General features: G+C 72.0%; 54 protein-coding genes and 2 pseudogenes (2 of these 56 running past the window's edge). 21 read left to right on the top strand and 35 right to left on the bottom strand.

The features are described 5' to 3' along the window. Positions 1-1,223 carry the 3' portion of an acyltransferase family protein gene (locus ACFYWM_RS30610; protein ID WP_389920553.1) on the top strand. The gene continues 208 nt to the left of window position 1, outside the view, so only the last 1,223 of its 1,431 coding nucleotides appear in the window; its start codon lies beyond the left edge, outside the window; its stop codon occupies positions 1,221-1,223. Here ACFYWM_RS30610 and ACFYWM_RS30605 read toward each other — a convergent pair. Beyond that, entirely contained in the window at positions 1,212-1,913 is a 702-nt protein-coding gene (locus ACFYWM_RS30605) for a TetR/AcrR family transcriptional regulator (RefSeq protein ID WP_389920550.1), read from the bottom strand. The genes ACFYWM_RS30610 and ACFYWM_RS30605 overlap by 12 nt on opposite strands. Positions 1,914-2,097: 184 nt before the next feature. On the opposite strand from ACFYWM_RS30605, the gene ACFYWM_RS30600 reads away from it, so the two are divergent. After that, positions 2,098-3,051, top strand: coding sequence for an NAD(P)-dependent alcohol dehydrogenase (locus ACFYWM_RS30600; protein WP_389920548.1), 954 nt, complete (start codon positions 2,098-2,100; stop codon positions 3,049-3,051). Between the two features lie 111 nt (positions 3,052-3,162). Here the strand turns inward: ACFYWM_RS30600 and ACFYWM_RS30595 are convergent, their stop codons facing one another. The 3 genes from ACFYWM_RS30595 to ACFYWM_RS30585 all read right to left on the bottom strand — a co-directional run bounded on the left by ACFYWM_RS30595 (position 3,163) and on the right by ACFYWM_RS30585 (position 5,948). Further along, positions 3,163-3,561 carry a hypothetical protein gene (locus ACFYWM_RS30595; RefSeq protein WP_389920545.1) on the bottom strand — a complete coding sequence of 133 codons (399 nt, stop codon included), beginning with the start codon at positions 3,559-3,561 and terminating at the stop codon, positions 3,163-3,165. A 140-nt stretch (positions 3,562-3,701) separates the two neighbouring features. Further along, positions 3,702-5,024, bottom strand: a complete 1,323-nt coding sequence (locus ACFYWM_RS30590; RefSeq protein WP_389920543.1) for a hypothetical protein — start codon at positions 5,022-5,024, stop codon at positions 3,702-3,704. A 105-nt stretch (positions 5,025-5,129) separates the two neighbouring features. Beyond that, positions 5,130-5,948, bottom strand: coding sequence for a TetR/AcrR family transcriptional regulator (locus ACFYWM_RS30585; RefSeq protein WP_389920540.1), 819 nt, complete (start codon positions 5,946-5,948; stop codon positions 5,130-5,132). A gap of 142 nt (positions 5,949-6,090) precedes the next feature. On the opposite strand from ACFYWM_RS30585, the gene ACFYWM_RS30580 reads away from it, so the two are divergent. Beyond that, the gene (locus tag ACFYWM_RS30580) at positions 6,091-7,737 is read left to right on the top strand and encodes an ABC-F family ATP-binding cassette domain-containing protein (protein WP_389920537.1); all 1,647 of its coding nucleotides are present in this window, start codon (positions 6,091-6,093) and stop codon (positions 7,735-7,737) included. A gap of 141 nt (positions 7,738-7,878) precedes the next feature. Next, positions 7,879-8,754, top strand: coding sequence for a hypothetical protein (locus ACFYWM_RS30575; protein WP_389920534.1), 876 nt, complete (start codon positions 7,879-7,881; stop codon positions 8,752-8,754). 308 nt (positions 8,755-9,062) lie between these two features. Here the strand turns inward: ACFYWM_RS30575 and ACFYWM_RS30570 are convergent, their stop codons facing one another. Next, a complete protein-coding gene (locus tag ACFYWM_RS30570; RefSeq protein WP_389920531.1) occupies positions 9,063-9,512 on the bottom strand; it encodes a carboxymuconolactone decarboxylase family protein in 450 nt (149 codons plus the stop codon). Between the two features lie 83 nt (positions 9,513-9,595). On the opposite strand from ACFYWM_RS30570, the gene ACFYWM_RS30565 reads away from it, so the two are divergent. Beyond that, complete coding sequence (locus ACFYWM_RS30565) at positions 9,596-10,480, top strand: sigma-70 family RNA polymerase sigma factor (RefSeq protein WP_389920528.1); 885 nt, start codon at positions 9,596-9,598, stop codon at positions 10,478-10,480. A gap of 31 nt (positions 10,481-10,511) precedes the next feature. Here ACFYWM_RS30565 and ACFYWM_RS30560 read toward each other — a convergent pair whose 3' ends face one another. Both ACFYWM_RS30560 and ACFYWM_RS30555 read right to left on the bottom strand, forming a co-directional pair. Next, entirely contained in the window at positions 10,512-11,039 is a 528-nt protein-coding gene (locus ACFYWM_RS30560; RefSeq protein ID WP_389920525.1) for a hypothetical protein, read from the bottom strand. Between the two features lie 125 nt (positions 11,040-11,164). Next, positions 11,165-11,611, bottom strand: a complete 447-nt coding sequence (locus ACFYWM_RS30555; protein ID WP_389920522.1) for a MarR family winged helix-turn-helix transcriptional regulator — start codon at positions 11,609-11,611, stop codon at positions 11,165-11,167. Positions 11,612-11,877: 266 nt separating this feature from the next. Here ACFYWM_RS30555 and ACFYWM_RS30550 point away from each other — a divergent pair, with 266 nt between their 5' ends. Continuing rightward, complete coding sequence (locus ACFYWM_RS30550) at positions 11,878-12,429, top strand: DinB family protein (RefSeq protein WP_389920519.1); 552 nt, start codon at positions 11,878-11,880, stop codon at positions 12,427-12,429. 184 nt (positions 12,430-12,613) lie between these two features. Beyond that, positions 12,614-13,327 (top strand): DUF4328 domain-containing protein, encoded by a 714-nt coding sequence (locus ACFYWM_RS30545; protein WP_389920516.1) that lies wholly within the window; start codon positions 12,614-12,616, stop codon positions 13,325-13,327. 81 nt (positions 13,328-13,408) lie between these two features. On the opposite strand, the gene ACFYWM_RS30540 is transcribed toward ACFYWM_RS30545, so the two are convergent. Further along, positions 13,409-14,650, bottom strand: a complete 1,242-nt coding sequence (locus ACFYWM_RS30540; RefSeq protein WP_389920513.1) for an ice-binding family protein — start codon at positions 14,648-14,650, stop codon at positions 13,409-13,411. A gap of 99 nt (positions 14,651-14,749) precedes the next feature. Here ACFYWM_RS30540 and ACFYWM_RS30535 point away from each other — a divergent pair, with 99 nt between their 5' ends. Continuing rightward, complete coding sequence (locus ACFYWM_RS30535) at positions 14,750-15,013, top strand: hypothetical protein (RefSeq protein ID WP_389920510.1); 264 nt, start codon at positions 14,750-14,752, stop codon at positions 15,011-15,013. A 96-nt stretch (positions 15,014-15,109) separates the two neighbouring features. Next, the gene (locus ACFYWM_RS30530; RefSeq protein ID WP_389920507.1) at positions 15,110-16,129 is read left to right on the top strand and encodes a DUF3800 domain-containing protein; all 1,020 of its coding nucleotides are present in this window, start codon (positions 15,110-15,112) and stop codon (positions 16,127-16,129) included. Positions 16,130-16,193: 64 nt separating this feature from the next. Here ACFYWM_RS30530 and ACFYWM_RS30525 read toward each other — a convergent pair whose 3' ends face one another. Continuing rightward, the gene (locus tag ACFYWM_RS30525; RefSeq protein ID WP_389920505.1) at positions 16,194-17,690 is read right to left on the bottom strand and encodes an aldehyde dehydrogenase family protein; all 1,497 of its coding nucleotides are present in this window, start codon (positions 17,688-17,690) and stop codon (positions 16,194-16,196) included. Between the two features lie 276 nt (positions 17,691-17,966). Between ACFYWM_RS30525 and ACFYWM_RS30520 the strand changes: the two are divergent. Continuing rightward, positions 17,967-18,164: pseudogene (locus tag ACFYWM_RS30520) on the top strand (pentapeptide repeat-containing protein); the annotation flags it as partial. Here the strand turns inward: ACFYWM_RS30520 and ACFYWM_RS30515 are convergent. From ACFYWM_RS30515 to ACFYWM_RS30480, 8 genes are all read right to left on the bottom strand, one after another. Beyond that, a complete protein-coding gene (locus tag ACFYWM_RS30515; RefSeq protein WP_389920502.1) occupies positions 18,097-18,534 on the bottom strand; it encodes a heme-binding protein in 438 nt (145 codons plus the stop codon). The pseudogene ACFYWM_RS30520 and the gene ACFYWM_RS30515 overlap by 68 nt on opposite strands. A gap of 85 nt (positions 18,535-18,619) precedes the next feature. Next, positions 18,620-19,063 carry an OsmC family peroxiredoxin gene (locus ACFYWM_RS30510; RefSeq protein ID WP_389920499.1) on the bottom strand — a complete coding sequence of 148 codons (444 nt, stop codon included), beginning with the start codon at positions 19,061-19,063 and terminating at the stop codon, positions 18,620-18,622. Then, complete coding sequence (locus tag ACFYWM_RS30505) at positions 19,026-19,511, bottom strand: glycerol dehydratase reactivase beta/small subunit family protein (protein ID WP_389920497.1); 486 nt, start codon at positions 19,509-19,511, stop codon at positions 19,026-19,028. Before ACFYWM_RS30505 ends, ACFYWM_RS30510 begins: the two co-directional genes overlap by 38 nt. 43 nt (positions 19,512-19,554) lie before the next feature. Then, a complete protein-coding gene (locus ACFYWM_RS30500; RefSeq protein WP_389920494.1) occupies positions 19,555-21,399 on the bottom strand; it encodes a diol dehydratase reactivase subunit alpha in 1,845 nt (614 codons plus the stop codon). A 27-nt stretch (positions 21,400-21,426) separates the two neighbouring features. Further along, positions 21,427-22,110 carry a propanediol/glycerol family dehydratase medium subunit gene (locus tag ACFYWM_RS30495; protein WP_389920492.1) on the bottom strand — a complete coding sequence of 228 codons (684 nt, stop codon included), beginning with the start codon at positions 22,108-22,110 and terminating at the stop codon, positions 21,427-21,429. Positions 22,111-22,171: 61 nt separating this feature from the next. Then, positions 22,172-23,935, bottom strand: coding sequence for a propanediol/glycerol family dehydratase large subunit (locus ACFYWM_RS30490; protein WP_389920490.1), 1,764 nt, complete (start codon positions 23,933-23,935; stop codon positions 22,172-22,174). 73 nt (positions 23,936-24,008) lie between these two features. Continuing rightward, positions 24,009-24,422: a diol dehydratase small subunit gene (locus ACFYWM_RS30485; protein WP_389920487.1), complete on the bottom strand. Its 414-nt coding sequence runs from the start codon at positions 24,420-24,422 to the stop codon at positions 24,009-24,011. A 207-nt stretch (positions 24,423-24,629) separates the two neighbouring features. After that, positions 24,630-25,946: a transcriptional regulator gene (locus tag ACFYWM_RS30480; RefSeq protein ID WP_389920485.1), complete on the bottom strand. Its 1,317-nt coding sequence runs from the start codon at positions 25,944-25,946 to the stop codon at positions 24,630-24,632. A gap of 401 nt (positions 25,947-26,347) precedes the next feature. Here ACFYWM_RS30480 and ACFYWM_RS30475 point away from each other — a divergent pair, with 401 nt between their 5' ends. Continuing rightward, complete coding sequence (locus ACFYWM_RS30475) at positions 26,348-26,956, top strand: DUF779 domain-containing protein (protein ID WP_389920483.1); 609 nt, start codon at positions 26,348-26,350, stop codon at positions 26,954-26,956. 186 nt (positions 26,957-27,142) lie between these two features. Here ACFYWM_RS30475 and ACFYWM_RS30470 read toward each other — a convergent pair whose 3' ends face one another. From ACFYWM_RS30470 to ACFYWM_RS30445, 6 genes are all read right to left on the bottom strand, one after another. Beyond that, a complete protein-coding gene (locus ACFYWM_RS30470) occupies positions 27,143-27,952 on the bottom strand; it encodes a (2Fe-2S)-binding protein (RefSeq protein ID WP_389920480.1) in 810 nt (269 codons plus the stop codon). 274 nt (positions 27,953-28,226) lie between these two features. Further along, positions 28,227-29,591 (bottom strand): FtsX-like permease family protein, encoded by a 1,365-nt coding sequence (locus tag ACFYWM_RS30465; protein ID WP_389920478.1) that lies wholly within the window; start codon positions 29,589-29,591, stop codon positions 28,227-28,229. Further along, a complete protein-coding gene (locus tag ACFYWM_RS30460; RefSeq protein WP_389920475.1) occupies positions 29,588-30,250 on the bottom strand; it encodes an ABC transporter ATP-binding protein in 663 nt (220 codons plus the stop codon). Before ACFYWM_RS30460 ends, ACFYWM_RS30465 begins: the two co-directional genes overlap by 4 nt. After that, positions 30,243-30,767: a PadR family transcriptional regulator gene (locus ACFYWM_RS30455; RefSeq protein WP_389920472.1), complete on the bottom strand. Its 525-nt coding sequence runs from the start codon at positions 30,765-30,767 to the stop codon at positions 30,243-30,245. The genes ACFYWM_RS30460 and ACFYWM_RS30455 overlap by 8 nt, the downstream gene beginning before the upstream one ends. A 195-nt stretch (positions 30,768-30,962) precedes the next feature. Then, the gene (locus ACFYWM_RS30450) at positions 30,963-31,544 is read right to left on the bottom strand and encodes a dihydrofolate reductase family protein (protein ID WP_389920469.1); all 582 of its coding nucleotides are present in this window, start codon (positions 31,542-31,544) and stop codon (positions 30,963-30,965) included. Positions 31,545-31,608: 64 nt separating this feature from the next. Beyond that, positions 31,609-32,448 (bottom strand): helix-turn-helix domain-containing protein, encoded by an 840-nt coding sequence (locus tag ACFYWM_RS30445; protein ID WP_389920467.1) that lies wholly within the window; start codon positions 32,446-32,448, stop codon positions 31,609-31,611. A gap of 575 nt (positions 32,449-33,023) precedes the next feature. Here ACFYWM_RS30445 and ACFYWM_RS30440 point away from each other — a divergent pair. The 4 genes from ACFYWM_RS30440 to ACFYWM_RS30425 all read left to right on the top strand — a co-directional run bounded on the left by ACFYWM_RS30440 (position 33,024) and on the right by ACFYWM_RS30425 (position 37,392). Further along, the gene (locus ACFYWM_RS30440; RefSeq protein ID WP_389920464.1) at positions 33,024-33,857 is read left to right on the top strand and encodes a nitroreductase/quinone reductase family protein; all 834 of its coding nucleotides are present in this window, start codon (positions 33,024-33,026) and stop codon (positions 33,855-33,857) included. A 240-nt stretch (positions 33,858-34,097) separates the two neighbouring features. Continuing rightward, complete coding sequence (locus ACFYWM_RS30435) at positions 34,098-35,777, top strand: FAD-dependent oxidoreductase (RefSeq protein WP_389920461.1); 1,680 nt, start codon at positions 34,098-34,100, stop codon at positions 35,775-35,777. A 228-nt stretch (positions 35,778-36,005) separates the two neighbouring features. Then, complete coding sequence (locus ACFYWM_RS30430) at positions 36,006-36,863, top strand: alpha/beta fold hydrolase (RefSeq protein ID WP_389920460.1); 858 nt, start codon at positions 36,006-36,008, stop codon at positions 36,861-36,863. 184 nt (positions 36,864-37,047) lie between these two features. Then, the gene (locus ACFYWM_RS30425; protein WP_389920457.1) at positions 37,048-37,392 is read left to right on the top strand and encodes a hypothetical protein; all 345 of its coding nucleotides are present in this window, start codon (positions 37,048-37,050) and stop codon (positions 37,390-37,392) included. A gap of 461 nt (positions 37,393-37,853) precedes the next feature. Here the strand turns inward: ACFYWM_RS30425 and ACFYWM_RS30420 are convergent, their stop codons facing one another. Further along, on the bottom strand, positions 37,854-39,380 hold the full coding sequence (locus tag ACFYWM_RS30420) for an MDR family MFS transporter (RefSeq protein WP_389920714.1): 1,527 nt from the start codon (positions 39,378-39,380) through the stop codon (positions 37,854-37,856). A 143-nt stretch (positions 39,381-39,523) separates the two neighbouring features. Between ACFYWM_RS30420 and ACFYWM_RS30415 the strand changes: the two genes are divergently transcribed. Beyond that, complete coding sequence (locus tag ACFYWM_RS30415) at positions 39,524-40,138, top strand: TetR/AcrR family transcriptional regulator (RefSeq protein ID WP_389920454.1); 615 nt, start codon at positions 39,524-39,526, stop codon at positions 40,136-40,138. Positions 40,139-40,323: 185 nt separating this feature from the next. Here ACFYWM_RS30415 and crcB read toward each other — a convergent pair whose 3' ends face one another. The 8 genes and pseudogenes from crcB to ACFYWM_RS30375 all read right to left on the bottom strand — a co-directional run bounded on the left by crcB (position 40,324) and on the right by ACFYWM_RS30375 (position 47,743). Beyond that, a complete protein-coding gene (crcB, locus tag ACFYWM_RS30410) occupies positions 40,324-40,710 on the bottom strand; it encodes a fluoride efflux transporter CrcB (protein WP_389920450.1) in 387 nt (128 codons plus the stop codon). After that, positions 40,707-41,048, bottom strand: a complete 342-nt coding sequence (locus ACFYWM_RS30405; protein WP_389920446.1) for a DUF190 domain-containing protein — start codon at positions 41,046-41,048, stop codon at positions 40,707-40,709. Before ACFYWM_RS30405 ends, crcB begins: the two co-directional genes overlap by 4 nt. 61 nt (positions 41,049-41,109) lie before the next feature. Next, the gene (locus ACFYWM_RS30400) at positions 41,110-41,691 is read right to left on the bottom strand and encodes a CrcB family protein (protein ID WP_389920443.1); all 582 of its coding nucleotides are present in this window, start codon (positions 41,689-41,691) and stop codon (positions 41,110-41,112) included. A 366-nt stretch (positions 41,692-42,057) separates the two neighbouring features. After that, a complete protein-coding gene (locus ACFYWM_RS30395) occupies positions 42,058-43,626 on the bottom strand; it encodes an acetyl-CoA acetyltransferase (RefSeq protein WP_389920440.1) in 1,569 nt (522 codons plus the stop codon). Positions 43,627-43,895: 269 nt separating this feature from the next. Further along, positions 43,896-45,014 (bottom strand): glutamate--cysteine ligase, encoded by a 1,119-nt coding sequence (locus tag ACFYWM_RS30390; protein WP_389920437.1) that lies wholly within the window; start codon positions 45,012-45,014, stop codon positions 43,896-43,898. Then, a pseudogene (locus ACFYWM_RS30385) lies at positions 44,899-45,446 on the bottom strand (2OG-Fe dioxygenase family protein). Before ACFYWM_RS30385 ends, ACFYWM_RS30390 begins: the two are co-directional and overlap by 116 nt. 298 nt (positions 45,447-45,744) lie before the next feature. Next, positions 45,745-46,845, bottom strand: a complete 1,101-nt coding sequence (locus ACFYWM_RS30380; protein ID WP_389920434.1) for a winged helix DNA-binding domain-containing protein — start codon at positions 46,843-46,845, stop codon at positions 45,745-45,747. 55 nt (positions 46,846-46,900) lie between these two features. Beyond that, a complete protein-coding gene (locus tag ACFYWM_RS30375) occupies positions 46,901-47,743 on the bottom strand; it encodes an NAD(P)H-binding protein (RefSeq protein WP_389920431.1) in 843 nt (280 codons plus the stop codon). 63 nt (positions 47,744-47,806) lie between these two features. Between ACFYWM_RS30375 and ACFYWM_RS30370 the strand changes: the two genes are divergently transcribed. Beyond that, entirely contained in the window at positions 47,807-48,805 is a 999-nt protein-coding gene (locus tag ACFYWM_RS30370; protein ID WP_389920428.1) for a helix-turn-helix transcriptional regulator, read from the top strand. Positions 48,806-48,949: 144 nt separating this feature from the next. Then, on the top strand, positions 48,950-51,103 hold the full coding sequence (locus tag ACFYWM_RS30365; protein ID WP_389920426.1) for an RICIN domain-containing protein: 2,154 nt from the start codon (positions 48,950-48,952) through the stop codon (positions 51,101-51,103). A gap of 198 nt (positions 51,104-51,301) precedes the next feature. On the opposite strand, the gene ACFYWM_RS30360 is transcribed toward ACFYWM_RS30365, so the two are convergent. After that, a complete protein-coding gene (locus ACFYWM_RS30360) occupies positions 51,302-52,078 on the bottom strand; it encodes a helix-turn-helix transcriptional regulator (protein ID WP_389920423.1) in 777 nt (258 codons plus the stop codon). A 274-nt stretch (positions 52,079-52,352) separates the two neighbouring features. On the opposite strand from ACFYWM_RS30360, the gene ACFYWM_RS30355 reads away from it, so the two are divergent. Next, positions 52,353-53,537 (top strand): globin domain-containing protein, encoded by a 1,185-nt coding sequence (locus ACFYWM_RS30355; protein ID WP_389920421.1) that lies wholly within the window; start codon positions 52,353-52,355, stop codon positions 53,535-53,537. 67 nt (positions 53,538-53,604) lie between these two features. On the opposite strand, the gene ACFYWM_RS30350 is transcribed toward ACFYWM_RS30355, so the two are convergent. After that, positions 53,605-53,955 (bottom strand): PRC-barrel domain-containing protein, encoded by a 351-nt coding sequence (locus ACFYWM_RS30350; RefSeq protein WP_389920419.1) that lies wholly within the window; start codon positions 53,953-53,955, stop codon positions 53,605-53,607. A gap of 146 nt (positions 53,956-54,101) precedes the next feature. Then, positions 54,102-54,590, bottom strand: coding sequence for an NUDIX domain-containing protein (locus ACFYWM_RS30345; RefSeq protein ID WP_389920417.1), 489 nt, complete (start codon positions 54,588-54,590; stop codon positions 54,102-54,104). Between the two features lie 327 nt (positions 54,591-54,917). On the opposite strand from ACFYWM_RS30345, the gene cobF reads away from it, so the two are divergent. Continuing rightward, a complete protein-coding gene (cobF, locus tag ACFYWM_RS30340; protein ID WP_389920414.1) occupies positions 54,918-55,700 on the top strand; it encodes a precorrin-6A synthase (deacetylating) in 783 nt (260 codons plus the stop codon). A 477-nt stretch (positions 55,701-56,177) separates the two neighbouring features. Then, positions 56,178-56,457, top strand: partial view of a putative protein N(5)-glutamine methyltransferase gene (locus ACFYWM_RS30335; RefSeq protein WP_389920411.1) — the 5' end (the start) only. Its footprint extends 719 nt past the window's final position; only the first 280 of its 999 coding nucleotides appear in the window; the start codon lies at positions 56,178-56,180; the stop codon falls past the right edge of the window.

Below are 56,457 nucleotides of genomic sequence, written 5' to 3'. Positions count from 1 at the left end.
GTACTGGGCGCGCGGCCTGGGCCGACGTCGCCAAGGGCGTGTGCATCCTGCTCGTGGTGCTCTGGCACGTCGTCGTGAAGCACTACCTGACGATCGACTGGGGGGTGTCGCCGCCGGTCCCCGGGGCCTGGGGCGCCCTCACCGAACAGCTGCTGCCGCTGCGCATGCCGCTCTTCTTCACCATCTCGGGCATGTTCGCCGCGGGCGCGGTGACCCGGCCCTGGCGGGTCGTCCGCCGCTCGAAGGTGGGCCGGTTCCTCTACCTCTACGCGCTGTGGCTGCTGATCCACACCGCGATCCTGGCGCTCGCGCCGTCCTTCGACACCGCCCGCGCCGACGGGATCGCCGACCTGCTCGCCCAGCTGACGATCACGCCGTCCAACCTGTGGTACCTCTACGCGCTCGCCCTGTACTTCGTCCTCGCCAAGGTCACGCGCCGCCTCCCGGTCGCCCTGGTGCTGGGAGGGGCGCTGGTGCTGTCGGCCGTGGCGTCGGCCGGGCTGCTGGAGACACCGGGCAACCGCGGCGGCCTGTACCAGAACCTCGTCTTCTTCCTCGCCGGGCTGTACTTCCGGCCGCTCGTCGAGCGGCTGGCCGCCACCGCGGGCCGGGGGCGGCTGGCCCTGACCGGCGCCTGCTACGCCGGGGCCCTGGCGGCGGTCGCGATCACCGGCTCCCAAGCTTGGCCGGGCGTCTGGCCGCTGCTCTGCGTCGTCGCGACGGTCTTCGGCGTGACGGCCGCGGCCCTGCTCGGCCGCCGCGTCACACCCGGCCGCCGTACCACCCCCGGTCACGACGCCGCGTCCGATCACCGCGCCACGCCCGGCCACGCCACCACGCTCGACCACCGCGCCACGCCTGGTCAGCACACCGCACCCGGTCAACGCGCCGCACCCGGTCAACGCGCCGCACCCGGCCGCCGTGCCACGTCCGGCCGCGGTGCCACGCTCGGGAGCGCGCTGGCGAGGCTGGGGCGCGCCACCCTGCCCGTCTACGTCATCCACATGCCCCTGCTCGCGCTGCTGCACCTGGCCTTGGTGCCGCCGCTGTCGGCCGACATGGACGGCCGGTTGCGGATCGCGCTCGCCGTCACCGAGCCGGTCCTCCTGACCGCCCTCGTGGTGTGGCTGTGCCTGGCCCTTCACCGGCTGCTGCTGAGGCTGGGCGCCACCTGGCTGTTCGATCTCCCCGGACGTCGTTCCCGGGACCGCCTACCCGGCTGAGCGCACCGGCGGGAGGTGGGGGATGTGCCGCAGGCCGAACGGGGGCGCCGGCGGCAGGGGGGCGGACCGGTCGGGATGGTCGGGGCGGTCGGCCTGGAAGGACCGGAGCAGGTAGGCGACGAGCCTGCGCGACGCCGTGAGCGCGTCCTCGGTGGTCTCGGCGACGATGCCGCCGTTGGCCATGAACAGCAGCACGAGGTCCGCCTGCTCGAAGTCGGCGCGCAGACGTCCGGCCTCCTTGGCCCGCCGGATCAGCTCGGTGAGCCCGTGCTCGGCGCGGACGCGTTCCCGCTCGTGGTCGACCGCGCCGGGGAAGGCCGTCAGGAACGCGGCGGTGAATCCCCGGTCGGCGATCTGCATCGCGCACACCTTCTCGACGACCGTACGGAACCCGCGCCACGGGTCGGGGTCCGCGAGAGCGTCGTCGACGACCGACGAGCACACCTTCAGCTGGTCGGCGAACACCTCGGTGATCAGCGACTCCCTGGTGGGAAAGCGCCGGTAGAGCGTGGCCATCCCGACACCGGCCCGCCGGGCGATCGCGGCCATCGGCACGTCGATCCCGAGCGTGGCGAACGCCTCGCCGGCGGCGGCGAGGATGCGCTCGCGGTTGTGCAGCGCGTCCGCGCGCAACCCGGCAGTCCCGGCGGGCGGCGGTGAGGGCGGTATCCGAGAGGAATGGCTGGACATGTTTCTCACATTACCGTAAACGGACAACCCTCTCCGTTTCGGCGCTTAACCTGGCCGTACGTGAAAGTCATCGCCCGTTTCAACCGGGCGTGCGGAGTTCGTTCCAGGCCGGTGACGGCCGTCGCGACCACGCGGAGGCCCGGCGGCCGGCCGGGCAGATTGGACGACCAGGACAGTGAGTGAGATGCGCGCGGCCCGGTACGACAGGTACGGGCCCCCCGAGGTGCTGTACGAGGGCACGCTGCCCAAGCCGGTCGCGGGACCGGGTGAGGTGCTGGTGCGCGTGCGCGCCGCAAGCGCGAACGGGGGTGAGTTCCTGGTCCGAGAGGGGAGGCTGCGGCTGGTGACGGGGCGGAGCTTCCCGAAGGGCATCGGGATCGACTTCGTCGGCGAGGTCGCCGCCCTGGGCTCGCCCAGGGCCGGCCTCTCGGTGGGCGACCGGGTGTGGGGGGTGCTGCCCCGGGCGTCCTTCGGAAGCGCGGCCGAGTTCGTCGCCGTCCGCCCCCGGCGGCTCGCCTTCGCCCCCGCCGGGCTCGACCCGGCCGAGGCCGTGACCCTGCTCGCCGGAGGTACGACCTCGATCACCGCCCTGCGCGACAAGGCCCGCCTCAGGGCGGGCGAGCGGCTGCTCGTGCGGGGCGCGAGCGGCGGGGTCGGCAGCGTCGCCGTCCAGCTCGGACGGGCGTACGGCGCGCACGTGACCGCGCTCGCCGGGGCCCGGAACCTCGACTTCGTACGGGACCTCGGCGCCCACGAGGTCTTCGACTACGCGACCACCGGCCCGGCCGACCTCGGCCCCTTCGACGTCGTCCTCGACACCGCGATCGGCACCGAGCTCGGCGCCTTCCGGCGGCTCCTGGCACCGGGAGGGCGCATGGTGTCGATCACCTTCGACTCCCGGCACGTCCTCTCGTCGCTGGCGTACGTCCTCGCGTCCACCGTGTTCGGCTCGCGGCGCGTACGGTTCTTCAGCGGCGACCCCGACCACCGGCTCCTCGCCGAGCTGACCCGGTTGACGGAGAGCGGCGCCCTGCGGCCGGTCGTCGACACGATCCACCCCCTCGCCGACATCGCCGAGGCCCACCGGGCGCTGGAGGCCGGCGGCGTACGCGGTAAGCACGTCATCAGAATCGGGTGAGCATCGGGTGAGCGAGGCCCCCGCGAGGGGGGAGCGCGGAGAGAGGGCGGAAGGGCCCCGCCGCCCGTGGAGGGCGCGGCGGGACCCGTGGCGGCCCGGGATCGGACGAGGTCAGGCGCGGCGCAGCCCGACGTACTGGAGTTCGGCGAAAAGGCCGACCAGGAGAGCCTGGGCGACGACGAAGGCGACGCCCAGCGGGTTGGGGTCCACCCAGCCGGTGAACAGCAGGACGACGCTCGCCACGGTCCACAGCGCGTTGCAGGCGATCAGCGTCCGGACACCTCCCCTGGACGGGACCGGGCGGGTGGCCAGGTAGGCGACGAACGCGGTGAACGGCAGCAACCCGATCCCGGCCCAGCGGACCAACGGCTCGGGGAGGGCGAACAGCCCGGCGAGCGGGGTCGCCGCGACGGCCAGGAGGAGCGCGAACCCCCCGGTGAGCAAGGCGTCCGCCCGCAGCACGCGGGTCAGCAGGGAGGTACGGCGGGCGGTGGGGGTGGTCGTGGTCATCGATGTCTCCTTCATGAGGGCGCCGGGGCCTCCGGCCTCCCCGAGGGGAGCGGCCTCCGGGTCCACCGGAGGCGCCGGGGCCTCCGGCGCACCCAGCACACCGCCTCACCCACTGCCATCTGCAGACATGGCACTGCCATTCACTGCCAGTTCTCCCGGCGGAGATCGTCGGCGACGAGTTTGGCCGCCGCGTTCTGCCAGTTGTAGAGCGTGCGTTCGGGAACCTCTCCGGCGAACCAGTCGAACGCCCGCCGCTCGGTGGCGGTGAGCCCGCCGCGCCCGGCCCCGCGCCGGTAGGGACGCAGCCCCCGGACGTAGGGGAAGTACAGGACGTTGTAGAAGCGCCACTCCTCGCTGGTGCCGAACTCGCCGTCGCGGGGCTTGAGCCGCCGGATGCTCTCCAGCAGCAGGTGCCTCAGCTCGGCCGCCCGCTCCAGCGGGATGTCACCGGTGATCCGCGCGTCGATCACCGGCAGGTTCGCGAGCGGGCTGGCGGCGAGCTTGCCCAGGTCGCCGTAACCGGCCAGGGCGCGCCGCGTCAGCCGGACGAACTCGGCCTCGTCCGGCGGCGGCGGGCCCTGCTCGCGGCGCGGCAGCGCCTCGGACGTCGCGCGCAGTTCGGCCCGCTCGCGGCGGATCCCCGGATCGCCGGGAAAGGCGATCCGGTCCAGGGCCCGGTGCACCGGACCGGCCAGCGTCTGTACGGCGACGGCCACCCCCACCACGCCGAACAGCAACACCGAGAGGGCGGGCGTGGACCCGCCGAGCACGACGGCCAGCGCGACCTGTCCACCGGACGCGACGGCCGCGACCGCCGCCCCCAGCAGGGACCGCAGCATGTCGCGCCAGAGCGCCTCACCCGCCCGGAACGCGCTGGACATCGCGATGGCCACGCCCAGCAGGACCATGTCCACGTCGACGGCGACGACGGAGAGCGGGCCGGGCGGGCCGAACAGCGGGAAGAGGAGCAGCGCGGTCCCCTGCCCGAAGAACAGCGTGGCGACCGCCGCCAGCCACCCGACCCTCGGCGGCCTGGCCCGCACGAGCAGCACCAGCACCCCGGCCAGCGGTCCCAGCAGCAGCACCCCGGTCACCACCCGCGCCGCGAGACTCGCCTCCGCGCCCGGTCCCGACACCGGCAGCCACGCGAACGCCACGAGCGTGAGCGGGACGAGCCCTCTGGACCAGGCCCGGTCCAGCCGCTCGACACCGGGAACCAGGGTCAGCACGGCCCCCGTCCAGAGCAGCGCGGGCAGGTGGACCAGCACGGTCTCGACCTCGCCCAGCGCCTGCGCCACGGGAGCCGGTACGGCGGTGCGCACCTGGGCGATCGCCAGCGCGACCCCGTAGGCCAGCAGTCCCAGCCCGGCCCGCCTCGGCCCGCGCTCCCGGGGGTCCCGCGCGATCACGTAACACCCGAGCCACCAGGTGAGCCCGCACACGGCCGCGACGGCGAAGAGCATCCCGTCTCCTTTCCCGCTCCTTCCCGGCCGCGAGCGTACCGACCGTACGTCCCGCCCCTGTCACGAGCGGGCGGGAACCCGCGAGGAGGGCCCCCTGCCCCCGCCTCACCGGATCCGCGACTCGATGCCGTCCAGCAGGTAGTCCAGCCCGGTGGCGAACACCGCGTCCCAGTCGTTGCCGATCGGGGATCCGTGCGCGGCGAGAGTCGGATACAGCTCGCGGCGGGTCAGCACGTGCAGGTCCGCGGCCCGCTTCCACTCGGTCTCACCGTACGCGGCGCCGGCGACCTGCATCGTCGCGGAACCGATGACGTAGTTGGCCAGGGCGTACGCGGCGGCGGTCAGGTGCGGGCCGGTGAGACCCGCCCCCGCCAGCACGGCGTGCAGGTGTTCGGTGCGGGCCAGGACGTTGGGGCCCAGCAGGGGCCGGTCCAGCACCGTCACCGACCACGGGTGGCGCAGCATGGTGGCGCGCCACTCGGTGATCAGAGCGATGGCGCCGTCACGCCACGCGCCGCCCGCTCCCGGCGGAACCCGCGCCTCCGCGCCCGCCCTCGCCCTCGCCGGGACGGACACCACACCGCCCGCTCCCGCTCCCGACGGGACCGGCACCTCGCCGCCCGCCCCCGTTCCCGACGGGACCGGAACCTCGCCGAACACGGCGTCGAGCGCGAGGTCCAGCACGTCGTCCTTGGTCTCGACGTGCAGGTAGAGCGTGGTGGCGGCGGTCTCCAGCCGCTCGGCGAGGCGGCGCATGGTCAGCCGGTCGGCCCCCTCCTCGTCCAGCAGCTCCACGGCCGCCGCCACGATCCGCCCGAGGGTGACGACCGGCTCGGCCCGGCCCGCGCGCGGGGGGCGCAGCCACACCCCCGGCGCCGCCTCGCCGCCCTGGCGGCGCGTTCTCCTGCCCGGCGTAGCGTTCACGACTCTCCGATCCCTGTCTCTCCCACCCCGAGGATCCTAATGGGTTGAGAAGCGCTCCGATCAATGTTCATATTGTATGACCAATGTTCTAGCTGCGGTTTCTCCGGTGCGACGAGACCGCCGTCTGCGAGGAGCCGCCATCGTGGGACACGTCGGGGCCGACGAGCTGACCTACGTGCTGCCGGACGGGCGCCTGCTGCTCAACGAGGTGTCCTTCCGCGTCGGCGACGGCGTCACCGCCGCGCTGGTCGGCCCCAACGGCGCGGGCAAGACCACCCTGATACGGCTGATCGCGGGCGACCTCTCCCCCTCCGCCGGGCGGGTCACCGCCTCCGGCGGGCTCGGCGTGATGCGCCAGTTCATCGGGGACCTTCGCGAAGGCCTGACCGTACGCGAGCTGCTGCTCGCGGTGGCCCCGGAACGCGTGCGCGCCGCGACCGCCGAGCTGGAGCGGGCCGAGCGCGCGATGGGGGAACGCGACCTGGAGGAGACCCAGCTCGCCTACGCCCGCGCCCTCGGCGACTACGCCGACGCCGGGGGCTACGACATCGAGGTCACCTGGAGCGCCTGCACCACCTCGGCCATGGGGGCCGCCTACGAGCACGTGGCGGGCCGCGACGTCGGCACACTGTCGGGCGGTGAGCAGAAAAGGCTCGCGCTGGAGGCACTCCTGCGCGGGCCCGACCAGGTCCTGCTGCTCGACGAGCCCGACAACTACCTGGACGTCTCCGGCAAGCAGTGGCTGGAGGAACAGCTGGAGGCCACCCGGAAAACGGTCCTGCTCGTCTCCCACGACCGCCGGCTGATCGCCAACACGGCCACCCGCGTCATCACCGTCGAGTCGCGCGGGGTGTGGACCCACGGCGGCGGCTTCGCCACCTACGCCCAGGCCCGCCTCGACCGCAACGCGCGCCTGCACGAGCGCCGCCGTCGCTGGGACGAGGAGCACGCCCGCTTGAGGAGGCTGGTCCACACCCTGCGCCAGAGGGCGACCCACAACGACTCCGTCGCCTCCGCCTACCGGGCCGCCCAGACCCGGCTGGGCAGGTTCGAGGAGGCGGGCCCGCCCGAGAGCGCGCCCAGGGAGCAGAACGTCCGGATGCGCCTGAGCGGCGGCCGTACCGGCAAGCGCGCGCTCACCTGCACCCGCCTGGAGCTGACCGGCCTGACGGAGCCGTTCGACGTCGAGGTCCACTACGGGGAGCGGGTGGCGATCCTCGGCCCGAACGGCTCCGGCAAGTCCCACTTCCTGCGGCTGCTGGCCGGAGCGGGGGGCGGCGCGCTCCCCGCGGCGTCCGGGTCACCCACGCCGGTACGCCACCGGGGCACCGTGGAGCTCGGGGCCAGGGTGGTGCCCGGCCACTTCGTCCAGACGCACGCCCGGCCCGACCTGGCCGGGCGGGCCCCCGCCGACATCGTCATGGCCGCCGGGTCACTGACACTCAACGACGCCATGGCCGCCCTCGCCCGCTACGAGCTCGCCCCCGCCGGGCGGCAGTCCTTCGAGACCCTCTCCGGCGGCCAGCAGGCACGCCTGCAGATCCTGCTGCTCGAACTGTCGGGGGCCACCCTGCTGCTGCTCGACGAGCCGACCGACAACCTCGACCTGGCCAGCGCGCAGGCCCTCCAGGACGGCCTCGCCTCCTTCTCCGGCACGGTCCTCGCCGTCACCCACGACCGGTGGTTCGCCGACGACTTCGACCGGTACCTGATCTTCGGCGCCGGCGGGGAGGTCCGGGAGTCCGGCGAACCCCTCTGGCGGCCGGACCGGGCCCGCCGCGCGCGGTGACGGACCCGGGGACGCGGCGGACGTGGAACCGGCGCCAGGCGAACACCCCCGGCCACACCCTTGCCCGCCCCGCAGGGGCGTGGGCGCGGCGTCCGATTTCTGCAAGACGACCGGGCCGGTCACCCGCCAGCATGGGACACCATGAGTGAGAGCATCCTTGACGCCGCCGGGGCCTTCATCCTTCGCGAGGGCCGCCTGCTTGAACGCCGCCTGTTCGCCACCCTCTTCCACGCGGCACCCGCCGCCGGGGTGGTGGACGCCCTGCGCGGCTACCGGAACGCGGACGGCGGCTTCGGCCACGGCCTCGAACCCGACAAGCGCTGTCCCGGCAGCCTGCCCGTCGACGTGGAGACCGCGTTCCAGACGCTGCTGGCGGCCGGTGTGCCCGAGACCGGCTCCCTGGTGCCGGAGGCGTGCGACTGGCTGGCGACGGTCGCCGCGCCCGACGGGGCCGTGCCGCTGTCGCTGCCGGTCATGGAGGCCTATCCCAGGGCCGCGCACTGGTCCGAGTGGACCTACACCCCGGGACTGAACCCCACCGCCGGGCTGGCCGGGCTGCTGCACCGGATGGGCGTGGAGCATCCGTGGCTCACCCTGGCCACCGACTGGTGCTGGTCGGCACTGGAGAAGGGCTTCCCCGACGACGCGCACGCCATGTCCGAGACGCTCGTGTTCCTCGAACACGTACCGGACCGGGACCGGGCCGAACACCTCGCCGAGCGGGTGGGCGAGTGGCTCCCCCGCCTGCGGTGGTACCGGAGCGATCCGGCCGACCCGGAGTACGGGGTCACCCCCCTGCACCTCGCCCCCCACCCCGGCAGCCGCTGGCGGGGGCTGTTCGGAGACGAGGTGATCGAGGGCCACCTCGACCGGCTGGCGGCCGACCAGCAGCCCGACGGGGGGTGGGCCATCACCTGGGAGCCTCCCGGCGCGGCCGCCACCCTGGAGTACCGGGGGGTCGAGACCCTGCGGGCCCTCCAGGTGCTCGGCGCCTACCGGCGGGTGCCGTCGAGCTGACGGGAGCCGTTCATGGCCACGACCATCGGCGTGGCCATCGACCACGGCCGTCGACAAGGCCACCAACAACGGCCATCGGCCACGGCGCCCCAGCCCCCTCAAAGCCCCTCAAGGCTCCCAGGGGCAGGCGGACCCCCCGATCTTCGTTCCGTACGGGGTCCGTGCCTTCGACGTCCCGCCGTCGGGGCGTCGTCGGGGCGTCGTCGGGGCGTCGTCGGGGCGTCGTCGGGGCGTCATCGGGGCGTCATCGGGGCGTCATCCCTCACCTCGGGAGGCACGCCCCCCGGACGGATGACGCCCCGCCCGGCTCACCAGGACTTGCCGGCCTGCTCCCGGATCGTACGGTTGATCCGGTTGAAGAAGTTCGTCAGCGCGATCTCCAGGTTGAGCGCGGACAGCTGCCCGTCGTCGAAGTGGGCGGCGGCGGCGTCCCAGATCTCGTCGGTCACCCCCGGCGCGCCGTCCTGGATCCGGGTGGCGGCCTCGGTCAGCGCGAGCGCAGCCCGCTCCGCCTCGGTGAAGAACGGCGTCTCGCGCCAGGCGGCCACGCTGTGCAGCCGCTCGTCGGTCTCCCCCTGCTTCCTGGCCGCCGTGACCCCGGCGAAGACGCACGGGCTGCAGCCGTTGATCTGGCTGGCGCGCAGGTGGACCAGCCCGAGCACGCGCCGGTCGACGCCACCGGCGTGAATCGCCTTGTAGAGGTGCTGGATCGCCGTCATCACGTCGGCGTTCGCCTCGCTCTTCATGCGTGCTTCCATCGGTCTTGCTCCCTAATCGGTTACCCGGGCCCCTCCGGGCCCGTCATGACCCATGACGGAGCGGATCCGAGGAAGGTAACAACATGTTCGACACCAGCCCGGCGGACCCGGTGGGCGAGGCGTTCGAGGCCCAGCGCGACCGGCTGCGCGCGGTCGCCCACCGCATGCTCGGCTCGCACGCCGACGCCGAGGACGTGGTCCAGGAGGCCTGGCTGCGGCTCTCCCGCCAGGACACGACGACCATCGACAACCTCGCCGGCTGGCTGACCACGGTGGTCGGCCGGATCAGTCTCGACGTCCTGCGGTCGCGCCGGGCCCGCCCCGAGGCGTCCTACGACGACCGGCTGCCCGAGCTCGTCGTGACGGTCGACGACGGTCTCGCGCCGGAGGACGACGTGGCGCTCGCCGACTCGGTCGGGCTCGCGCTCCTGGTCGTCCTGGAGTCGCTCGGGCCGAGCGAGCGGCTGGCGTTCGTGCTGCACGACCTGTTCGCGGTGCCGTTCGACGAGATCGGCCGGATTCTCGGCAGGTCCACCGACGCCACCAAGATGCTCGCCAGCCGCGCGCGCAGGAAGGTGCGGGCGACAGAGCGGCCGGCGGCAGCCGGGCGGGAGCAGCGCGAGGTGGTCCGGGCCTTCCTGGCGGCGGCCCGTCGCGGCGACTTCGAGGGGTTGCTGCGTGTGCTCGACCCGGAGGTGAGGCTGACCGTCGACACCCCCGGCGGCGTGGTCGTCGTCCTCGGCGCCACCAAGGTCGCCACCGGCGCGTCCGCGCGGGTCGCCGCCGGCACGGCCGCGCGGGGGCGGGCGGTGCTCGTCGACGGCCTTCCCGGGTTCCTCTCCTGGCGCGAGGACGGGACTCCGCTCTCGGTCATGGCGTTCACCGTCGTCGACGGCCGGATCGCCGCCATCGCGACCGTGATCGACCCGGCCAGGCTCGCGACGCTGGACCTGCCGGATCCGGGGTGAGCCTCCGCCGAGCGCGCACGGGCGGGGGTGCTCACGGATAGGCCCCCGGACGGGCGATCATCAGGACGACGACGACCGCCCACAGCAGGTTGTAGAACCCGGCGAGCATGGAGAGCGCGCGCAGGCGCCTGCCGTCGTCGGGGTCGGCGAGCGCGTCGCGCTGACCCGGGTAGATCCGCAGGGCCAGCAGGCCCCCCGCGGCCGCGGTGAGGATCATGGAGATGGCTATCCACACCTCGCCCATCCGGCCTTGGACGAGGGCCAGGGCGATCCCGACGACGGGCACGACGACACCGAAGATGCCGTAGACCCGGGTGATGCGGTGCAGCAGGACGGCCACGGCCCGGTTCCGCTCCTCGGACGCCGCCGGGGCCGCCTGAGCCGCGGAGGGCGATCCGGCCGGGTCGGCCCCGGCGGCCCCGGCGGCCCCGGCGGCCGGGCCCACGGGAACGCCCGCGGCGACCGGCGCGTAGCGGGGGAACAGGCTCGTCGCGACGGCCGAGCCCCCGACGAACACGATGCCGGCGAGCACATGGACCGACAGCAACACGGCTTCCACGGATTCTCCCTTCCTCGCAACCTTCAGGCAGGCTGAAGCCTAACACGAAAGCTTCAGTCAGCCTGAAGCTAAAAAGGGCGAGGGGTGACGCGCGGCCCGCCGGGGGCGGGCTCCGGGCGAAGGGATCAGGGCGTGGAGAGGCCCTCGAACGCGGCGCGTACGGCACCGGCGACCTGCTGCTGGATCGGGTCCGCGGCGGGGCCGAACAGCAGGTCGTCGACCTCGGCTATCGCACCCCTCGCCGCCTCCAGGAGGCGCGCCCCCTCGGGCGTGATCTCGATGGCCGACGCGGAACCGGCGCGGGCGGTGTTGTCGCGCACCAGCCCGGCGCCGGCGAGCACCTTCACCGCGGCGTGGACGCTCTGGACCGTCGTGCCCGCCATGCGCGCCAGGTCGCTGAACGACACGCCGGGCACGCCCGCGATGTGACCGAGCAGACCGAGCCTGCTGACCGTGAGATCGAGCGACGCGAGGGCCGCGTTGAGCTCGGTCTCGATCCGGCGCGCCAGCGTAAGCAGCACGATGGAGACGCTGGTCACGGGCGGACCGGGGCGGCTGTTCTCGATGGTCACCTCCCCAGTCTCCCGCACCGGGGAAGTAGCGGGTCGTCACCGGCGGCGTGCGGTGCGTCGCCCCTCCCCGGGCCGGTCTCCCCCGGCTCAAGCCGATCGCCCCGCTCAGGCCGACCGCTCCCCGCCCGGACCGATCACCCCCGCCCGGATCGGCCGGCCGCGCTCCGCCCGTCGCCGTCGCCGTCCTCCGGCCGGTGAGGACCGGCGCCCTTGCCGCCGGTGAAAACCGGTGGCGGGGCCGCCGGGGGTGATGCCAGGGTTTCCGGGTGACCGTACCCCGCGTTGACCTACTGATCCGGCAGCTCGACATCGCATGGGCGCTGTTCGAGCATCACCTGAAGGATCTCGACGATGCGGCCTGCCTCTGGGAGCCCGCACCGGGCTGCTGGACCGTCCGGCCGGACGGCCGGGGCCGCTGGGTGGCCGACTGGGAGGTGCCGGAGCCGGAGCCCGCGCCGGTCGTCTCGATCGGGTGGCTGACCTGGCACATCGGCTTCTGGTGGACGACCACCCTCGGGCACTGCTTCGGCTCCGGGGCCCCCGCCCGCGAGGAGATCACCTGGCCGGGCGGCGCCTCGGCCGCGGCCGGCTGGCTGCGCGGGCTGAACGACGACTGGCGGGCGGGGCTGCTGCCGCTCACCGACGCCGACCTCGACTCCACCGAGAGGACCGCCGGGCTGCCGTGGGGAGCCGAACAGAGGCTGGTCGACATAGCGGGCTGGGTCACCGTCGAGCTGACCAAGAACGTCTCCGAGATCGGCGTCGTCCGCCATCTCCACGAGGCGCGGAGGCACGAGCCCGGCGCCCCCCGGGGGTGATCACGCGGCACCTCCGGGCCGGCCGTTCCCGGCCGCGCCTCCCCGGCCGCCGCTCACAGGGGCGCGGCGGGCCCGGAGGCGCGGTCGCACCACGTCGCGACCCGCCCGCCGGAGCCCAGGTGTCATGTGGTGACACGCCGGGATACATTCTCATCCTCTTCGCATGGTCACACAGAGGACGAGAATGCATCCCGCTCCCCCCTTCCCGAGGCTCCCGAGGCACGTGCAACCGGTCCGCGCCATGGCGATCGCGGTCGTGGTACTGCTGGGGGTCACGACGCTGATCGACCTTCTCGCGCTCGTGGGAACCGTGGAGCGCCTCTCGCTGCTCTCCAGGATCGTGGACGCCCCGTACACGGTCGACGTCGACGCGCTGAGGGCCAACGACGACTGGTACGCGTTCTTCGGTCTGACGCGGTCCGGTGTCTACGCCCTCACCGGGATCACCTTCCTGATCTGGCTGACCAAGGCCCGGTCCAACGCCGAGGCGCTCACGGCGATCGAGCACCGCAGGGACTCCCAGTGGGTCGTGCTGGGCTGGCTGCTCCCGGTCGTGAACCTGTGGTTTCCCAAGCAGGTCGTCGACGACATCTGGGCGACGTCCAAACCCGGCCACCTCCCTGCGAACCCGCCCCATCCCGCCACGTTGCGGAACGCCCCCCGGTCATGGCTGGTACGGGCCTGGTGGCTGACGTGGCTGTTCTCCACCTGGGTCTCCCTCGTCGTCCACCAGCTCACGTCCCGGGGCGAAGGCCCGGTATCCCTCCTGCTGACGGCCCGGGCCGAGCTCTTCTTCGCCGCCCCGAACGCGATCTGCGCCGTCCTGGCCTCCCTGGTCGTCCTGAGGATCACCCGGTTCCAGGAGCACCGACACCCGTCCCTCGCACCGGCGTCCTGAGCCGCCCGCCCGCGATCGCGACGGCCCGGCGCGGCCTCCGGATTTCCCCGCCGGTACGGGCCGAGGGCGCCGGGCGCCCGGTCACACGCTTCGGCCGAACACGATCCGGGTGCGGACCTTGTTCCCGGAGGCCGGGCTCCCGGCCCCCGCGAGGGCCTGACTCCCGGCCTGGCTTCCGCCCTGACTCCCGGCCTGGCTACCGGCCTGGCCGGAGGCGGGACTCCTGGTCTCGTTGTCCACCCGTATCCTGATCCGGCCCACCTCGCTCGTCGGCGTGCACGGGCAGCCGAGGCCGACGCGCTGGATCAGCAGCGGCGTGTTGCTCGGATCGAGCTGGGCCGTCCCCTGGTAGTAGGCGACGACGCGGTACACCCCCGGGGGAAGGGGCGAGGTCGTCAGGGTCGCGACACCGTTGACGAGCTGGGCCGTCCCGAGGGTCGCCCCGTCGGTGGCGAAGACGACATTGCCCGTGGGGACGCTCCCGTCCGACGCCGTCACCGTCGCGGTGAAGGAGATCGGGGCGCCGTCGCTCCCCCCGGCGCACGTCGAGGTCAGCCCGGTCGCGGTGGTGGCGATCGCGCAGTCCGGGGGCGCGGGCGCGGCGACCGCGTTGGTGTCGAGGCGGACGGCCCCGTGGGTGGTGGCCAGGAGGCGGCCGTCCACGCTCGCGCCGTTGGACAGCTCGATGGTGTCGATCGCCAGGACGTTCCCGGCGAGGGTCGAACCGGCTCCCAGGTTGACCAGTCCGCCGACCTGCCAGAAGACGTTGCGCGCCGCGGCGCCGTTGACGAGGGCCACCGTACTGGCGGGTGAGGTGTCGAGCGTGTCGGACTGGAGGACGAAGACCGCGTTGGGGCCGCCGAGCCCGTCGAGCGTCAGCGTTCCGGTCACCAGGAAGGCGCCGGTCGTGGAGTCGTAGACCCCGGGCGTGAGGGTGGTCCCGCCGAGCTGCGCCGCCACGGTGGCGTCGGGGGTCCGTCCGGCGGCGTCGTTGTAGGCGGCGGTCGCGTCGGTCTGCGCCTGCTCGGCGACGGCGTCGGTCAGGTGGGTGGTCCCGGTGACGACGCCGGGCGGGAAGCCGCCGAACGCCACGCCCGGCCACACACCGGCGTCCCCGGTGATCACGGTGGCGCCGACACTGCCGAGGGCGTCCCAGGCCAGGGCGGTGAAGTTCGCGGCGGTGCCCAGAGGCACCGGCGCCGCCGCGTTCGCGGCACGGGGCGCGGCGACGGCCCCCATCGTGATCAGTGTCGTGAGGATCCCGGCCAGCCCCGAGCGGAGCACCTTCCGCGCCGCCCCATGGGATCTATTGCCATATTTCATAATATAATTATTTTCTTTTGGTATTGTGCCAGCCGGACGCATTGATATGATGCGTCACAGCTTTCGACATTACCAATCAGCAGCACAATGCCCCGCCATATGAAATACCAGCAGATCCCGGCAAGACAATTCATCAATCACAAACAGTCGCCAAACAGGCGAAGCATGGCATTTATCGATAAAGGCGATAAATCAACCCTGCCTTGGCCCGACGACCCGGACACCGGAGGCGGCGGAGGTCAGCCCGTGCCGGTGGCCGTTGACACGGCCTCACCGGCCCACCCCGAGCTGGAGGCATCGGCGCAGCACGACGCGCCGCCGGAGGCACGGACCGAAAAATCCGTTGCGCGGCTATCAGGGTGACGTATCCTAAAGAATCGTCCATTAACCATGGAACCGGGCAGTGACCGATATCGCAGGGACATCATGCGGACACAACCCGTATCGGCCGATCAACCCGTGGAGATCAGCTGCGACGAGTCCGGCTCGGAGGGCGAGAAACTCATCGGCGGGAACACCGACGTTTTCACGCACGCCAGCGTGCGCATGGACGTCGAGTCGGCGGCGAGCTGCATCCGGGGAATACGCGACAGGGGCCCCTCCCCCGCCGTGGAGTACAAGGCGAACGTCCTGCTCCGCGAGAAGAACCGGCGCGCCCTCACGTGGCTGCTCGGGCCGTCGGGACCGATATACGGGAAGGCCCACGTGCACCTGACCGACAAGACGTTCGTCGTCGTCGGGAAACTCGCCGGGCTGCTGGCCGGAGAGACCGCTCCGGCTCCAGGCCCGGAGCGGGACCGGCAGGTCACCGCCATGGCCGCCACCCTGTACCGCGAGGGCCGGCGCGCGTTCGGGCACGAGCGGTGGCAGGCCTTCCTGGAGGCGTTCAACGACCTGATGCGCGCCGGCAACGGCCGGGGCCCGGGGACGTCCGCCGAGGCGTTCTTCGGCATGGTCGACGACCTGTGCCTCATCGGCGCGGGGAGCGAGGTCGGCGAGATCATGGGACTGCTCCATCGGGCCAGGCCTCGCGTGGACTCCTTCCTGACGCGTCTCCTCGACGACCCTCGGATGATCCCGGCACTGGACCCCCTGATCCCGGCCATCGTCCGGGCCGTCGTGCACTGGGGTGAGGGCACGAGGCCCGTCTCGATCGTTCACGACCGGCAGACCGCGCTGACGGAGGAGCGCGTCGCGCGGATCAGGGAGATGCTGGGCGAGGCGCGGCCCGGCGGGCTCCCCTGGCCGTCAGGGGGCCTGCTGGCCGGGCTGAGGTTCGTCGCCTCGCACGAGGACCCGCGGATCCAGGTCGCCGACCTGCTCGCCGGGGCGGCGAGGAAGATAGCGTCGGACGAGCTCAACGGCCGGGGCGACGCGGAGCTCACCGCCCTGCTGCGGCCGTACGTGGACGCGTTCTCGATCTGGGGGGACGACCGGAGCTGGTCCCTGCTGGAGTCGGTGTCCGGCACCCGGCCGTGAACACCCGGACCCGCGCCCGCTCACCTGTCGCGGGGCGCGGGCACGGGTCCGGTGCGTGATGCGGTCAGGTCTGCAGCTGGGTGCAGACGGACTTCACCTCGGTGTAGGCGTCGAGGGCCTGGTGGCCCATCTCGCGGCCCCAGCCCGACTGCTTGTAGCCGCCGAAAGGCAGGGCCGCGTCGAAGACGTTGTAGCAGTTGATCCAGACGGTGCCCGCGCGGATCTTGCCGGCGAGGGCGTGCGCCTTGGAGATGTCGCGGGTCCAGATGCCGGCCCCCAGCCCGTAGTCGGTGGCGTTGGCCTCCGCGGCGATCTCGTCCAGGTCGGAGAACGGTGAGGCGACCACCACCGGCCCGAAGATCTCCTCGCGGACGACCTTCATCTCCGGGCGTACTTGGGTGAGCACGGTGGGCTGGACGAAGTAGCCCCGCTCCCCGTGCCGGCCGCCTCCGGCCAGGGTCTGGACGCCCTCCTCGCGCCCCGAGTCCAGGTAGCCGGTCACCCGGCGCAGCTGCTCGTCGGAGACCAGCGGCCCCATCTGCGTGTCGGGCTCCATGCCCGGACCGAGCCTGATGCCCCGGGCGATCTCGGCGACGCCCTCGACCACCTGGTCGAAGCGGTCGCGCTGGACGAACAGCCGGGATCCGGCCACGCAGCACTGGCCGTGGTTGAAGAAGATCGCGTTCGCCGCGCCCTGGATGGCGATGTCGGGGTCGGCGTCGTCGAAGACGATGTTGGGACTCTTGCCGCCGAGCTCCAGGGTGACCTTCTTCAGGTTGCCCGCGGCGGCGTGCACGATCAGCTTGCCGACCTCGGTGGAGCCGGTGAAGGCGATCTTGTCCACGCCGTCGTGCGCGGCGAGCGCCGCACCGGCGGTCTCGCCGTACCCGGGCAGGACGTTGACCACGCCGTCGGGCATCCCGGCCTCGGCGATCAGCTCCGCCAGCCGCAGGGCGGACAGCGGGGTCTGCTCGGCGGGCTTGAGGATCACGACGTTCCCGGTCGCGAGCGCGGGCCCGAGCTTCCAGGCCGCCATCAGCAGCGGGAAGTTCCACGGGATGATCTGGCCGACCACGCCGACCGGCTCGCGCAGGGTGTAGGCGTGGAACGCGGCGCCCGGCATGTACGGCACCGACAGCGCGATCGTGTTGCCCTCGATCTTGGTCGCCCAGCCCGCCATGTAGTGGAACAGGTCGGCCGCCAGCGGGACGTCCGCGGCGCGCGCCACGGCCACCGGCTTGCCGTTGTCCAGCGATTCGAGCTGGGCCAGCTCCTCGGCGTGCTCCAGGATCAGGTCACCGATCCTCCAGATGATCCGGCCTCGCTCGGAGGCGGTCATCCGTGACCACGGTCCCTGCTCGAAGGCCTTGCGAGCGGCGCGTACCGCCCGGTCGACGTCCTCGGCATCGGCTTCGGCGACGTTCGCCAGGGTCTGTCCGGTAGCGGGGTTGGGGGTCGCGAAGGTCCTGCCGGACGCCGCGTCCACCCACTGTCCGTCGATGAACAACTTGTGGGGGGTGGTGATGAAGTCCTCGACGCTCTTTTCCAGGGTCACCGTCATCAGCGTCGGCTCCCTTCCTGTTCAGAGACGCTGTGCCGGACCGCGCACCCGCCCGCACCGCGGAACCGTCCGGGGTGCGTGGATGCTCGGCCCGATGAACAATTCCTCCCAATCAGACTACGGACGAAGTGAGAGCACAAGGACCCTCCTCTCGCGCCCGGTCCGAGTCCCCGCCTCTCTCCCGGCCCGGGGGCTTCTCGCGGAGCGGGGCACCGGAGGGCGCGGTTCAAGGGGACTCCACCCCGGGAGGCGTGGCTCCGGACGGCCCGGTTCCAGGAAGCCCGGCTCCGGAAGACCCTGCTCCAGGAAGCCCCGCTCCGGAAGACCCTGCTCCAGGAAGCCCGGCTCCGGAAGGCCCTGCTCCAGGAAGCCCCGCTCCGGAAGACCCGGTTCCGGACGGCCCGGCTCAGGGATGCTCGGCTTCGGGAAGGCGTAGGGCCTGGAAGGCGTCCGCCCCGGCCCGGGCGACCGTGACGTCCTGTTCCACGGTCCCCCCGCTCACTCCGACCGCTCCGACGACCGCGCCGTCCGTCCCGGCCAGCGGGATGCCGCCGCCGAAGATCACCAACCCTCCGTTGGTCACCTCGATGCCGCGAAGGGGGCCGTCGGGCGCGGCCTCCCTCGCCAGCTGCTCGGTGGGCATCGCCGTCAGCACCGCGGTGCGGGCCTTGCGCGCGGCGAGGTCGACACCGGCGAGGATCGCGCCGTCCTGGCGCGCGAACGCCAGAAGGTGCCCGCCGCCGTCGACCACGGCGACGTTCATGGGCCAGCTGATCTCGTCCGCCTTCCGCAGCGCCGCGTCCAGCATGTGGCGAGCGCCGACGAGTCCGATTCGTACGGACATATTCTCTCCTTTCTCTCACCGACAAGCCTCTGAACAGCGAGTTTCTGGCCGGGAAGTCCCTGGCAGGCCGGGGTGTGACGGTCTCCTAGGCGGGCACCTGCTCCAGCTCGGCGTCCAGGGTGATCACCGTGCCGCCGAGGGCCACGGAGACGGGACAGGTCTCCTTGGCCCTCTCCGCCGCCCGCTGGAAGCCTTCCGCGTCGGCGCCCGGGACGGCGGCCAGCACGACCACCCGGATCTCGGTGATCAGATAGGCCTCACCCCGCAGGTTCTGGGACACCGTCACCGTGGTGTCGATCCGTTCCGGGGGCGTACCGTCCGCGGTGAGCAGCGCCGACAGCTGCATGCTGTAGCAGGCGGAGTGCGCCGCGGCGACCAGCTCCTCCGGGCTGGTCCGGCCGTTCGCCGCACCGGCCCGGGAGGGCAGCGAGAACGCGAACGCGCCCGCTCCCGAGGAGACGAGCGTCACCGTTCCCGATCCGGTGGTCAGGTCACCGGTCCATCGGGTCGTGGCGATGCGATCGGGCATAAGGGTCCTCCTGCCGCTCGAACTGCTTGAAGGGGACGCCGGCGACCAGCCGGGCCGCGTTGTGCCCCAGGACGCGGGCGTCCGAGGCGGTGCCCGCCATCGCGGGCGCGTCCGGCGGGAGTTTGGCGTGGTGCACGCAGATGTTCCCCGCGGCGTCCACGCCTACCCCGACACCGAGACCGGACGCCCGAGCCGCGGCGAAGGCCAGCTCTCGCGCGCCACCCCCCGCCACATCCCCGCAGCCGTCCCCGACCCGGTCGCCTTTGACCCAGCCGTCCCCGACCCAGCCGTCCCCGACCCAGCCGTCCCCGATCCGGTGGTCCTCGACCCGGTACGGCACCCCCTCCTCCTCCATACCGGCCCCGATCTCACGCAGGCGGTGCCGGTCTCCCGGCGCCGGATGGTGGAACACCAGCACGGCGGGCCGGTACCGCCACCGATCCTTCACCACGACCTCCCTTCCGTACGCCCCCGTACGCCCCCGTACGCCGTCAGCCGCCCACCGCGGCCCCGGCCGCCCGTGCCGACGCGTAGCCGATGACCAGGCCGGTGGCCACCGCGTTGCGCGGGCCCTCGCGACCGCGCACGTTGCCGGTGCCGCTCACGATCCCGAACTCCGCGACGGCCTCCGCGATCATGTCGGGGATCTCGAAGTCCAGCGCGGAACCGCCGAGGACCACCACGAAGCCGATCCGCCGGAGGTCGCCGCCCGGGGCCACCTGCTCCAGCGCGCGGAGCGCGTTGACCACGAAGACCCGGTGCTTGGCCGACCTGCGTACCTGCCGGATCCTCTCCACGCTGTGCCGGGTGGGGATCGGGTTCATCGTGCCGCCGGTGAGCGTGACGACGCGGGCGAAGGTGTCGGCGGGCAGGGGGCTGTCGAAGAAGCGGACGGTGCCGTCCTCCATCCGGACGTGGAAGAAGCTCTCCGTCTTCGCCAGCGGGAACTTCTTGATCTCTTCCGCGAGTTCCCGGTTCTCCAGCCCGAGTTCGGAGTCGATCAGGTTGGTGACCAGGTCGCCCGCACCGGCCAGGTGCACCGAGCGCGTCTCGCCGTCGCCGGTGTCCATCGCCGCGTCGGTGGACCCGCCGCCGAGGTCGAGGATCGCCACCGGCCGGCCCGCGCCCGGAGTGGTGAGCGCGCCCAGCAGCGCCATGTCGGCCTCGACCCCGCCGATCAGCACCTCGGTGCCGAGTGCCGTCCGCAACCGCGCGGCCAGCAGTTCCATCGGCCCCCTGCTGGTACGCACCATCGCGGCCAGCGCGACCGCGTTCTCCAGCGCGAACTCCCCCGCCAGCCCGCCGGTGACCCGCTGCGGAACGAAGGTGTCCACGGCTAGCACGTCCTGGACGCGTACGGCGTCGGCGGGCGTCGCGGTCAGGTCGGACATGGTGTCGCGGACGCGGGCGAGCATCCCGCCGACGTTCGTGCCGGGCTCGCCGGTGGCGTCGGCCAGGGGGCGCACCCGCCGCAGCGTCGCCATGATCTCCTCGGCCCCGGCGTCCATCCCGACCGACAGCCCGACCCTCTCGCCGATCAGGGTGAGCGTGCCGGCCGGGATCCTGCGGCCGGTGACGTCCCCGGCCGGGGTGCGCACCACGACGGCCGAGCGGTTGCCCACCAGCGCCCGCGCCACGGGCGCGATCATGCGGGTCTGCTCGGGATCGAGCTCGAAGACCGTGGCGATCCCGTAGGAGTTGGACAGGATCCTGATGGTACGGCCCGGTTCGGCGACCTCGACGGCGGCCGGCATGCCCAGCGGCACCCTGTCCACCAGCGTGACCTCGTCGACCACCGGCACCGGCTCGCCCAGCCGGTTGGCGATGAGGTTGGCGTCGTCGGCGTGGACGACCACGCCGGTGACCCGGACCCCGCGCGCGACGGCCGCGTTGATCCCCCCGGCGGCGTCCTCGAAGTCGACGCCCGCGCCGACCACGCAGATCACCGCGCTCCCGGTGGCGCATCGCGGCAGGTCGGGGAAGGCCACGGTGGTGCCGGCGCCCAGCCCGACGCCGCCGGGCGTCTCCGGGTTGTGCCCGATCATCGTGGACTCCGTGATGATCGTCTCGGTGATGGTCTCCATCGCGAGCCCGCTGATCACCGGCGTCGCCTCGTTCACCAGCACCGCCCGGAGCCCGGCCGGATCGCATCCGGCCCCGGCCAGCGCACGGCGTACGACCTCGACGACACCCGGGACGTTCTCCGTGGTGCCCTTCACGCCCGATGTCCTGCCCAGCGCCGCGGAGAGATGCTCGACCCGCCCGTCCCCGCCGACGCGCGTGGCGCACGCCTCCGTGGTCGAGTTGCCGATGTCCACCCCCACCACCAGGGACACGATTCCTCCCTCCGGCCTTCCCGCGGCTCAGCCGGTACCGGCCACGCGGATCAGCACGTCGAGTTCCACGGGTTCCGCGCCCTCCCGTACGAACTCGGTCTCCTTGATGTGCAGCAGCGCGGCCTTGGCCTGCCAGCGCGGGCGGGCCATGTGGTCGTTGCGCGAGGGCACGGGTTCCGGCGACTCGCCCTTGGCGTAGCGGGCCGCGTTGCCGCCGACCCTGCGGAAGGTCTCCGGGTCCATCAGCGGCGCCTGGGGGAACAGCTCCAGGTTCGACAGGCGGAGCAGGTCCCTCTGGTGGATCATGGTGGTACCACGCGAGAGGACGCCGACGCCGATCCCCGACCCGGACAGCCTGGCCGCGGTGTGGGCGATGACCGCGAGGTCGGTGCTGCCGAGGAACCGGACGACCCGGGCGTGCACCCCCTGCTCCTCCACCCCCGCCAGCAGTTCGCGAAGTACCTCGACGTGCGGGACGCCGACGATGGTCCTGGAGAAGAAGGCCCCGAAGGCCGGGGAGACGCCGATGACCACCTCGTCGGGACGGCGCCCCGGCCGCGCCACGCCCTTCTCCCCCAGGCGCAGCGTGCGCACGGTGGCCGTACCCTCTCCGGGGCGCGGCGCGCGCTCGCCGGCCGCGTTCCCGGCGGGACCCTCCGCGGGGTCCGCGGGGCTTTCCACCGCGCCGCCCGCCGCCGTGCTGTCGGCCATCACGCCTCTCCTCTCCCTGCTCACGAACCGCCTGACGGCCACCGGCCGCCCGGCGGAGGGGTCAGCCGACCTCCTCCTCCGGGTTGCGGGCGCTGACGACGTGCCGCAGTCGTTTCATCTCCTCCCACCGCGCGCCGTCCGGGCGGTACCCGCTGCCCGGACCCGCGTAGTCGTTGGGGTCGTTGACGGCCGAGAGCGTCGTCAGCTCCGGGGTCAGGATCGCCGAGGTCTGCAGGAGGTCGCCGGAGACCCGCTGCCTCAGCACGCCCAGCAGCGCCTCGGCCACGTCGGGGAAGCCTCCTGCCTCCAGTCCCTTCACAATGTCGAGCCCGGTGACGCCTCGGTCCATCACCGACCGCGCCGACTTCAGGTCCTCCAGCACGTCTCTCGGCGGCAGTTCGCGGCTGCCGTGGGAGTAGACGGCCGCCTCGACCTCCCTGTCGGTGATCGGCGCCAGATCGAGGTGGGCGAACACGCCCTGCAGCGCACGCGCGGCCCCGCGCCGGGCGGCGAGGATCTCCGCCTCGGGGACGTGCCGGAGGGCGCCGTCCACCTGCAGGTCCCGCTGGATGGTGTTCCAGTCGTCGTAGTCCTCGGGGTCGAGGTTGGAACCGGCGAACATGTTGTCGTAATTCGGTACGGCGGAGTAGCCCGAGCAGACGAAGTCGGTGCCGGACAGCAGCTGCGGCATCAGCCGCGCGGTGCGGCGCATGTCGGAGTGCGAGAAGGACTGGTCGTTGCCGGAGGCGCACTCCAGGTCGACGGTGCTGGCGACGAGGTTCTCGGCCAGCACGGCGCGGATTCCCGCCGGGACCGCGCCGGGCACGCCGATGCAGCTGATCGAGCCGTTCTGCAGGCCCTGGACCCCGGCCCCCTTGGCGACGAGGACGCAGCGGATCTCCAGGTACAGCATCGACCTGCTCTCGGCGTGGCCCATCTGCACCTCGGAGCCGGTGCCGGAGGTGAACCGCATCTTGATCCCGCGGGAGGCGTAGGCGGAGGCGAGGAACGCCTTCGACCACGGGGTGTCGTCGCCGTCGCAGAAGACCCGCTCGGTGCCGTACACCGAGATCGTCTCCGCGTAGGCGGTGATGCCGCGCATGCCCAGTTCGAGTTCCGTGGCCTCCTCCAGCGCGCACTGCGTGAGCACGCCGGGCCTGCCCGCCTGCGCGCCGACCTGCAGCGCGATGGCCACCAGCGGGGCGTAGCGCACCACGCCGAGGGTGGTCTCCAGCTCGCGGAACCCGCGCAGCGCGCCCTCCGCGGCGTCCGCGGCCACCTGGACCGGATTGTCCCGCGCGCTCGTGGAGTGCCCCTGGTTGGCGGGGGTACGCCGCGCCCGCATCTTCTGCAGCGCCATCATCATCTCGACCACGTTCATGGTCTTGACGACCTCCAGCAGCTTGGCCGGGGTCAGGCCGGAGGAGACCGCCAGCACCTCGCCGCGCGACACCTTCGGGTCCACCAGCAGGTGCGCGATCTCGGCGGGCGCGAGGGCCATCGCCCGCTCGGCCGCCGAGGCGTCGATCGCGTGGTCGGCGATGAACTGGTCGAGGAAGTCGAAGTCCTTCCTCTCCCTGCCGTCCATCTCCACGACGGTCCCGTTCTCCACGCGCACGCTCGGGCGCGGGTCGTACGGGCTGTCCATCGCGACCATGCCGACCTCGGGCCACTCCTCCACGAAGCCGTCGAGGTTGACCGGGCGGTTCTCCAGGATCTCCGTACGCCTGGACCGCCGGGGAGCCGGTGCCCGGCCGCCCGCCTCACCTGTCTGCCCGTCTGCCTGCCCGTTCACCTGCCCGCCTGCCGCGTTCCTGGTGCTCATCCCCGGTCCCACCTTCCTGCGGCCCCGTCCCACCTGCTCGGCACGCTCAGCCCACTCGGCACGCTCGGCACGCTCAGCACGCGAGGATGCCCCGGCGCTCGTACACGTCGGCGGCCTCCCTGATCAGCCGCGCGCACAGCAGGGCGGCGTGGTCGCGTTCCAACTCCTCTGCGATCTCGGTCAGCCGCTGTTTCGTGGAGGCGCGCGGCCGCAGCGCGTTGTAGATCTCCAGCACCTTCTCGTCCGGCAGCGCGGTCAGCTCGGCGGCCCGCCGGAAGTTCTGCCCGAGCTGCGGCCTTCCGGACGACTCCGCGATCTCCGCCTGCAGCCGCAACGTCCCGGGCGCGATGCGGAGGTCCTCGGCCACCACCTCACCGGCCAGGACGGCCTCCATGGTGATCTCGTCGAGGCGCTTGCCGGTCGGCGTCCTGAGCAGCTCCGGGCGGTGGGACGCCAGCGGGTAGTCACGCCGCGGATCCAGTCTCACCGGGGTCGTCCTCGCGGAGGTCATCGGATCGCACCCGCCCTCTCCTCACGAGCCCCTCGGACCCGTACCGCCGGAGCCGTCACCGCCTCGGGACGAACAGGTGAACGTCCATCACGATGTCGCACACTAGATGGAACACTCTCAAGCGTCAGGCCCTCATTACGCAGCGTCCACTATTCAGCCAAATTTCCTGACAAAAGGGTCAAATCACTCGTTCTCGGCATCCTCGGCGAGCAGCCAGGCGAGCCTGGCCTCGGCGATCGGACGTCGCGGGTCGCGCGCGGGCAACTCCTCCGTGAGGCGTTCGAACACCTCAAGGTCGTCACGGCCGGGATCCCCCTGCGCGAACGTCCACAGCGCGTCGAGGTCGCGATGGCCGAGTACGGCCGATCGCAGTGCCACGACCAGGTGGTGGCGCTCGGCCAGGATGCCGGGCGCCTCGGAACCGGCGAGCAGCGGCGCCGCGCAGGCCGCCGCCGCGCCCCGTACGTCACCCGAGCCCAGCGCGGCCCGCGCGGTGAGGAAGTCGGCCTCGACCTCGGCCCGCAGCCGGTACGGCCTGGCCTGCATGACGGAGCCGCCGAGCCGTTCCCTGAGCCGGTGGATCTCGGCGCGTACCGTCACCGGGTTGCCGTCGTCGCCGTAGAGGTGAAGCGCCAGCTGCTCGGCGGTCAGCCCGGCGGGGTGCAGGGCGAGCAGGGCGAGCAGCTCGGCCCAGCGCAGGGTGAGCGGCAGATCGCGGCCGTCCAGCACCGCCACCGGCCGGTCCCTCAGGAACGACAGCGACAGCCCGGGCTGGCGCGCCGGTGTCCGGGCCGAGCGGGGAACGCGCAGCAGGTATCCCTCGGACAGTCGCTCGACCAGGGCCTCGCGGCCGTCGTCGAGCAGGACCCGGTCCACCCCCGGCCGGATCCGCAGACGCTCGGGCCACGGGCCGTACGGCTCGGCCGCGATGATCCGCCCCGTGGAGGTGAGCAGCGCGCCCGGCTCGCCGCGCAGCCCGGCCAGGTGCGGCATGTTCCTGGCCCGCAGCCGCTCGTCCCGCAGCTCCATCCGCTCGCGCAACCGGCCCTCCGCGAGCCGGGCGGCGGCGGTGACCAGGCGGCCCACCGCGGGGTGCAGCACGTGGAACAGGCCGCTGACGTCGATCACGCCGAGCGTCGCCCCGGTGTCCGGGTCATGGATGGGCGCGGCCGCGCAGGTCCAGACGTCGTAGGCGGGCCCGAGCTGATCGGCGGAGCAGAGTTCCGCCGGGGCGTCGATCTCCAGGACGGTGCTTATCGCGTTGATCCCGACGGCGGCGTCGGCCCAGCGGGTCCCCTCGCACATCCCGACGGAGTCCGCGCGCAGGCAAAGATCGTCCGGTCCCTCCCGCCACAGGATGACGCCCTTCGCGTCGGTGGCGACCATGACGTGCCGCGACTCGTCGGCGATGCCGACCAGCAACTCGCGCAACAGCGGGACCACGGGTCGCAGCGGGTGGGCCGAGCGCACGTCGGCCACCTCACCGGGTTCGTACACCACCGGTGGCCGGTGTTCGCCCGGACCCGCGCACGTGGCCGTCGGGCGCCGCGAGGAGCCGGAGATCGCCAGGTGAGGCCACGTCGGCGGCCTCCCGTTACGAAGCGTGGCATCGCGCAGCCACCGCGGCGCCGGGAACCGCCCCGCGGAACCCGGGGACGGGTTCGAGATCATCGCGGCTTCGGCGTTCTCGGCTCTCATGGGCGCTCCACGGCCACTTCGGCGGGGCACACCGAAGCGCCGTCACGGTGAGTGACATGACGTACCGTCGCGCGCCGCGCGACCTCCCGCGCGGATGCGGGCGACCGACCGCGCCCCCCGGTCGCCGCCTCGTGCAACGATGCTGCAACGTCAGCCCCTGCACATTACGACATAACGGTTATTTAGTTATACAGGGGATAAAAATGGCAAAGCGTGGGAGCGTCGCGGTCGTTCCAGGCCACGTCCCATCCTTCGACCGCGTCCGGTCGTTCTTCGACCGCGTCCAGGCGCCGAACGGGACCGCCGACAGGATCGAGCGTCTTCGGCGGTGCCCTCCGCGTCCCCACGCCAGGCGCGTCGACCTCACCGACGCGGCGGCCGACCTGCTCCGGCGCCTCCACGAGCGGTACGGGCGGCTGATGTTCCACCAGCCGAGGGGGTGTCCCGACGGCAGCGCCCCGATGTGCTACCGGGCGACGGACTTCCGCCCCGGCGACGCCGACGTCCATCTCGGCGATCTCACGGTGGACGGCATCGGCGAACCGATCCCGGTGTGGATGCCGGCGTCGCATTTCGAGTACTGGAAGCACACCCACATCACCATCGACGCGGTACCCGGGCGGGGTCGGGGACTCTCCCTGGAAACCGGCGAGGGCGTGCGCTTCCTGATCCGCTCCCGGCTGCTCAGCGACAGGGAACTGGGCGAGCTCGACGGCGGGCGGCCGGTCCCGGCTCTTTCCGGGGAAGCGTCGGACCACCGCAAGGCGGGGACCCCGTGGAAGCGCGGCCGGACCGGCCTGGACCGAGCCTGAGACGCCACACCGGCCCGCACGCGCGACCGCCGGGTCCGCGAGATCCGGCGAGAGCCCCAGCCCCCTGGCCCGGAAGGCCTTCAAGGCTTGCGGTACGCCTTTGAAGCCTGCGGTACGCCTTGAAGGCTTGCAGTACCTCTTGAAGGCTTGCGGTGCCCGGAAGGAGAGGACCCGGGAGCGGCACGGTCATCGGCCGGATTCCCGCGCGGCGCGCGCCCCCCGCTCGCGACGGATCCCGGGATCGACCAGAACGCAGTCGCCGCACATGCCGCCGCCGGGCAGGCGGTAGAACAGGCAGCAACTGCGGCGGGCGAAGGAGGGGCGGCCGGGAGCGGGTTCGGCCAGCTCGCCCGTGCCGCGCAGCAGGCCCGTGTCCAGCAGTTCGCGGCCCAGCGCCACGGCCTTGACCGCGAGTCCGGGGCGGTGGCGGCCCAGTTCGAGGAGGGTGCCGACCAGGGCGGAGGCCGCGTTGCCCCACAGCAGGCCGGGGGCCGTCGGCACGATCCGCCGGACCGTCCCGGCGAGGGGCTCCAGCAACCCGGTCACCACGGTGCGGTACAGCGGACCGGCGATCCGCGCGGGGTCGCGGACCTCCCACCCCTCCGGACGGGCGGCCCGCAGCGGCAGCGGGCCACCGGCCGTGGCCATCCAGTACACGTGGCGGGGATCCAGGTCGACGAGCAGGTCATGGGCGACCGCGGCGCCGAGGGACGGCGACCAGAGACGGGCGGCCAGGCCCTGGAAGAGGATGGACGCGGCCACCCGGGTCTCCTCGGTGCCGAGCCGGCCGGCCATGTCCGCGATCCGGGCCTCCAGGGTGCCGGGGTCGGTGAGCAGGCCGGTGAGCGGTTGCCAGCCGGGCTCGCGGGGAACCGGCCCGAGGTCCAGCCCGAAGTAACCCCCGATCGCGGAGACGTCCGCGACCGCCACGGCGACCGCGGCCGGAGAGACAGACGATCCCGGTGCCCCGGGCCTGACGGGCGGCACGACGATCACGTCCTCTCCGCAGGAACCCTCGAGAACCCGGTACGGCTCGCGACCCCGAACACGAGGCCCCGGACGCGTGGGCCCCAACACCGGGCCCCCGAACACCAGGCCCCCACCACAAGAGCACGGAACACAAGAGCACGGAACACGAGAGTCCAGGACTCGTAGCCCCGGAACTCATGAGCACATAACTCGTGAACCCGCGCCCCATGCCCCCGAGAAGAGACCCCGAAAAGCCCGGGGAGGGTCACCTTCACCCCATACTCACACACCCCGCTCCCCCTCACTCGTCCCGGAGCCCCTCCGGCCGCAGCGTACGGCGCAGGATCGGCCGGGCCGCCCGCGCCACCAGCGTCGCGGCCAGCACCCCGATCCCCACCATGAGCACCGCCCGGACACCGGCGACGGCGAGCGCCCCCGGCACCTCGCGGTAGACGTCCCACAACGTCGAGACGACCACCCCCACCCCCGCGACGGCGGCCACGACGCACACCGGCAGCGCCGCGATGAGCGCCTGCCGGGTGAGGACCCGGCCCAGCGCGGGACCGGGTGCCCCGGAGGCGGCCAGGGCCGCGAACGAGTGCCGGTGATCCAGCAGGCTCTCCGCCTGGTGCACCACGAGGGCCGCGGCCGAGGTGACCAGCGCGACCAGCAGGGCGAGGTCCACGAGCAGATAGGTCACGGCCTGGGAGGGATCGAGGCCGTACCGGACGATGTGGGGCCCCTGCTGGGCGCCGACCCCGGCGCCGAAGAACACGGTCAGCCCCACCACCGACAGCGCGCGGGCCCATCCCCGGGGGTCGGCCTGGACCATCCGGGCGGCCAGCAGGGTCTCCGCCGTCCCTGTGCGCTCACCGACCCGCCGGGCGATCACCCTGACCAGCCACGCGGCGCCGAGGACGAGGCCGAACAGCAGGAGAACCATGCCGGCTGTCACGGCCAGCGCCCCCACGTACGGCCCGCCGGGGAACCTCCCCAGGCCGGCGAACCCTGCGGCGAGCAGCCCCACCCCCACCGCCACCAGCGCCAGGTCGAGCGCCCGGGGCCCGGCCGGGGGCGTCCGCCGGACCACACCCAGCGGGGAGGTCACCACGTGCCGTCCCGCCATCAGCCCGGACAGCGTCCCGGCGAGCGACACCGCGACGAGGATCGCCAGGATCCGCGCCGGCGGGACCAGGGGCACCGGGCCCTCCAGCACCCCCGCCAGCGCCAGGTTCGCCACCAGGTACAGCGCGACGCCGCACACCCCGCCCAGCAGCGCCCGCCACCCGCTCTCGTACGCCCCCAGCAGGCGCACCTCGCGCGGCGTGGCCCCGGCCAGCCGGAGCGCGGCCAGCCGCCGCTCCCGCGTCGCGGTGGCCAGGCGGCTCACCTGGTGGACGAAGGCCAGCACGGGCACGACCAGCAGGGCCAGCGTCAGCGCGGTGATCAGCCGTGCGTCCCGGCCGGAGAAGAAGCCCAGATACTCGATCCGCGTCTGGACGCGGAAGCCCTCGGGGTGGATCGAGAAGCCGAGCCCGAACGCCAGCAGGTTCGCCGCCACGCACAGCAGGAAGGTCGCGAGCCCCGCCCCCACGGCCGTCAGGCGACCTCGTACCCGCTCGCGCCGCGATCCGCCCCTGGCGAGCATCCGCGTCACGGTGATCACACGGTCACCTCGGCGAGCCTGCCGTCGCACAGCGCGATCTCCCGGTCGGCGTAGGCGGCCACCCGGTTGTCGTGGGTGACGATCACCAGTGTGGTGCCGTCCGCGCGTGCCGTGCCGACGAGTTCGTCCATCACCCGTTCCCCGGCCAGCGAGTCGAGCGCGCCGGTCGGCTCGTCGGCGAGGACCACCTTCGGGCCGGTGACCAGCGCGCGGGCCACGGCGACCCGCTGCAGCTGGCCGCCGGACAGCTCGCCGGGCCGCCGGGCCGCGCAGTCGGCCACACCCAGCCCCTCCAGCCGGGACCGGGCGGCCAGCAACGACTCCCGGCGCCCGTGCCGGTCGAACAGCAGCGGCAGCGCCACGTTCTCCTCGGCGGTCAGCTCGGGGACCAGCCTGCCCGACTGGAAGACGACGCCGAAGCTCTGCCTGCGCAACCTCGTGCGATCGGCGTCGTCGAGGGCGTCGACGCGCCGCCCGTCGAAGCGGACCTCCCCCGACTCGGGACGGATGATTCCGGCCAGGCAGTGCAACAGCGTCGACTTTCCGGAACCGCTCGGGCCGGTGATCGCGACGATCTCCCCGTCGCCGATCTCCACGGACACACCGTCCAGCGCGACGGTCCTGGCGAAGGTCTTGCGCAGCGCACGTGCCTCAAGCATCGATCTCCTCCTTAAGATCCGCGAGTCGTGCCATCGCCGTCTCGATCCAGCGCAGGTCGGCGTCGAGGTGCTGGAGCGCGTAGTCGGCGGCGAGCGCCTGCGCGGGGGACCCCGAGGCCCGCTCCGCGGTGAGCTCGCGCATCCGCGCCAGATGGGCGGCGCGCTGCCTGGCCAGATAGCCGTCGGCGGCGGCCCCGGCGACGATCGCCACCACCACGCGCGAGACGAGCGCGCTGGAGACGTGCGGCGCGGGCGTCTCCACCTGTTCCAGCCACCGGGCCAGCTCGGCGAGCCCTTCTCCGGTGATCGCGTACACCGTGCGCTCGGGACCGCCCTCCCGCACGGTCTCCGCCACCTCGGCGAACCCGTCCCGCTGCAGGCGCTGCAACGTCGCGTAGACCTGTCCGTACGCGAGCGGCCTGGCCCCCGGCAGGCGCCGGTCATGCTCGCGCTTGAGCTCGTACCCGTGCTTGGGCCGCTCGGCGAGCAGCCCGAGCATGACGTGTCCGGTAGACATGATCGCGACTATACATTCGATGCATACATCAGGTGAATAGCCGAACGCCGATCACCTGACCGCCGTGGGCCGCATCGGATCCGGTACGAGGTCCGGCCCCCTCAGGATGACGTCGTCGTCCAGGGCGGCGAGCTCGGAGGCCCGATCCTGTGTCACCGTTCGCGGTGGACTTCTTCGCGTACCCCCTCAGATCGGTCAACGGCGCACCCGATAGCGCAGGTGAAGCACCCGGTTGCCCTGGATCACCACGTCAGGATCCTCCAACAGGTGCTGCGCGTCGACCGACCCGAAGTAGCGCTTGCCGGACCCGAACACCACGGGTACGACGTCCATGCGCACCTCGTCGACCAGGCCCGCGGCAAGCGCCTGGCCACCGACGTCGCCGGCGGCGACCTCGACCAGGCGGTCACCCGCGAGCTCCCGCGCCTTGGCCACGGCCGCCTCGACGCCGTCGACGAAGTGAAACGGCGCCTCGGGGTCCCAGCCCTCGGGCATCGGCCGGTGCGTCACGACGACCACGTGGTCGATCCCGCTCGGAGGTTTCCCGTCCCAGCCGTCCGTCATGTCGAAGACGTGGCGGCCGGCGATCGTCACCCCGATCTGGTCCCAGTACGGCCGGGTGTGGTCGTAGGACGCCTGCGACACCTTCAGCTCGCCGCTCTCGTCCAACGGGACGTCACCGCTGGTCAACCAGTCGAACAGCGGTCCGGGCCGGTCGTTCTCGTCCGCGATGAAGCCGTCCACCGACACCGAGCTGTACATGACGACCTTGCCCACGGGGCTCTCCTCTGCTTCGGGGCCCCCAAGTTAGCGTGTCGCGAGCTGTCGCTCTTGTAAGAAATCAATCGGCCGGCAGCGGCCAGCCATCGAACACGTGACCGGGATGTTCGCGCAGGAACCGCCGCCGGACCTCGACGTACCGGGTCGGCGTGAGCCCGGTGAACGCCCGGAACTCGTGGCCGAAGTGGGCCTGGTCGAAGTAGCCCGCGCCACCGGCGAGGTCTCCCCAGTCGATCGGTCCGGCGGGGTCGATCGCGAACACGGTGGCGGCGAAGCGGTAGGTACGGGCCAGCCGCTTCGGCGTGACGCCGATGAGCTCCTTGAACCTCTGCGCCAGATGCGTGCCGCTGACACCGGCCGCCACGCTCAGGTCGCCGATCGCCACCGCCCCGCCGGTCGCCGCGATGACGCTGCTCGTGTGGCGGACCAGCCCCAGGCCGGCGGTCTCGCACAGCCGTCGCATCAGCTCCTCCTCGAGCAGCGTCAGCATCTCGTACGGCCCGGCCGCCGTGGCCAGCCGGTCCCGCAGCTCGGCGACGGCGGACCGGCCCCAGACCTGCTCCACCGTCACCGGCCGGTCACACAGCTCGGCAGCGGGCATCGGCAGGAACGGCGCCAGCCCCCACGGCTTGACGTGCGCGCCGACCGACCGGGTCCCCGGCGGATAGCCGAACTCGAAGGCGCGGGTGGGCATGGTGACCACGCAGCCGTCGGCGTACTCGGCCGTCTCGATGTCGGTGCCGGCGCGGATGCGGAACGGCGCCCCGAGGTTCACGATGAGCAGGGCCGACGGACTCGGCGGCAGCGTCAGCCTGGCGTACGGCGGCGCGCCCTCCAGGTAGTAAAGGTCGTCGATCAGCCCGTCCAGCGGCGGTCGCGGCACTCTGGACACGTACTCCACGCCCACAGTATCGCCGACGCCCCGCCGGCATCGAGCGCCAGGACGGTCCAGCCACGCCGCCGCCGAACGGGCGAGCGTCCGGCGTTACGCGACGTTGCCTTGTCGCGTTCGTGGCATTACGGTTGACCACGTGACTGCCGGGTCGGCCTTTGGCCAACAGCGAGTAGGGCACCCGGCCGAGGCGTGAGCCCCGGGCGGGCCAGAGGCCCACCCTTTTCCTTCCTTCCGCGCGTTGAGCGCGACGTTTCCCGCGGCCCCCATGCCGCGTCCCGCGTGTTCTCCGCGTTCCACGCGTTCCACGTCGTCGCCACGCTCCGCGTGACACCCACGCGACACCGACGCGACACCCGTGCGCCTCACGGTGCCGGTCGTCGTCGGCCTTCGCGATCTCGCGCCACCCACGAACCTGCCCCGGCGGTGCACCGCCGGTCCGGCCGGTCATCCGGCGCGCCTTCCTCCCTCACCGCACCACGGCCGCGACCGCCCCGTGGTGATGTCGTCATGCCCGCCAGGCGGTCCTTCGTCATGCCCGCGAACAGCCCGCGGGACCATCGATCCTGGAGAAGAAACAGAGAATGCCGATCGATTTCAACCAGCAGATCATCGAGGAGTTCCGTGCCAACGGCGGAAAGATCGGCGGCCCCTTCGAGGGGGCCCGGCTGCTCCTGCTGACCACCGTCGGAGCGCGGTCCGGCGCCCCGCACACCACCCCGCTCGGCTACCTTCCCGACGGCGGCGAGCGGGTCCTGGTCATCGCCTCTGCCGGTGGCGCGCCGAACCACCCCGCCTGGTTCCACAACCTGGTGGCCAATCCCCTCGTCACGGTCGAGGACGGCATCTTCACCTACGAGGCGCGGGCCGTCGTCCTGGAGGGCGCCGAACGCGACCGGCTCTTCGCCCGCGCGGCCGAGGCCGACCCCGGGTGGGCCGACTACCAGGCCAAGACGACGCGCGTCCTCCCGGTGGTCGCCCTCCAGCACGGGGGCGGACCGCCGAAGGCGTCGTCGGCCGGTGAGGCGCTCAAGCTGGTCCACGACATGTTCCGGCGGGAGCTCGCCCTGATCCGCGCGGAGGTCACCGCCTCGGGTCCCGGGCTGGGCGCCCAGCTGCGGGTGAACTGCCTCACCCTCTGCCAGGGGCTGCACAACCACCACACCGGTGAGGACATCGCGCTGTTCCCGTTCCTCGCCGGGCGCCATCCCGAGCTCGCCCCGACGCTGGAGCGGCTGAGCCGGGAGCACGAGAAGATCGCGGCCCTCGTCGAGGAGCTGCGGGAGGTCCTCTCCACCGGGTCCACCGAGGGCACGGACTCCCGGCCGCTGCTCCCCGAGGTCGAACGGCTCACGGACGAGCTCGAAAGGCACCTGGCCTACGAGGAGGAGCAGCTGATCCCGGTCCTCGGCACGTGACACCCCGCGCCCCCGCCGCCCGCGTACCGGTGACCGCCGCCGGTACGCGGGTACCCGCCGAAGGAACCGGCCCGCACGGGCGTTCGGCCGGGCAACCTCCCCGGCTCCCGCCCGCCCGTACCGAACCCGGCGGTGCGGGTAAGGGCGGCGCCAGCACACGGCGTTTTGCTGATTCAGCAAGTAATTTTGCCAACTTGCGTGGGGAGGACCGACTATCTCCGGTGAACGGAGGAATCACACATGAACGAACGAGCGGAACGAACAGTGACCACGACTTCCCCGGACGGGGAACGGCGCTATGAGGTGGTGGTCGTCGGCGGTGGCGCCGCCGGGCTGAGCGGGGCGCTGACCCTGGCACGGGCGCGGCGCTCGGTGCTGGTGATCGACGCGGGCCGGCCGCGCAACGCTCCGGCGGCCCACATCCACTCCTACCTGGCGCGCGACGGCGTGCCCCCCTTGGAGCTGCTGGCCGCGGGACGCGCGGAGGTAACCGGCTACGGCGGCGAGATCGTGCGGGGCGACGTCGTGACGGCCGAGCGCCTGGAGACCGGGGGCTTCCGCGTCACGCTCGGGGACGGGGCCTCGGTCACGGCGGACCGGCTGCTGGTGACCACCGGCCTGGTCGACGAGCTGCCCCAGGTGGCGGGGCTCGCGGAACGGTGGGGGCTCGACGTCCTGCACTGCCCGTACTGCCACGGCTGGGAGGTGCGCGACCGGGCGATCGGCATCCTGGCGACCGGACCGCTGGCGGTCCACCAGGCCCTGCTGTGGCGGCAGTGGAGCGAGGACGTGACGCTCTTCACGCACACCGCGTCCGAGTTCGGCGCCGAGGAGTACGAGCAACTGGCCGCTCGCGACATCACCGTGGTGAACGGGCGGGTGACGGCGCTGGAGTCGACGGACGACGGGCTCACCGGCGTACGCCTGGACGACGGCCGGCTGGTCCCCCGCCAGGCCCTCACGGTGACCCCGCGCTTCACCGCCCGCTCCGGCCTCCTCACCGGCCTGGGCCTTGAGACGACCGACCAGGAGATGGGCGGGTACGTGATCGGCAGTTATGTCGCCTCCGACCCGACCGGGGCGACGGCGGTGCCCGGGGTGTGGGTGGCCGGGAACGTCACCGTACTGACCGAGCAGCTCATCGGCGCCGCCGCCGCGGGCGTGCGCGCCGGTGCGGCGATCAACGCCGACCTGATCGCCGAGGAGACCCGCCGGGCCGTCGCCGCCCGCCGCGAGTCCGATCGGCATGAGCACGCGCACACGCACGCGAGGGAGGACACCCACGTGAAGGACGAGGCCGTCTCCGACGAGGAGTACTGGGACCTTCGCTACCGCGAGAGCGACCAGATCTGGAGCGGGAACCCCAACGTCATCCTGGTCCGCGAGGTCACCGGCATGGAGCCGGGCACCGCCCTGGACCTGGGATGCGGCGAGGGGGCCGACGCGATCTGGCTCGCGCGGCGGGGATGGCGCGTCACCGCCACCGACATCTCCGGCGTCGCCCTGGAGCGCGCCGCCCGGCACGCCGCCTCGGCGGACGTCGCCGACCGCGTCGACTGGCAGCGGCACGACCTGGGGGCCTCCTTCCCCGAGGGCCTCTTCGATCTCGTCTCCGCCCATTTCCTGCACTCCCTCACCGACATGCCGCGGGAGAAGATCCTGCGGACCGCCGCCTCTGCGGTCGCGCCCGGCGGGACACTCCTCGTCGTCGGGCACGCGGGGTTCCCCGCCTGGGAGCAAAACCCCCATCCCGACGTGCACCTCCCCACGCCGGAGGAGGTCCTCGAAGCCCTTGAGCTCCCGGACGGGGAGTGGGAGGTGCTGCTCAGCGAGGAACACGACCGGATCCAGAACGACCCCGAAGGGAAGCCGACCACCCGCAGGGACAACGTCCTCAAGGTCCGGCGGCTGAGCTCCTGAGCCATTGAGCCGCTGAACGCCGGGTTCCGCACGGCGACGCGGGTGGGGACGGCCCCCCGGCGGGCCGGGCCCCACCCTCGGTGCGACCCGCGCCTGCCCGGTGTCCGAACCGGTGCCCCGGTCCCGCGTTTGCGGCGGTCGCCGCGGGTAGCCGGTCGGCACGTTCACACCATGGCGAACGCCGCGGGCCGATGCTCGCCGAGCCACACTCCAGGGGGTACCGAGGCGATGTTCGAAGGCTTCGAGGAGAAACTGATCGAGGGCGGGGAAGCGTCCATCTTCGTCCGCCACGGCGGGGACGGGCCGCCCGTGCTGTTGCTGCACGGCCATCCCCGCACCTCCGCGACCTGGCATCGCGTCGCTCCCCTGCTGGTCGAGCGCGGCTTCACGGTCGTCTGTCCCGACCTGCGGGGATACGGTCGCTCGCGCGGCCCGGCACCCACCGCCGACCACTCCGGACACTCCAAGCGCGCCGTCGCGAACGACATGGTGGAGGTGATGCGCTCCCTGGGGCACACCCGGTTCGCCCTGGCCGGACACGACCGGGGAGGCGCCGTGGCGTTCCGCCTCGCCCTGGACCACGACGCGGTGTCCCGCGTGGCGTTCGTCGACTGCCTGCCCGTCAGCGAGCACCTGTCCCGCATCACCGCGAAGTTCGCGACCCAGTGGTGGCACTGGTTCTTCTTCGCCCAGCCCGACATCCCCGAACGCGTCATCAACGCCGACCCCGACAGCTGGTACCGCGGCGACCCGCGAAGCATGGGCCAGGAGAACTACGACGAGTTCCGCGAGGCCACCAGGAATCCCGACGTGGTACGGGCCATGCTGGAGGACTACCGGGCCGGCCTCACCGTCGACCTGCGCGACGAGGAGGCCGACCGGGCGGCCGGCGTACGGCTGCGGTGCCCCGCGCTGGCCCTGTGGTCCCTGCGCGACGACCTCGAGGATCTGTACGGTGACCCGCTGAGGATCTGGCGGACCTGGTCCGACGACCTACGTGGCCATGGGATCGACTCCGGCCACCACGTGGCCGAAGAGGCCCCGGACGCTCTCGCCAAGGCCCTGGGCGACTTCTTCGGAGACTGACCCGAGCGACTGACCCGAGTGGGTGGTTCAAGCGGTTCCCCCGGGGCCGCCGCCGTCATGACCTGCGGGCCGGACTCCTCGCACGACCGTTCCCTTACGCCGTAAGTCAAAATAACGCTTGAAAAATCAACTAAATCAAGGGAGGATCTTCGCGTCAACTGATCCACATTGATGGAGATGTTCAGTGCGCAAAACAACGGCAATCGGTTCCGCCCTGCTCACCGCCACGACTCTCGTGCTCGGACTCGGCACCACCGCGTCGGCGGCTTCCGCCACCTCGGCGAGTTCGTCCGACCCCGTGGGCCTCTACTTCTTCGACGCGGCACGGAACGTGGTCGCCCACTACCCGACCCCGCCCGCCGGGTGCACCCCGGTGCCCGCGACCGCGACCCTCCACGCCGCCTGGGACGCCGGGTTCTCGAGGTTCCAGTTCTACGGTACGGCGGACTGCACCGGGTCTTTCACGACCCTGGACACCCTTCGCAGCTACTCCGCCGGGCGGTTCAAGTCCTTCGTCCCCATCCCCTAGGGGAAAATCGCTGAAGATCCCGTTTCGATCCCGGACCGACGGACGCCCACCCGCTGTCAAGTGGCGAGCGTCCGCGACAACCGGAGACCGGCGGTACGGGCGAGGCCGCGGTGAACCAGAGGCGGAGGTTCACCGCGGCCTCGCGCGTTACCCGGCCGGACACCGTTCCCGAAGGCGCCCGGACAACACGGGCGGCCGACGCCGAGCAGCGGGCGGGGGCACGCGAGAGGAAGGCACCCGGACGGAGGGTGCGCGGGAGGAAGGTGCGCGGGCGGAGGATGGCCCGGCCGCCGAGTGACCGGAGCGCATCCTGGGGCGCACGCGGGCGCCTCAGGTGGAATCGGACCGGGAAACGACGGGGATGACGGCGCGGATCGAGAGGAACACGGAGTTCTTCACCGGCCACGGGAGGCCGCCGTGATCGCGGCACCGTCCCGCGCCCGGGGCCCGCGGGCCCCGGGTCAGTCGACCAGGGAGTCGCTCACCCGCGTGTCCGGCAGGTCCAGGCTGTCACGGAGCCGGGTCGGCTTGAGGAAGAGCGCGGCGACGACACCCACCGCGGCGATCCCGGCGGAGACCAGGAAGATGTGTCCGGTGGCGTCACCGTACGCCGCGCGCACGACGGTCCTCGCGGCCTCGGGCAGCGCTTGGAGGTTGAGGGTGCTGCCCCCCGAGCCGGACGGCCGGATGCCCGCCTTCGCGAAGCCCTCGGCGATGCCGGTGGCGACCCTGTTGGCCAGGATCGCGCCCAGGACCGAGACCCCGATCGTGCCGCCCAGCGAGCGGAAGAAGGTGATGGCGCCGCTGGCGGCGCCCAGCTCCCGCAGCGGGACGACGTTCTGGATGACCAGCACCAGGTTCTGCATGGACATGCCGACGCCGATGCCGACCAGCAGCATCGCGGCCGACACGAACACCAGCGAGGTCTCGTGGTCGATCACGGACAGGCCGAGGAACCCGACGGTGAGCACCACGGCACCCGCCACGATGTACGGCTTGACCTTGCCGCTCCTGGACACGAGCGTCCCGGAGACCGTCGAGGACAGCAGCACGCCGAGCATCAGCGGGATGGTGAGCAGGCCCGCCTCGGTGGGGCCGTACCCGCGGCCGATCTGGAAGTACTGGCCCAGGAAGACCGATCCGCCGAACATCGCCATGCCGACCGCGAGGCTGGCCAGGATGGCCAGGGCGGGGTCACGCCTGCGGACGATGTGCAGCGGCACGACCGGCTCCTTGACCCGCGACTCCACCAGTACGGCGGCGGCGAGGATGAGGACCCCGCCACCGACCATGGCGGCGGTCTGCCAGGAGATCCAGTCGAAGGAGTTGCCGACGAAGGTGATCCAGATGAGCAGGACGCTCACACCCGCGGCGATCAGCGTGGCGCCCGCGTAGTCGACCTTGGCCTCCGGCCGCCGGACCGTGACCACGTGGAGCGTCTTGTGCAGCAGCGCGAAGGCGACGACCGTGAACGGCACGGCGATGAAGAAGCACCAGCGCCAGCCCAGCCACGAGGTGTCGGCGATCAGGCCGCCGAGGAGCGGGCCCGCCACGGTGGCCACGGCCATCACGGCGCCGAGGTAGCCGTTGTAGCGTCCCCGTTCCTTGGGGCTGATCATCGCGGCGATGATGACCTGCACCAGGACCTGCAAGGCTCCCATGCCGAGGCCCTGGATGGCGCGGAAGGCGATGAGCTGGCCGGTGTTCTGCGCGAATCCGCAGGCCAGCGAGCTCAGCATGAAGATGACGATGGATATCTGGATGAGCACTTTCTTGCTGAACAGGTCGGCCAGCTTGCCCCAGACCGGGGTGGACGCGGTCGCGGCGAGCAGCGACGCGGTGACCACCCAGGTGTACTGGGACTGGGTGCCGTCGAGCGCGCCGATGATCTGCGGCAGCGCCACCGACACGATCGTGGCACTGATCATCGCCACGAACAGCGCGAGGAGCAGACCACTCAGTGCTTCAAGGATCTCGCGATGGGTCATCGGTTCAGCGCCGGGTGGCGCGACCGCTTGTGTGCTCACGCACAGCCTCCAATACGGATATTCAGAACAGACTGAGACAAGATACATGCCCACTGAGAAAGTTTGCGCACTGGGCATAGTTATCCGGGTAAGCTGTCCATGCCATGGAGATCACAGCGGGTTTGCGCGAGCGCAAGAAGGCCGAGACGCGGCTGGCGGTCCACGAGGCCGCCCTGCGGCTGACCACCGAGCACGGCCTGGAAAACGTCACCGTCGAGGCCATCGCCGACGCCGCCAACATCTCGCGGCGGACCTTCTCCAACTACTTCGACAGCAAGGAGGACGCCGTCCTCTACGGCGACGAGCAGCGCATCCGCCTCCTGGTCGAGCGGATCCGCACCCGCCCCGCGGAGGAATCGGCCTGGCGGGCACTGCACGGGTCCGTCATCGACTTCTACTGCGAGATGGGCGGGCCGGACAAGCAGTGGGCGGTCCGCGCCAAGCTCGCCAAGAGGCACCCCTCGCTCCTGGCCAGGCAGCTGGCCAACCACGCCAGCCTCGAACGCGAGCTCGCCCAGGTCATCGCCGACCGCGGCGACGGCGGCCCCGGCCCGCGACCCCAGGTGATGGCCGCGGCCTTCCTGGTCGCGCTACGCGTCGCCACGCACATATGGAGCGACGAGCACGAGTCCCGCCCGCTGAGCGAGATCATGGACGGCGTCCTCGACGAGATGGCCCGCCCCTTCGACGACGACCGGCCCGCCCGGCAGGACACCTGACACGCGTCACGCCGACACGGCCTCGGGCACAGCGGACATGGTGGACACGTGGTGGCAGCATCCACACACCCGGCCCAGGCGCGGCGGGCCCGGAATGCCAGGTTCACCCGCTGGGCCCGGGACACGTCACCCGGCCCTCCCCGCCTTCCGGCGCCGGACGCCTCCCGGACCTCCGTCGAATGAGATCACGTGAAGATCGCCTGGGCGAGGGCGAGACCGAGGAACACCGCCCCCAGGCCGGCGACGATCGAGCCGACGACGTTGGCCACCGCGAAGAGGATCGCACCGGTCTCGGCCAGCCGCAGCGTCTCGTAGGAGAACGTCGAGTACGTGGTCAGCGCCCCGCAGAACCCGGTGCCGAGCAGCAGCCGCACGTCCGTGCCCACCGCGCCGGACAGCGCCGCCCCGGTCAGGACGCCCAGGATCAGCGAGCCGACCACGTTGACGGTGAAGGTTCCCCAGGGGAGGACCGTGTCGTGGCGGGCCTGCACGGCCCGGTCGGTCAGATAGCGCAGCGGTGCCCCGACGGCACCGCCGAGCAGCACCGGCAGCCAGCTCTGCGGCCCGCTCACGTCGCCCTCCCACCCCGGTGGCGTACGACCTCGACCTCGTCCAGGATGGCGAGCCCCTCGGTGAGGAGATCGTCCAGCCGCGGAAGGAAGGCGCGGATCCGCTCCTCGGTGTCGACGATCGTGATGGCCACCGGCAGGTCGTCGGCCATCGACAGCAGCCGGGTGGTGTGCACTATCGAACTGGTGCCGAACCCCTCAAGGCCGTGGAAGACCGACGCCCCGGCCAGCCCAGCGGCATGGGCACGGTGCACGATCTCGGTGTACAGGGGCCGGTGGTGCCAGGTGTCGGTGTCGTCGACGAAGATCGTCAACCGCAGCGCCCGTCCGGCTGGAATCATCGCGCTCTCCTCCTCGCACTCCTCGCCCTCACTGTTCCGGACATCCCCTTTATCCCCTTTGTCATCCCCGCCCCCATCCCCTCGCCGTTCTTGTCGTTCTCGCCAGGAGCCGGCGGGTGGTCCAGGCGCCCGTCGCCACCGCGGCCAGCGCCGCGAGGAGCGTTCCCGCCAGGTAGCCGAGCGCCGGACCGGACTGGCCGCCGGAGATCAGGCGCTCGATGTCCGCGCAGTAGGTGGAGAAGGTCGTGAAACCACCCAGCACGCCGGTGGCCAGGAACGGCCGTACCCAGGCCGGCGCGGCCCGCGCCTCGGTGAGCACGACCAGGAGGACACCGATGAGCAGGCAACCGGCCGCGTTGACCGCCAGCGTGGTCCACGGGAAGGCGCCCGCCTCGGTCGGCCACAGCAGGGCGGCGCCGTAGCGGGCACCCGTGCCGATCGCGCCACCGGCGGCGATCACCGCCAGGACACCGTGGCGGGAGCGGCGCGCCCCGCCGCGCCCGCGAGCACCGGGCAGCTTGGACGGATCCGACGGATCCGACGGATCCGACGGATCCGACGGATCCGACGGATCGGCGTCAGAGTCGACGTCGGGGTCGATGGGCTCGGTCGCCACCGTGAACCTCGCCTGGTTCGGACGCATGCCTCTCCCTACACGTGGGGGCGCCCGGCATGGCTGCGCGGGCACGACCTGTCACGGGTAGGGACCGTTGGCGGCAGCGGGTGCCGCGGTTGGGCACGGCGGGCCCCACCGCCGCGGGACCCCGGCATTCTGACGGGATCCATCTTTCCCAGCCTAGCGCGACCGCTTCACGATCACCCCCGCGCCCGCTCCCCGGCCCTGCGGATGCGGGACTCCCCTGATCACCCCCGCGTCCACTCCCCGAACCCACGGATGCGGGACTCCCCCGATCACCCCCGTGCCCACTCCACGGACCCACGGACCCGGGACTCCCCCGATGACGGCCGCGCTCCGGCGGACGCGCGGGGGCGTCGGCCGTGTCCGGTGTCAGCCGTCCGTCCCTGCGTCGCCGGTGGTCACCCGGTTGCCGCCGTCGAGGGAGCGGACGTGGACACGCCGGCCGACGGGCTCGCCGTCGCAGAGCAGGGCGACCGTCTCCTCGTCACCGTCGGCGGTCGTCGCCAGGAAGCGGCGACCGTCGGCCTCCAGCCGCCCGACCACGATGCCGAAGCGGGTTCCGGCCCGCCGGTGCCTGACGGTGTAGGTCTCGATCGTGCCCCACCCGTCGGCCTGGACGGCCTGCGGGACGGCGGGCCAGGCGTCGATCTCGGCCTGCAGCTCGGCGCCGCGGTCCTGGCGCCACCCGGCGGGGGTGGTCGAGTAGACGCCGACCGAGTACTTGCTCAGCATCCCGCCGTTGGCCCCCACCATGCCGTACGAGCCGGGCCTGGCGCGGAGCCGCTGGACGATCTCGGCTATCGCGTGCGTCGAGTAGTTGTTGCCCGCTCCGCCGAAGAAGGGCAGGCCGCCGGTGACCGTCAGGCCGCGCGGGTCGTCGGCGGCCAGTCCGAGGCCGTCGCAGATGTTGGAGACGGCGATCGGGAAACAGCTGTACAGGTCGATGGCGTGCAGGTCCTCCACCCCGATACCGGCCAGGTCCAGGGCGTGTCCGGCGGCCATGACGGAGGCCGGTCCCCTGCCGAGGTCGGCCCGGTCCAGCAGGTCGCGCTCGCGCAGGTCGGCGTGGCCGTGCAGGAACACCCACTTCTCCACGGGGACGCCGAGCCCCCTGGCGGCGGCCACGGACATCAGCAGGACGGCCGCCCCCTGGTTGACCTTCTCGCGCGCGACGAGATAGCGGGTGTAGGGCTCGGCGATGAACCGGTTGCCCTCGGCCGGGGTGACCAGCTCGGCGGGGCCGCGCTCGACGGGGGCGGCGGCGTGCGGGTTGGCGGCGGCGACCCTGGTGAAGGGGGCGAACAGCGCCCCCATCCCGGCCGCGTACTCCTGCCTGGTCTGCCCGAGGCGGGCCCGGCGCGCGTTTTCTAGCAGCGCGTACTGGCCCGGCGCGCCCGCGAGCCCGTGCGCGGCCAGGAACCGGGAGGCCATGCCTTCCAGCCCGTAGCCCCGGTCCTCCAGGTCGCCCTCGACGGTCTCCCCGAAATCGGGCCTGTCCTCGGCCCCGGCCAGGTGCAGCACCGTCGAGATGGCCTCGGACCCGAAGACGAGGGCCACCCGCGAGGATCCGGCCGCGATCGTCGCGGCGAGCTCGTTGACCAGGTGCTGGGGCCCCTGCCCGCCGGCCACCTCCAGGATCGCCCGGCCGGGGTTCGTCCCCACCCGGCCGGCGACGGAGCGGGGGTAGTTGGTGGACCTGCCCAGCGGCGAGGGGACACCGGGCGCGGAGATCTCGAACTGGCGTACCCCCGCCACGGTGTCGACGGTGGAGGCGACCGCCGCGCCGTCCGCGCCGGTGTCGGCGAGGGCCTCGCGGACCGCCGCCGCCGCGAGCTCGACGGGCGACAGGCGCCGGTAGCCGGGCTCGCCGATCCGCTCGGACGACTGTCCGACGCCCACGAGCACCGGCGTACGGGGATCGAGGCCCTCGAAGGTCATCTTCACGCTCCAGCGGATTCGGGGATGGGGTCCGTCACCGCCCCGGGCAGATGATCGTCCTGGTCGTCCACGAAGGATGATGTGAACAGGCACAATTTATAGACAAATATCGTCCTTAAACAGGATGGAGCGTATCCCCGCGCTCCGAAGCCGGACAAGCCTCCACGGGCCGGGGGGAACGCATGACGGCCGGATCGGCCGACGGTTACGTGGCGGAGGTCGCTATCGTCAGCACGCGTGGCCACGCGTCGCGAGCGGGGGTGATCAGCTCATGACACGGTGACGTCGCCGGACTTCGTCAGGGATACCAGTCGCCGCGTGACGTCACGCATGCTTCCGCCGCGCAGAAGTGCCGCCCTCTGCCACATGGTGGAGTTTCCGGATCGCCGCACCCGCTTCATCAGGTCGTTCACCGTGTCGAAGTCCTTCGTGTCCTTGAGGGCGTCGCGGACGTACCGGAGAAAGCGCTCGATCATCGTCGGGGCGGGCACCGCCTCCTTCGCCCTGACGTCGACGAGCTCCCTGTCGAGACCCCAGCGCGCCGCGTGCCATGTCGCCGCCCGGAGAAGAGGCTGGTCCACCGGCACTTCGGGCGCGCCGTGTTCGATCTCGCGGAGCACGGTCAGCACCAGGGCCCGGCACAGGGTGGCCACGAGCACCGCGTCGTCGACGCTCGGACAGGCGTCCATGATCCGGAATTCGACGGTCTCGAAACGTGTCCCCAGGCGGGCGTCCCAGTAGATGTGCCCGGCGTCGAGGATGATCCCGGTGGAGATGAGCGTTTCGGCGTATCGGCGGTACTCGTCGTAGGACTCGAAGCGAGGTGCGGGGCCCGCGACGGGAAAGCCTCCCCACAACGTGTGCCGGTAGCTCGCGTAGCCGGTGGGGCGCGAGGCGAAGAAGGGGGAGCTGGCGGAGACGGCCAGGAGCGTCGGCAGCCAGGGCGCGACACGGTTCAGGACATGCACCGCGCGGTCTCGGCCGTCGACCCCGACGTGGACGTGGTATCCGCAGGTGAACCGCCGCTTGACCACGTCGTGGTAATGGTCCGCGATCTGGTGGTAGCGCGGTTTCGGGACGACCTCCACCGCACGCCAGTCACCGACGGGAAGGGTGCCCGCGCACACGACGGCCGCCCCTTCGGCGTCGGCCGCGTCGGCCAGTTCGCGGCGAAGCGCGACCAGCTCCGAGTGCAGGTCGCGCGGTGAATCGCATATCCCCGTGCGAGTCTCCACGACGGCGGCCTGGAACTCCGTGTCGTAGCCCCCGACATCACCGGCGGGCCGGCCGTTCAGCAGTGCGCCGAAGCCGGCCAGGCCGTTGGACAGCGGCGCCATCGTGTCGCGGTCCACGACGAACAGCTCCTCTTCCGCGCCGATCGTAAGCATCTCGCTCCAGTCGAAGTCGGATATGGGCAACGCGTGCGAAAGCGACGGCGAGAACGTCCCTGTGCGTGGACAGTTCCGACCCGTCGCCTTCGACCGGAGAAACCCTATGGAATACACGCCTATCGCCGGCGATCACCGTGTTCGACGGGCCTCTCAAGCGGATGGCACCATGCGCGTTCATTTGAGCTTCGCCAATGACAGTGGCACCACCAGACACAAATGAGAGATTCACCGGGACCATTATGGAGAAACCCACCTCATCATCATGCCCCCCTCGGGCACTGGGAGGCCAAGACCCGAATTATCCAATTCTATACGGAATTGGTGGGTTTCGATATGCCATTGACGGCCAGGTCCGAGCTCCGTGACGATCCGTCCACAGAGGGTGAGGATATTCGACATGCCGTTGTCCGTCATGACCTCGGCCTCGATCCGGCCGAAATTTCACTCGACCCCGCCATTGAGGGCGTCCGAGACACGCCATGACCGCCGCGGTGGAGAACACCCGGATCGGCGGGACGTTACCGGTCCGGGTCCTGCGGGAGTTTCCCCGGGATGGTGTTCGTCGCGATGCCCATATATATCGATTGATGTCGAGCTATATTTTATGCTCTTTGGCCAGGATGAATGATCGGACAGACCTGCGGTAACCATGCCGGCCCGTTCCGGGCCGGCCGCCGCGTGATGTCGTTCGGCCGGCCTTCCGCGAGTCCCACCTTCCCCGGCCGGGTCAGGAGGGGTCGCCGACGGGGCGGAACCGGATGTCGTGGCCCTCGGCGTCCGGGGCCGCGAAGCGCAGCAGGCTCGCGCCCTCCTCGGTCACGGCGGCCTCGTCCCGCCCCGGCAGGGGTTCGAAGAGCTTGACCACCAGCGTCGCCGTGTTCGCGCGCCGGTCCCGTTCGATGTTCCAGAGCCCGTGGACGAAACCGTCGACGGTCACCGCCGCCTCGACGATGACGTGCCCGCGCCGGTCGTCGGACACCACGCGGGTCCGGTCGGCGTGGGCGAGCACCACGTTGTCGAGCGCGGCCAGGAAGCGGACGGGAGCCGGTACGCCGGGGTCCGGGCGCGGCGCCTCGGGGAGGTCGAACAGCTCCCGCCCGTCCTCGTTCCCGAACACGCGCAACCGGGGCCTGAGCGATTCGACCACCTCCCCCAGCCGGGTCATGCCGCTCCACGCCTGGACGTCCCTGACCGTGGCCGGGCCGAAGGCGGCGAGGTATCGCACGACCAGCTCCCGCACCGAGGGCTCGGTCGCGAGCGGCCGGCCGAGCCAGTGCTCGGCGAGGGCGAAGGGGGTCGTGCCCCGCCGTCCCCAGGTCCCGTCGGGGGGCGGGTGCACCACCGGCAACAGGCCCTGCGCCGACCTGGCCAGCGCGACGGGGTCGCGTCCCGGCCACCGTCCGGCCAGCGCCCTGCCGAGTTCGGGCCTGGTCAGCGTGTCCTCGCCGAGGACCGCCCGCGCGGCGGCGGCGAGCTCCCCGAGGTCCAGCCCGGCGGTGAACCTGCCGAACCCGCCCTTCTGCCAGCGGTCCAGCATCGGCTGCAGCAGCGGCCGGAGCCACAGGTAGTCCTCGGCGGCGACCAGGTGCTGGGTTCCCCGGAACAGCGTCGCGCGCACCACCTCCCGCCGGTACAGCAACCGGGTCAGATCGTCGATCCCGAAGGCGTCGATCCGGCTCCACAGCCCGACGTACGGCGGGTCGGGGTCCTGGGCCTGCAGGCCGACGAGGCGCTCGACCACGGTGAGCGCGGGCAGGTCCGCCCGGCGCAGCAGCAGTTGCCGCTCCAGGGTCGCCCGGTTGAGGCCTCGCCGGCTGAGGGTTTCCACGGTGTCCTTCCACCTGCTCGCGTTCAGTCGTTCAGTCGTTCGAGGGTGCCCGCCGTCAGGCGCCGAAGGCGGCGGCGTTCTCCCGTACCCACTCCGCGAAGGTCCTCGCCGGTCTTCCGGTGACCTTCTCCACGGTGGGCAGGACGGTGTAGCCCGCCTCGGGCGGGTTGGTCCGCATGGTCAGGAAGAACTCGACGTCCTCGTCGGAGTAGCCGGTCCGGCGCCACTCCGCGACGACCTCGTCCCTTGTGAGCTCGACGTAGCGCACCTCGCGGCCCAGGACGGTGCCGATCACGCGTACCTTCTCCGGCGGGGTCAGCGCCTGCGGGCCGGTCAGCCAGTAGTCCTGGCCGGCGTGGCCGTCGGAGGTGAGCGCGACCGCCGCGACCGCGGCGATGTCCGCCTCGTGGATCATCGCGCTCCTGGCCTCGGCGAACGCCTCGCGGACGACGCCCTCCTCCCGTACGGACTCCGCCCACTCCAGGGTGTTGGACATGAACTCCACCGGTGACAGGTGGGTCCACTCCAGGCCACCGGCCTCGACGGCCTCCTCCAGCGGGCCCTTCGTCACATCCCCCCTGAGCACCGTCACCCTGCGCACCCCGGCCTTCCTCGCCAGGTCCACGATCTCGGCGCCGTTGGTCAGCGGCGCGAAGTCGTCGCCGCCGAAGCCGATCAGGTGTGCGGCGTCGACGCCGGTGAAGGCCTCGGGCAGGCTCGCGGTGTCGGCCAGGTTGCCCGCGACCACCTCGGCGCCCTCGGGGAGATTCGCCTTCGCCGGGTTACGGGTGAGGGCGCGAACCCGGTGTCCCGCGGCCAGCAGCCGCTCGACGAGGGGGCGGCCGACGGTGCCGGTGGCACCGGTCACGAGAACGGTCATCGGATTTTCTGTGGTCATGGCGGAGACGTTAGGAGGATTCGCGGTCAGCTCCTGTCCGCGATCGATGGAAAAATCCGCCTCATGTTGGAGACCTCGGCTCGGCTGCTCCGCCTGCTGGCGTTGCTGCAGGCCCATCGGGACTGGTCGGGTACGGAACTGGCCGGGCGGCTGGAGGTGAGCCCGCGGACCGTGCGCCGCGACATCGACAAGCTGCGGCTCCTGGGATACCCGATCAACGCGACGGGCGGTGTCGGCGGCGGCTACCAGCTGGCCGCGGGCGCCTCGCTGCCCCCGCTGCTGCTCGACGACGAGGAGGCGGTCGCGGTGGCGGTCGGGCTGCGGACGGCGACCGCGGGCGCGGTCACCGGCATCGCCGAGACCTCCGTGCGGGCGCTGGCCAAGCTGGACCAGGTGCTGCCCCCGCGATTGCGCTACCGGGTCGGCACGCTGAGTGCGGCCATGGTGACCGTGCCGGCGGCGGGCCCCACCGTCGATCCCTCGACGCTGACCGAGATCGCCTCAGCGGTGCGCGACCACCGGCGGCTGCGCTTCGACTACGTCTCCCACGACGGCTCGGAGAGCGTGCGGGACGTGGAGCCCTACCGCCTGGTCAACGGCGGGCGGCGCTGGTACCTCTTCGCCTGGGACACCGAGAGGTCGGACTGGCGCAGGTTCCGCGTCGACCGGTTGTCCCCGCGCGTCCCGACCGGTCCCCGCTTCGCGCCGAGGCCGCTCCCCTCCGACGACCTGGCCGGGTATTTCGCCAGGGGCATGACCACCGACCGCCACCGCTACCGGGCCGTGCTCACCATGCACGGCTCGGCCGGGGCGGTGACCGACGAGGTCCCCTCCACCCTCGGCGTGGTGGAACCCGTGGACGACGACACCTGCGTCCTGCGCATCGGTTCCGACAGCCTCGACCATCTCGCGGTCTGGGTGGCCGCGTTCGGCTTCGAGTTCGAGGTCCACGAGCCGCCCGAGCTGGTGGAGCACCTGCGGACGCTCAGCGCCCGCCTGCACCGGGCCGCGTGGCGGGGCTCCCCGGAGGCGACGCCCCTCGGGAAAACAGGCCCTCCCTGAGGGAGCCACGACCTCCGCGCCACTACTGTTCGTAAACTTTCCTATTGACAAGCATTCTGCCCGCCGTGTTTGATCCCAGTTAATTTAAGAAGTGAAGTTAACCGGGGCGCCACCCGCGTCACGGCAGGATTCCAGGAGGACCGGATGAGGCACTTCCTCATGGCGCTGGCCGTGGTCGCGGCGTTCCTGGTGGTGCCGGCCGGCACGGCGCAGGCCGCCCCACCGGCCGGGCTCACCACCGTGATCAGCCGCAACAGCGGCAAGTGCGTGGACGCTCGCGCCGCCGCGACCGCCAACGGCACCGTCGTCCAGCAGTACGCGTGCAACGGCTCGACCGCCCAGCTCTGGCAGTTCCAGCCGACCAGCGGCGGATACCACCGGGTCAACAACGGCAACAACGCCGCCCAGGCGTGGGACGTCACGAACGTCTCCACCGCCGACAGCGCCCCCGTCCAGCTCTGGTCCTACTCCGGCGGCAACAACCAGCAGTGGCAGGCCGTGGAGGAGGCCGGCGGCTTCTACCACTTCGTCAACCGGCACAGCGGCAAGTGCCTCGACGTGCCGGGCGCCTCGATCGGGGACAGCGTGCAGCTCCAGCAGTACACGTGCAACGGCACGACCGCCCAGTCCTTCAGCCTGGGCAGCCCGCCGCCGACCGGGAACAACCCCGACCTCGGCCCGAACGTGAGCGTCTTCGACCCCTCGACGCCCACCGCGACCATCCAGGCCAGGCTCAACTCGGTCTTCAGCCAGCAGCAGACCAACCAGTTCGGCGGCAACCGCTTCGCCCTGCTGTTCAAGCCCGGCTCGTACTCGGTGGACGCCAACATCGGCTTCTACACGCAGATCGCCGGTCTCGGCCTGTCCCCCGACAGCGTCACCATCAACGGCGGCGTGCACGTCGAGGCCGACTGGTTCCAGGGCAACGCGACCCACAACTTCTGGCGCGGCGCCGAGAACCTGTCGGTCAACCCGCCGTCGGGCACCGACCGCTGGGCGGTCTCGCAGGCCGCCTCGTACCGGCGGATGCACCTGCGCGGCAACCTGCAGCTCGACGACGGCGGCTGGTCGAGCGGCGGCTTCATCGCCGACTCGAAGATCGACGGCCAGGTGAGGTCGGGCTCGCAGCAGCAGTGGCTCTCGCGCAACGCCGAGTGGAGCAGCTGGACCGGCTCCAACTGGAACATGGTGTTCGTGGGCGTCGACAACCCGCCCGCGGGCAACTTCCCCGACCCGCCGTACACCAGGGTGGCGACCACGCCGGCCGTTCGGGAGAAGCCGTTCCTGTACGTCGACCAGGCCGGCGCCTACCAGGTGTTCGTGCCGGCGCTGCGGACCAACTCCACCGGCACCACGTGGGCCGGTGGCAACCCGGCGGGCTCCTCGATCCCGATCAGCCAGTTCTTCGTCGTCAAGCCCGGCCACACCGCGGCCGACATCAACGCGGCGCTCGCGCAAGGGCTGAACCTGCTGTTCACCCCCGCCGTCTACCACCTCAACGACACGATCAGGGTGACCCGCGCCAACACCGTCGTGCTCGGTCTGGGCCTGGCCACACTGATCCCCGACAACGGCGTGACCGCGATGACCGTCGCCGACGTGGACGGCGTCAAGGTGGCCGGGCTGCTGATCGACGCGGGCCCGACCAACTCGGCCATGCTGATGCAGGTCGGCCCCGCGGGATCGTCGGCGAGCCACGCCGCCAACCCGACGTCGCTGCACGACGTGTACTTCCGGGTCGGCGGCGCCGCCGTCGGCAGGGCCACCCAGAGCCTCGTCGTCAACAGCGACAACGTGATCGGCGACCACCTGTGGATCTGGCGGGGCGACCACAGCCATGGCGTCGGGTGGAACGTCAACACCGCCGCCAACGGGCTCACCGTCAACGGCGACGACGTCACGATGTACGGCCTGTTCGTCGAGCACTACCAGCAGCATCAGACCGTCTGGAACGGCAACGGCGGCCGGACGTACTTCTACCAGAACGAGATGCCCTACGACCCGCCCAACCAGGCCGCCTGGATGAACGGGAGCACGCAGGGCTACGCCGCGTACAAGGTGGCCGACACGGTCACCACGCACGAGGCGTGGGGCCTGGGCAGCTACTGCTACTTCAACGTCAACCCGGGCGTCGTGGCGGCCCGCGCGTTCGAGGCGCCGAACACGCCGGGCGTCCGGTTCCACAACATGGTGACGGTCTCGCTCGGCGGCGTCGGCACGATCCGCAACATCATCAACACGACGGGCGGACCGTCCAACTCCGGCACCAACGAGGCCAACCTGGTCAGCTATCCCTGACCCGGCCTCCGGCCGCGCTCCGGAACCGTTTCGAGGTCCTTCCTCAAGGTTCCCGGGTTCCCGAGGTTCTTGGGCTTCTGGGTTCCTGGGTTCCTGAGGTTCTCCCCCGCGAGGCTCCGCCCTCGTGGGGGTTCCTCTTGTGAGGGTTCCTCTCGCGGGGCGCCCGCCTTCCGGCCGATCACGGCTCCTTACGGATCCTTACGGCTCCTTACGGACCGCCGCGAGGTGCGCCAGGCAGAGATCCGGCTCGGCGAACGGTTCGAGCCGGTCCACGGTCACCGGGGAGCCCAGTGCGGACATCGTCCCCTGCATGAGCCCGAGGTGCAGCGGGCAGATCACCTTGCCCTGGGTCTTGACGAGTTCGAGGAACGGGCAGTGCCGCAGCCCGATCTGCCCGGTCTGCCCAGGCTGCCCGGTCTGCTCGTCGCCACCCGCCGATCGCTCCTCCGGGGCGAACCCGATGTCGTCGAGCAGGCCCACCAGCTCGCGTACCGCCTCCTCCCGCGTGGGGGCGGCCTCCGGAGCCGGGCGGCCGGCCGCCAGGGCGTCGCCCCACGCCCGTCCGGCCTCGGTCGCCCTGGCCGCGGGATCCGGGCCCGTGGCCAGACTGCCGGCCAGGATCTCGGCCAGCACGCGGTAGTTGCGCGGCCCGGCGAGATCCATCCCCGGCCGCGCCCGGAAGACCAGCGGCGGCCTGCCGGGACCGGCAGGTGCCGCGTGAACCCGCTCGATCTGACCGGCGTCGACCAGGGCGTCGAGATGGAACCGCACCGTGTTGGGGTGGACGTCGAGCCGCTCGGCGATCTCGATCACGCCCAGCGGCCCCCCGGACTCGCGGAGCATCGTCAGGACGAGCCGCCGGCGACCGGCCGGCGGCGGCGCGAGGCGTTCGGCGGCCCGTGCGGACGGCGCACCGCCCGCGACGTCACCGCCCGCGACGTCACCGGTCCCGCGCGGCTTCCTCGACTCGGCCATGGCGGCTCACCTCCCCTGCGGCAGTGCCGCGACGCGCTCGTCCGGATGGACGCGAAGACTCCGGCCGCCATCGTAGACGCGGCCGGCCGGGCGTTCCCGCACGGACACCCGGTCCCCCGGGTCCGCACGAGGGAGCCCTATCTCACATGCCACGAACTTGAGTTTACACAAAATGTGCTTGTATAAATAGGTCGACGGGAGCAAATCCCGTTTAATCAGGATTTAGATGCGTCTGTCCGCCTGACGTGAAGATCATCTAGTAGTTGGAGGACCCGTGCTTTCCCCAGATTCGGCCGTGATCGTCCGTGCAACCCTGCCGGCGGTCGGGGGCGCCATCCAGGACATCTCCGCACGCTTCTACGAGATGATGTTCACCGACCACCCCGAGCTGCTGCGGGAGCTGTTCAACCGCGGCAACCAGGCCAACGGCGAGCAGCAGAGCGCGCTCGCCGGGTCGATCGCCGCCTTCGCCACCATCCTGGTGCAGCGCCCCGACGACCGGCCGGACGCGATGCTCGCCAGGATCGCCAACAAGCACGCCTCGCTCGGCATCACCCCCGAGCAGTACGAGTTGGTTCACCACTACCTCTTCGCCGCCATCGCCGAGACCCTCGGCGACGCCGCCACCCCCGAGGTCGTGGCGGCCTGGGACGAGGTCTACTGGCTGATGGCGAACGCGCTCATCGCCCTGGAGGCGGAACTCCACCGCGCCTCCCCCGGTGAGGGCTGGCTGCGGGCCACCGTGCTCGACCGGCGGAGCGAGACCCCGGACGCGGTCTCCTTCACCCTGCGGCCGTCGATCCCCCTGCCCTTCAAGCCCGGCCAGTACGTCAGCGTCGCGGTCACCCTGCCCGACGGCGCGCGGCAGATCCGGCAGTACAGCCTGTCGTGCGCCCCCGAGCGCGACGACCTGCGGATCACCGTCAAACGGGTGCGCGGCGGCGCCACCCCGGAGGGGGAGGTCTCCAACTGGCTGCACGCCAACGTCCAGCCCGGGGACGTGCTGACGATCTCCGCGCCGTTCGGCGACCTGACCCTGCCCACCGACGGCCCGCCGCTGCTCCTGGCCTCGGCGGGAATCGGCGCCACCCCCATCCTGTCGATGGTCGAGCACCTCGCGACGAACGGCTCCGCCCGCCAGGTCACCGTCGTCCACGCCGACCGCAGCCCCGCCGACCACGCCCACCGGGACGAGCTCGGCCGCCTGGTCGACACCCTGCCCGGCGCCACCCTGCACCGGTGGTACGAGGACATGGGCGACTGCTCCTGCCGGCCCGCGCCGAACCTGGGCCAGGTCGACCTGGCCAGGATCGACCTTCCCGACCCCCTGGTCGCCTACCTGTGCGGGCCGCTACCGTTCATGCGCGGGGTGCGCACCGAGCTGCTCCGGCGCGGGGTGCCCGCCGCCGACATCCACTACGAGGTGTTCGGGCCCGACCTCTGGCTCGGCCAGGACTGACCGTAGCCCGTTCACACGACGAACGAGCCCCTCCCCGTGCGGGGAGGGGCTCGTTGACGATCAACGGTTACAGCGTGCCGGGGCCGTAGTAGCCGCCCAGCTTGTCACGGTAGTCGGGCTCCTTGTAGGTCGCCTCGTCGAACTCCGGCGCATCCTTGATCTCCTGCTTGGTGCGCGAGACGTACACCTTGCGCTCCTGCGGGTCGATCTGGTGCACCGTACCGGCCGGCAGCACCACCTTCTTGCCGAAAATCCAGAAACCGGTGTCGACGACGATGTAGCTGTCGCCCACCGCGTTGCTCTCCTCGTCCACCGAACCGATCTTGCCGTCGGTGGCCTCCACGTCGAACCCCACGAGGTCCAGCGTCTGCTCGCCACTGTAGGCCTCGGGGCGGTAGCTCCACACGTTATCCGTCATGGCGTCTCTCCTCGTCAGCGAAGGTATGGCACCCGCCTTCTACCCGTCGCGCCCGCGCTAAACGAACCGTGGGAAATCTTGGCGGTCGTATCGGGCCTCCCCACCGGGGCCGGAGACCGGTCCGGGGCCGCGGGCGAACGGCGTGCTCACTTCCCGGCGAAGTAGTCCGCCACGATCCGGGTGTGCAATGGGAACGCCAGCTCTCGCGGCCCGTCGATCAGCAGCCACTCCGTCGTCTCGGCCGTCGGCACCACCGGAGGCAGGTCCGCCGCGCCGGTCCGCGGTCCCAGGGCGAAGACCAGCACGGTGCCGTCGGGAGCGCTGAGCACGTCGAGGAGCCGCACGCCGTCCACGTCGACGACGACGCCCGTCTCCTCACGGAGCTCCCGTACGGCCGCCTGCTGCCAGGACTCGCCCACGTCGACGAAGCCTCCGGGCAGGGCGAGCCCGCCCCGGTGCGGTTCGACGTCACGACGGACCACCAGCAGGCCGTCGTCCACCGGCAACACCATCACCGCGACCGGCAACGGGTTGAGGTAGGAGGTGTTCCCGCAGCCGGAGCAGGTACGCGGCCAGGGCCGGCCGGGGGCGAAGGCCGCGCCGCAGAAGGAGCAGTGCGAGTTCTTGATCGTCACGATCGCGAGACTAGACCAGGACGCGGTCATACCTCACGTTTTCACCGCCCCCGCCGGGAACCGGTCGTGTGGCCGGGTCCGGGTCGCGTTTCACCGTCCCCGCCGGGGACCGGTCGTTCGGTCGGGTCCTGGCCACCTTTCACCGCGCCCGCCGGGGACCGGTCGTGCGGTCGAGGCCGGGGCGCGTTTCATCGCCCCCGCCGGGAACCCGCCCGCGATCCGATCGGGCGAGGTGGTGGCCCGCGTTTCCGGCGTGCTCACCGGGGATGGGCGTCGAGGTCCGGCCCGGCGCGGCGTCCCTTTCGCGCAAGGGGCAGACTTTCCCGCGTGAAGCGAATCCTCATCATCGGTATCGGCGCGGGAAATCCCGACCACCTCACCCTCCAGGCGGTCAAGGCCATCGCCGCGGCCGACGTGTTCTTCATCCTCGACAAGGGAGAGGTCAAGCACGACCTCGTCCAGCTCCGGCAGGACCTCATCGACACGCACGCCCGCGCCTCGTACCGGCTGGTCGAGGCCCGCGACCCCGACCGCGACCGGACCACCCCCGCGTACGCGGGCGCGGTGGAGGACTGGCGGTCGCGCCGGGCCGACATCTACGAGCGGCTCGTCCGCGACGAACTCGGCGACGACGAGACCGGCGCGTTCCTCGTCTGGGGCGACCCCTCCCTCTACGACAGCACGCTGGCCATCGTCGAGGAGGTCCTCGACCGGGGCACGGTCCGGTTCGAGTACGACGTCGTGCCGGGTGTCAGCAGCGTGTCGGCGCTGGCCGCCCGGCACCGCACCAGCCTGACCCAGGTCGCGCGGCCCCTGCACATCACCACGGGCCGCCGCCTGTCCGAGGAGGGGCCCGGAGAGTCCGACGACATCGTCGTCATGCTCGACGCCCGCCACGCCTTCACCTCCCTGCCCGACACCGCCGACTTCGAGATCTACTGGGGCGCCTACCTCGGCACTCCCGACGAGATCCTGGTTGCCGGGCCGGTCGCGGAGGTCGCCGGCCGGATCCGCGACGTCCGCGCCGAGGCCCGCGAGCGCAAGGGCTGGATCATGGACACCTACCTGCTGAGGCGGATCCCTCGCGTGGAGCGCCCCGAGTCTCCCTGAGCCCCCGTCTCCAGGACGGCGGTCGTGGCGGACGTGGCGGGCGTGGCGGGCGTGGCGGTGAAGTCGGCCTGCCCGACCGATCGGCGGAACCGGCCCGGTCTATCAGCGGGCTCGGCCTGGTCCGTCGACGGAACCGGTCCGGTCCGTCAGCGGGGCCGGTCGGGGCCGTCGACCGACCCGGTCCGGCCCGGACCGGACCGGCCCGGCCCGGTCCGGCCCGGTCCGGGCCGTCGGCGACCGGAGGTGCCGCCTCCCTCGCTCGAAGGCCGCGCTTGAATCGTCCTCGCTGTTCTGGCTTGTCATAAACGTGTTCGCACCGGGGATCGGCTCGGGTAGTGTTGCCCTCCAGCAACGGACGTGATCGAGGAGGTGAGCCCCATTACCGCTGTGTCAGGTCGGGTGCTCCCATCTCACGGCCGCGCGGTCCTGCCGACCTAGGTGGCCGAGGGAGCCCCAGCGGCATCCCGAAAGGCTCCAATGTCGGCTTTACCGTCATCTCTTCTCCCTCCCGCCATCCATGTCATCGTCACCAGGCTTCGGGCCGCCGGTTGTGTCTTCGCCGAGGACGAGGCGCAATTGATCATCTCCGCCGCGCGGACGCCGTCCGACCTCGCCGCCATGCTGGATCGGCGGGTCTCCGGCCTTCCCCTCGAACACGTTCTCGGCTGGGCCGACTTCTGCGGGCTTCGGGTGGCGGTGGACACCGGGGTCTTCGTCCCCCGTCGTCGCACCGAGTTCCTCGTCCACCAGGCCGTCG

This window comes from Streptosporangium sp. NPDC002721, from assembly GCF_042888905.1.
Taxonomy (GTDB): domain Bacteria; phylum Actinomycetota; class Actinomycetes; order Streptosporangiales; family Streptosporangiaceae; genus Streptosporangium.
Note: the sequence above shows the minus strand (reverse complement) of the source record. Positions and strands in the feature narration are given on the sequence as shown.

Coding starts and splice junctions, on each gene's coding strand:
- ACFYWM_RS30605 (WP_389920550.1), bottom strand. CDS start 1,913: ATGTCCAGCCATTCCTCTCGGATACCGCCCTCACCGCCGCCCGCCGGG.
- ACFYWM_RS30600 (WP_389920548.1), top strand. CDS start 2,098: ATGCGCGCGGCCCGGTACGACAGGTACGGGCCCCCCGAGGTGCTGTAC.
- ACFYWM_RS30595 (WP_389920545.1), bottom strand. CDS start 3,561: ATGACCACGACCACCCCCACCGCCCGCCGTACCTCCCTGCTGACCCGC.
- ACFYWM_RS30590 (WP_389920543.1), bottom strand. CDS start 5,024: ATGCTCTTCGCCGTCGCGGCCGTGTGCGGGCTCACCTGGTGGCTCGGG.
- ACFYWM_RS30575 (WP_389920534.1), top strand. CDS start 7,879: ATGAGTGAGAGCATCCTTGACGCCGCCGGGGCCTTCATCCTTCGCGAG.
- ACFYWM_RS30570 (WP_389920531.1), bottom strand. CDS start 9,512: ATGGAAGCACGCATGAAGAGCGAGGCGAACGCCGACGTGATGACGGCG.
- ACFYWM_RS30565 (WP_389920528.1), top strand. CDS start 9,596: ATGTTCGACACCAGCCCGGCGGACCCGGTGGGCGAGGCGTTCGAGGCC.
- ACFYWM_RS30545 (WP_389920516.1), top strand. CDS start 12,614: ATGCATCCCGCTCCCCCCTTCCCGAGGCTCCCGAGGCACGTGCAACCG.
- ACFYWM_RS30540 (WP_389920513.1), bottom strand. CDS start 14,650: ATGAAATATGGCAATAGATCCCATGGGGCGGCGCGGAAGGTGCTCCGC.
- ACFYWM_RS30535 (WP_389920510.1), top strand. CDS start 14,750: ATGAAATACCAGCAGATCCCGGCAAGACAATTCATCAATCACAAACAG.
- ACFYWM_RS30525 (WP_389920505.1), bottom strand. CDS start 17,690: ATGACGGTGACCCTGGAAAAGAGCGTCGAGGACTTCATCACCACCCCC.
- ACFYWM_RS30515 (WP_389920502.1), bottom strand. CDS start 18,534: ATGTCCGTACGAATCGGACTCGTCGGCGCTCGCCACATGCTGGACGCG.
- ACFYWM_RS30510 (WP_389920499.1), bottom strand. CDS start 19,063: ATGCCCGATCGCATCGCCACGACCCGATGGACCGGTGACCTGACCACC.
- ACFYWM_RS30495 (WP_389920492.1), bottom strand. CDS start 22,110: ATGGCCGACAGCACGGCGGCGGGCGGCGCGGTGGAAAGCCCCGCGGAC.
- ACFYWM_RS30490 (WP_389920490.1), bottom strand. CDS start 23,935: ATGAGCACCAGGAACGCGGCAGGCGGGCAGGTGAACGGGCAGGCAGAC.
- ACFYWM_RS30475 (WP_389920483.1), top strand. CDS start 26,348: ATGGCAAAGCGTGGGAGCGTCGCGGTCGTTCCAGGCCACGTCCCATCC.
- ACFYWM_RS30460 (WP_389920475.1), bottom strand. CDS start 30,250: ATGCTTGAGGCACGTGCGCTGCGCAAGACCTTCGCCAGGACCGTCGCG.
- ACFYWM_RS30455 (WP_389920472.1), bottom strand. CDS start 30,767: ATGTCTACCGGACACGTCATGCTCGGGCTGCTCGCCGAGCGGCCCAAG.
- ACFYWM_RS30440 (WP_389920464.1), top strand. CDS start 33,024: ATGCCGATCGATTTCAACCAGCAGATCATCGAGGAGTTCCGTGCCAAC.
- ACFYWM_RS30435 (WP_389920461.1), top strand. CDS start 34,098: ATGAACGAACGAGCGGAACGAACAGTGACCACGACTTCCCCGGACGGG.
- ACFYWM_RS30430 (WP_389920460.1), top strand. CDS start 36,006: ATGTTCGAAGGCTTCGAGGAGAAACTGATCGAGGGCGGGGAAGCGTCC.
- ACFYWM_RS30420 (WP_389920714.1), bottom strand. CDS start 39,380: ATGACCCATCGCGAGATCCTTGAAGCACTGAGTGGTCTGCTCCTCGCG.
- ACFYWM_RS30415 (WP_389920454.1), top strand. CDS start 39,524: ATGGAGATCACAGCGGGTTTGCGCGAGCGCAAGAAGGCCGAGACGCGG.
- ACFYWM_RS30405 (WP_389920446.1), bottom strand. CDS start 41,048: ATGATTCCAGCCGGACGGGCGCTGCGGTTGACGATCTTCGTCGACGAC.
- ACFYWM_RS30400 (WP_389920443.1), bottom strand. CDS start 41,691: ATGCGTCCGAACCAGGCGAGGTTCACGGTGGCGACCGAGCCCATCGAC.
- ACFYWM_RS30395 (WP_389920440.1), bottom strand. CDS start 43,626: ATGACCTTCGAGGGCCTCGATCCCCGTACGCCGGTGCTCGTGGGCGTC.
- ACFYWM_RS30390 (WP_389920437.1), bottom strand. CDS start 45,014: ATGCTTACGATCGGCGCGGAAGAGGAGCTGTTCGTCGTGGACCGCGAC.
- ACFYWM_RS30375 (WP_389920431.1), bottom strand. CDS start 47,743: ATGACCACAGAAAATCCGATGACCGTTCTCGTGACCGGTGCCACCGGC.
- ACFYWM_RS30370 (WP_389920428.1), top strand. CDS start 47,807: ATGTTGGAGACCTCGGCTCGGCTGCTCCGCCTGCTGGCGTTGCTGCAG.
- ACFYWM_RS30365 (WP_389920426.1), top strand. CDS start 48,950: ATGAGGCACTTCCTCATGGCGCTGGCCGTGGTCGCGGCGTTCCTGGTG.
- ACFYWM_RS30360 (WP_389920423.1), bottom strand. CDS start 52,078: ATGGCCGAGTCGAGGAAGCCGCGCGGGACCGGTGACGTCGCGGGCGGT.
- ACFYWM_RS30350 (WP_389920419.1), bottom strand. CDS start 53,955: ATGACGGATAACGTGTGGAGCTACCGCCCCGAGGCCTACAGTGGCGAG.